Raw genomic sequence first — 57671 nt, forward strand, 5'->3', positions numbered from 1 at the left:
CACCTGAAGTAGGATATTCCAGTAGATTCACCGTTCTGATGAGTGTACTTTTTCCGGCCCCACTAAAACCGATAACCCCGAATATATCCCCTTTTTCAACGGTTATATTAATCTCCTTTAACGCTTCAATTTTCTTCTCCCCGTCATCAAAAACTTTTGAAACCCGACGAAATTCTATCAAAGTGGCCACCTCCTCTTTTTAACTAACTTGGTAGATACCTCCCCTTAAAACGCTGGTACCACGGCTCCTTCATATTGATCTAAAATAAATTCTTTGACCTTTTCCGTCGTTAGTGCATTCGCAAGCTTTTGGATCGCCTTATCGTCCTTATTGTCTGGACGAGCAACTAAAATGTTAACATATGGTGAATCCTTCCCTTCAATTATCAGTGCATCATCAAGAGGTTTTAACCCTCCTTCCAGAGCATAGTTTGTGTTAATGGCCGATGCTTCCACATCATCTAGCGAGTGAACTAAAAGAGGGGAATCGACTGGAATGAATTCTATTTTTTTCGTATTTTTTATAATGTCCTCAATCGTATAATCCCCTGACTTAGAAGCATCCAACTCAATGATATTATTTGCCGCAAAAAGCTGTAACGATCGCGAAAAGTTTACTGGATCTTTCGGTACGGCTACTTTCGCTCCATTTGACAATTCACCTATAGACTTAATTTTTTTGGAATAGACACCAAATGGTTCAATATGTACACCCTTCACATTAACCAAATTCAGACCACTATCTTTATTTACTTGTTCTAAGTAAGGGGTATGTTGAAAGAAGTTTGCATCCAATTCTTTGTCTGCTGTTTGTTGATTCGTTTGAATACCATCCGTAGAAATCACTACATCCAGTTTCACGCCTTGTTTTTCTAAATCCGGTGCAATAAACTTCAAAATTTCTGCATGTGGTATTGAGGCTGCACTAATTCTCAAAGTCACTTCCTCATCCTCGTCTCCTTTACTCTTCGATGCTGTTTGCTCATTACTTCCACAAGCTCCCAATATCAGCAATACTCCTGTTAAAACCGTTACGGACAGCCATTTAATTTTCTTCATTGTTTCTCGCTCCCTTTTCTATCCTTTTATATTGGAACAAATATTTTTCAGCTGCTTCATGCCCGCTGGATCTTTTCTTTTCCTTCTATATGATAGTCTCTTCCCCTAAAAGAAGCGGACTCAACAACTGAAAGGATTGGATCCGTTCTGCCTCTGTTCGAAGCGGTGTATGCAAAATAAATTCATCCACTTGAAAAACTTTCTGAAGTTCCTTTAAAATCCCGTTAACATATCCTGGAGTCCCAGCAATAACACTTGCGGTCTGCTCTTCTATTTCGTAAGCTTCACCAGCCTGCTTCTCAAATGACTCAGCCTGCTCACGTGATTGAACAGTCAGCGTCCAGCCACTTTGTAGATGAACTTTAACTAGTTTGTGCTCGCTTGCCAGCTTCTCTGCTTTTTGTTGGGTAAGAGCTGCCACAACCGCTACTGATACGATAAAACGACCTTCTGGGTACTTGCTTCGGTAAGCAGAAGACGCTTCATACAGCATGGTATCATCACTATTAATAAATCTGGCGAATACAAAATCCATTCCGAGGTTAGCGGCTAGTTCAGCGCTTTCTGAACTTGCACCAAGCAGAAAGGTTTCTGGCTTTTCAGGCGGTATCGGTGTTGCTTGAATACCAGAGAGCAAGTGATCACCTTTGATTGAATTTTCAATTATTTTTTGCAATAATGATGCACGTTCCCCAAAATCTTTTCCATCATTCACAGTTCCAAATTGTAAAGCCTTTGTTGATAAAGGAAATCCACCTGGTGCTTTACCAATGCCTAGATCTACCCTGCCCGGGGCAAGAGTGGATAAAACATGAAAATTTTCAGCGACTTTATAAGGACTGTAGTGCTGAAGCATGACACCTCCCGAACCTACACGAATGGATGTGGTTTTCGATAACAAATAAGAAATTAATACTTCCGGTGAAGACCCAGCAACTTGTTCCATATGATGATGTTCCGATACCCAAAAGCGGGTATATCCCCATTCTTCTGCTTTTTGAGCTAGATTTACGGTTTGCTTAAGTGCATCAACTGCCGAATTCCCAGGAAAAATGGGGCTTTGATCTAATATTCCAAGCTTAAAACTCATATGACTTTCTCTCCAATCATTAATACCAAGTTAACAAATCGAATTAGTTGTTTTAATGTAATTGAAATTCATCCTAACATTGTAAACAAGCACTTGACAACACCTTATTTGATAGAAAAATTTATTTTATTGATAAAAAAATTCTATCAATTGCTTATGAATTTGGAATGCCCATGCCTAATAATTAACCATGCTCTCGCCTATCAGGGTTTGAAATCCATTCTTCTTACCGATAATATCAGAATAGGATTCATCAATGAGCGGAAGAGAAAAGGAGAGGAGCCTATGAGAAGCTGGAATGAAAGAATGAAGAGCGGCTATGTTTGGAAGGTAAAATGGGGGAATGTTCGCATCATGACTATGCTGGAAATCAAGTTGGAACGAAACCCTTTGGAATGACAACAACAAAGGTGGTAGCACGAAATCATGTCTGGCACCTTTGCATGTATGTTTACCACTTATCATGGTTATATAATAAATCCTTGGCACTTTCAGATAAAAAATGAGCGGCTTTAATAATGGATTTTTCATCAACAGTAAAAGCTGGGTGATGCCAATCTTCGTTTCCGTTTGTACCAAAAAAGGCGAAAGTACCGGGGATATGTTGAAGGTAATAAGCGAAATCTTCACCACCTATTGATGGTTCTGGCTTGATTACATGTAATGATTGCTCCAAAGCAGACTTGCGTGCCATCTCTGTGACTGCCGGATGATTAAGAAGAGCGGGCGGTCCAGGAAACCAACCAATCTCAACTTCCTGTGAAAAAGCAGCTGCAATATGATGCACAATCGAATAAAACTTATCCTTTACTTCTTCGCGGATTGTAGATTCAAAGGTTCGAATCGTTCCTTCCAGTATTATGTCACCCGGAATTACATTCCAAGTGTTTCCGCCTGTTATTCTCGTAACACTCACCACAGCACTCTCTAATGGCGATACATTCCGGCTGACGATGGTTTGAAGAGCGGTAATAACCTGGGCCGCTGCCGCTATTGGATCTTTTCCGTTTTGAGGGATGGCCGCGTGGCTCCCCTTTCCTTGAAGAACAATATGAAAACGGTCCACTGCCGCCATTAACGGACCATCTCTTATCCCAATGGTTCCTACAGGCAAATTCGGTTTATTGTGCAGACCAATCACAGCCGCTACATCGTCAATTTGACCATCTTTTATAACATGCACCGCTCCGCCGCCTAATTCTTCTGCGGGTTGAAAAAGCAATCGCACTGTCCCGCACAACTCTGATTGATATTCTTTTAAAAGGTAGGCAGCACCTATTGCAGCTGCCGTATGAAAATCATGGCCACAAGCATGCATAACTCCTTTTACTTTCGAAGCAAATGGAAGCCCGGTTCGTTCCTCAATCGGAAGAGCATCTATATCCGCCCTTATGGCTACTGTCGGTCCGGGTTTGTCACCCTTTATATCTGCAAAAACACCTGTTTTCAATCCAGTATGACGGATCTCAATGCCCTCTTCCTCGAGCCACGCTTGTATCGATTTTGTCGTTTCAAATTCTTCATTTGATAACTCCGGATATTGATGTAAATGGCGCCGTATCGATATTAAGCGCTTTTCCAGCTCTCGACTCATATAGTCCCCTCCTTCTATAAATCTAAGCGATAGCATTTTACTAATATATCCTGATTTTTAAATTCTTTCGTTCGATCCCGTTTAAAGCCAAACCATTCATATAGTTTAATGGCTTTATGCATCTTATCAGTAGAGTGTAGATACAAACTAGCCGCACCCTGCGATTTTGCATAATTTACACTGGCTTTTAATAATTCCTGCGCGATACCGCGCCCCCTTGATTCAGGATGAACGGCCAATAACCGAATGATTGGTGAAAAAATCCCAAGTTCCGGCTTTTCATATGCTTTTTCAGAGGACTGAAAAAGCTGTAATGTACCAAGGATATCCTGATTGCACTTTGCAACCAACACCTTATCAACATGTGGATTATCCACCGAGGATTCAATATTTTTTAAATATCCTTCCCAAGCTTCCGGGTCCGAATATTCATGTTCATATTGTTGATAACTTTCTACCAATAAGCGGCGAACCGTCTCTTTATCTTCTTCAATCAATTCATCGACTACGATTGTATTAAACATACGTCCTCCTTTGGCCCTTCATTTAATTGGCCCTTTCTTCTAAAAATGGTACGGAAAAATCTCTTGATATCCGATTTAAAAATTGTCTTGTTCGCTCTTCCTTTGGGGCATTGAAAATTTCCAATGGTGACCCTTCTTCTACAATGACCCCGCCATCCATGAAAAGAACGCGATCCGATATCTCTTTAGCAAAACTCATTTCATGGGTTACAATCACCATCGTGATGCCTTCCTCTGCAATTGCTTTTATGACAGAAAGCACCTCCCCAACCAACTCTGGGTCGAGTGCCGACGTTGGCTCGTCAAATAGAATGACCTTCGGATTTAAAGCAAGTGCCCTGGTAATTCCAACCCGTTGCTGTTGACCTCCTGACAATTGCGAAGGGAAATAGTTATGCTTATCTCCCAAACCCACCTTTTCCAATAACAGCTCGCTTTCCCGTTTCGCTTCGGCTTTCTTATATTTTTTTGTAACAATTAACCCTTCCATTACATTTTCCAAAACAGTTTTATGAGCAAATAAGTTATAATGCTGAAAAACCATCGCCGATTGTCTCCTAAGGGACAAGATTTGCCTTTTAGTCGCCTTCTTGGACTTCACCTGTATATCTCCCACTTGAACGATTCCCTCATCTGGTTTCTCCAAAAAATTCAAGCATCTAAGCAGGGTGGTTTTCCCAGATCCACTTGGTCCTAGAATGGTAACCACTTCTCCCTTGCCTATTTTCAAATTAATTCCTTTTAAAACCGGATGCTGGTTAAATGATTTTTTTATATCTTTTAAATAAATCATTGTACTCCTCCTCGATTATAGGCAGTGGCCTTTTTCTCAATTAAAAACGATAGCCCCTCTGCAATGATTGTGAGCCCCCAATAAATTAAACCAGCAGCGATAAAAGACTCCAAAAATTTCAAATTGGTGGATGCAACAATATTGGCTGCTCCTGTCATTTCCTTTTGCGATACAATGAAAGCAATGGATGACGTATGCAGAAATCCAATGAAAATATTCGTGAAATTCGGGATGGACTGAGCAATGGCCTGTGGCAATACAATTCGCGTCATGGCTTGAAACGAATTCATACCCACGGAATAGGCTGCCTCCATTTGGCCATTGGAGACACTGATAATGCCCGATCTGAATATTTCCGAGAAATAAGCACCCGCACTCAACGATAAGGCGGTTAAGACAAATAAAATAATCGGAATGGAATTAGATTGTATACCCAAATCAAATTTCTTAGAAATTTGATCGATTAATAATGGAAAACCGAAATAAATGAGCATTATGTGCATGATAATCGGTGTTCCTCTAAAGAAGGAAACATAACCATTTGCAACTTCACATAGAAATTTCACTTTATATATCCTAATCAAGGCAACAGCGAGACCGATAATAAAACCTGCAAGAAGGGGAAGTATCGTTAAGGTAAGTGTGATCGGAAGTGCTTTAATAATCTCCTTAAAAGCAGTCCAAATAAATAGAATATCAATCGTCAAGGCCTTCCCTCCTCCTTTTGTTATCCCGTAACAGACACATCAACAGTTTGATGCCGATTAAGGCGGTTTTCATAAAGTCTGAAAATCCCCTCAAACAATAGCACGACTGCATAATAGATAACAGCTAATGTGAGATAGACTTCGAGAGCATGTGCAGTTGCAGCAATTAATGTCTCTCCCCTACCCATCATATCCATTACGCCGATGGTAAAGGCAAGTGAGGTATCCTTCAAGGATCCGATAATTGAGTTTGCGATATTCGGGAAAGCGATCCGTATTGCCTGAGGAAGCACAATTCGAAAAAAACTTTGACGATTATTCATACCAACAGAATAGGCTGCTTCCGTTTGCCCATAATCGACAGCCTTAATCGCGCCTCGGAATATTTCTGCGAAATGCGCCCCATTACTTAATGCATAAGTAATAATGACAAAATACAGAGCATCCATTCTTGAAATATCAATATTAATGAACAAAAGGATTGCAGGCAGTCCATAAAAAACTAAAAATAATTGTATTAAAATAGGCGTTCCCCGAATGAATGAAATATACAAAATGACAAATTGATTCAAAATAGGGATACGAAATAATCTCAGGATGGCTGCCGCTATCCCGATGAACATTCCTAATAAAACGGATGCTGCTAGAATTTGCAATGTTACTCCAAGATAATAGATTAACGTCGGAATGAAATCGACGATTAATGAAGGATCAAATGCTTTCCCCATGCTTTAGCACCTCCGTGCTTACTGCCACTATCAAATTAAAATCCTACTGAATAGTCTGCGCCCAGCCACTTTTTACTTAGTTCGCTAACTACCCCATCTTTTTTCAGCTCCACAAGTGCTTCATCAATTCTCTTCTGTAAAGGCGTTTCTTCTTTTCTTAGCAAAAAGTATACTTTTGAATTAAGAAGGGGGTCACCTACAACCTTTTGCTGTGCATCTGCTTGTTTATTTAAGAAGTCGACTGCAAATGGTGTAGTAATGGTAGCATCCGCCCGACCAGTTTTGATTTGATTCTTCGTATCATCTACGCCTTGACCGGAATAGACAATTTCAATACCGGCATTATTTTCTTTATTATACTTTTCAAGAAAAACAGCAGAATTGCTCGTTGCACTCACTATCGCTTTTTTTCCTTTTAGATCTTTAATGGAGTGAATATCATTGTTGTCCTGGTGAACTGTAACTTGAAGGGGAAAGACATTATATGGTTCTTTATTAAATAGAAATTTTTCTTTTCGTTCATCATTCACCTCCATTTGGTGAGCAACAAAATCTATTTTGTTCGTTTCTAAGCTTAATAATAGATTAGAAAATTCCATCGTTTTAAATTCAAATTCATATTCAGGCAGCTTTTCATCGATTTGACGAACCAACTCGACATCATACCCTGTCAGCTTACCATTACTATCCAAAAAGCAAATATTAGGGAATTGCGTCCCCGTTCCAACAATGATTTTCTGAACTTTTTTATCTTTTGAATCTCCAGAACTTGATTTTGCTGTACTCGTTGTTTCCTTAGAAGAGCAAGCACCCAAAAAAGTAAGTAACAGTGCCATAACAATTAATAATGTTTTTTTCATCTCAAATTCCCCCGACGTTTTTAATCACTTACAATTGGGTCTTTATTTTCAAAAATGCGATACAGTGTTTCATCTAGAATTTTACGAAGATACACAATTTTTTCCCCATGGTGATCTCGTTCAGCAAAAATCTCATAGCCTCTTCTTTCATAAATGGAAACAAGCCAAGGATGACGTTCAGCTGTCGCCAAATAGACAGCCGGCGCTTTCACATGTTTCCGAAGTGCGTTTTCTTCCACCCAGGTTAACAAAGTCGAGCCCAAACCTTTTTGTTTGTATAGGGGGTCGACCGCAAACCACCAAATGAATGGGTACGGACTGAACTGATCAGGATCATTCCATGGATGACGAACTGTCACAGTGGAAACAATTTGGCCCTCCTGTTCTAAAACATAAGTGAGATTCCGCCTAATATTATTCGTCACTAGCTGCAAATCAGCAGTCGCAGCCAAAAAGTTAATATTCAATTCTCTAATTGGTTCATAAGCCCGAAGTGTAAGGTTTAGCACTTCGGGAGCATCCTTTACAGTGGCAAGACGAATTAGCTGTGTCATGATTAATACCCCGTTTCCATAACTCATTATTTATACAAGAATAGTTGGATTTAAATCAACAATTTTTCCTTTTTCACTCGTTCTAGCTCTATTTCATCTAGTTCATTTCCATTTAAGAATTAGTCATCTTTTTTAGTCCGTTAAATTTTGTTATTGTAAGCGTTCGAGTACTTTTTCAAGATAGGGTATGCCAATTTCCGTAACACTCTCATATACGTTACCTCTCCCAATTTCAATAATAGGCACATACCGAACACCATATTTGATTTCTAAAATATCTCGCCTTTCATCATGATTGGTAACATCCACCGTTTGATAAGCTATCTCCTTTTCTTTTAAATATTGTTTAACCTCTTCGCAATAGTGACAACCTTGTTTTGACCAAACCACGACGGATAACGCTTCTCCCATTTCTTTTTCCTCCTTTAATTTTTAAAATAATACATCAATTATTGATTAATCTTTTCTTTCGCATAACGATTTTCCGGGAATGGAAGCCCCAAGTTGCCTCTTAATGTTTCTGCTTCATATTCAGTACGATATATTCCCCTTTTTTGAAGGATAGGTATCACATAAGATACAAAGTCACTTAAAGCATTGGGAACACTTGAAGCAAAGATAAATCCGTCCGCCCCCTTCTCTTCGAACCATTGCTGAATCAAATACGCCACTTTCTCTGGAGTTCCAATAAAAGAAGACCGGGGTGTAGCCTCATTAAGTGCTACTTGACGGAGCGTTAACTGTTTCTCCTTGGCCTCATGTTTAATTCGATCAGTCGTACTTCGGAAACTGTTTTTCCCGATGTCTCCGAGATCTGGGAAAGGTGCATCCAGTTCATATTGGGTAAAATCATGATGATCGAAGTATCGTCCCAAATAGTCAAGCGCCTTATCTATAGAAACCAGGTTAGCAAGTTCTTGATATTTATGCTCAGCCTCTTCCTCAGTTGCACCAATGATTGGCGCGATACCTGGCAGAATAACAATTTCATCAGGTTTTCTTCCGAATGCAATAGCCCTGTTTTTTACATCTTGATAAAAAATCTTGGCATCTTCCAAGGTTGGTTGACCTGTAAAGATTGCATCCGCTTCTTTAGCCGCAAGATTCTTTCCAGCTTCTGATGAACCTGCTTGAAAAACGACAGGTCTCCCCTGTTTAGATCTAGCCATGTTGAGTGGTCCTTGCACGGAGAAAAATTCTCCTTTATGTTTTAATCGATGCATTTTAGAAGGATCAAAAAACTCACCGGACTCTTTATCCCGAGTAAACGCGTCATCCTCCCATGAATCCCAAAGCCCTTTGGTAACTTGTATATATTCTGATGCTATCCGATACCGTTTGGCATGATCAGGGTGTTCTTCAATCGTTTTGTTATAGTTCAAGGCCGTACTCTCAAGAGGGGTAGTAACAAGGTTCCATCCGCCACGACCTTGACTAATGTGATCGAGTGAAGCAAATTGCCGGGCTACAGTAAATGGCTCACTGTATGAGGTGGAAACTGTTCCGACAAGTCCTATTCTTGATGTGAAAGCAGCGAGTGCGGATAAAATGGTAAGTGGTTCAAATCGATTTAAAAAATGTGGGATTGACTTCTCATTGATAAACAAACCGTCTGCAATGAAAAGTAAATCGAACTTTCCCTCTTCAGCCTTCTGGCCCTGCTCCTTATAAAATTCAAGATTAACACTGGCATCTGCTTGAATATCAGGATGTCTCCAACCAGATATACTCCCTCCAACTCCATGAATAAGCGCTCCAAATTTCAACTTTCTCTGCTCAGACATCCATACTCCTCCTTTAATCAATCGGTATTTAACTTTGCGACATCCAGCATCCTCCCTAATTACTGAAGACTTTTTAATTTTGGCTCGTAACGTGTTTCTCTTCAGCTAAGGCTAATTGAAGCGGACTCAACAATCGAAAAGATCGGAACCTTTCTGCTTCCTTTAAAATCGGCGAATGTAGGATAAACTCATCTACCCCATACTTTTCATGTAAATTTGCTAAGACTTCCTTTACATAAGAGGGAGTTCCAGCAATAATATTGGAATCTTGTTCTTCTATTTCGTAAGGCTCCCCAGATTGCTTCCCAAATAACTCTGCTTGCACCTGTGTTTGAACGGTGACAGAACGACCGCTTTTAAGATGAACTTTCACAATCTTCTGATCACCCGTTAACTGTTCTGCTTCCTGTTGTGAAGGAGCAGCAATCACTGAAACCGATACCTTAAAGCTCCCAGTTGGAAAGATACTTTGGTAAATGCGTGAAGCATCTTCGAGTACAGTCTCATTACTATTGATAAATCGGGCAAATACATAAGCTATACCCAGATCGGCTGCTAACCTGGCACTGTCAGCACTTGCACCAAGCAAAAACATCTTTGGCTTTTTGGGAGGGAGTGGTGTCGCTTGAATGCCTGCAAGCGGGTGAGTTTCATTGATTGAATTTTCGATTATTCTGTGCAAGAAAGATAACCGCTCTTCGAAATCTTTTCCATCATTCACAGTTCCAAACTGTAGTGCCTTCGTTGATAAGGGAAGACCACCTGGTGCCTTTCCGATGCCAAGGTCTACCCTGCCTGGCGAAAGATTTGATAACACATGAAAGTTTTCCGCCACTTTATATGGACTATAATGCTGAAGCATAACACCTCCGGATCCTACCCGAATCGATTTTGTTTGGGCTAATAAATAAGAAATCAATACTTCCGGGGAGGACCCCGCTAGCTGTTCGGCATGATGATGTTCCGATACCCAGAAACGGGTATATCCCCACTCTTCTGCATGTCTAGCCAGATTAATCGTTTTCTGCAGTGCATCAAATGCTGAAGTTCCTGGAAATATTGGGCTTTGATCTAAAATGCCAAGCTTATAACTCATATTCAATCCCCCGCTTTAATTCAAAGTTCACTTATGCGAATAATTATATTTTGACTTATCCTATCACCTAAAACATGCTAATGACAATGGTTTAACCAATAGAAAAAAATATTGTATGGATAGAAAAAATCTATCAATTCGATTGTATTTGTAATTTCTGATGGTTTTTCTCAAATTTCCGAATTGATAAAAGAATGTCTTTCCATAATAAAGGTGATTCCAACCCGTGATTTAAATGCGTTAGATAGATGTGCTGCTTTATCTTGATTAAATGTGACACATCCACTTCAACCAAAGTTCCTTGTTCTAACTCTTTTTTAATGCATAAGTACGGTAAAAATCCGATACTGGTTCTGCTAAGAATTAGCGACTTCGCAACTTCCAGGTGATCAACCTGAAATTCAATGCGCGGCTCTACATTAGATACTTCAAAAATTTTATGAACGTGGTTCCAGTCAAACGCACCACACTCAAAAAACACCAACGGCTCCATGGCTAATTCCTGTACTGTTAGCTCAGTTTGAAGTTGAAATGGATGACCTGGATACACAACTAAACGAATCGAATTATCAAGGGTTTTGTAATTTTGCAGACCACTATGTGTAACATCCTTCATAAAGGCTATATCAACCTGTTTCTGAAGCAATTTTTCCATTAATGCATCATTTGTTGCTGAAATAAATTTAAAGCGTAAATTTGGGTTTTCCTTTTTCCATAGAGGAAGAGCATATGGAATAAAGTATTGCGATGTAATGATATTAGCCCCTATGGTTATTTCCTCCAGTTCTCTTCCTGTTTTCAACTGCTTTTTCCCCTGGTGAAAGGTACGAATAATTTGATCGGCAAATGGAATGAAGGCCTTCCCTTTTTCCGTTAAAATAATCCCTCTCCCTTGCCTCTCAAATAGTACTGAATCAAGTTCACTCTCAAGCGTCTTAATTCTTGCCGAAACAGTCGGTTGTGATAAAAACATTGCCTCTGCGGCTTTATGAAAACTATTAAGGTGAACAACATACATAAAAGCTTCAATATGATCAATATTCATCCTGCCAACTCCTTTTTCCAAAATGAACGCAAAAAGCTCCTGTTCGCTTATCGCGTTCAGGAGCTTTTGGTTGTCCAATCAGCTCATCCTCTAATAATGATTCTTTCTCCGATTTTAATCCTATAAAACCAATAAGTAAAGTGTAATTTAATTAACTGAACAACATGCAAATCACGATATATTTATTGGGATTTCATTCAACATGATATTCAAGGAACGCAATACTATTTATAGAGAAGAAAATATAAGGATTCTAAGTAAATAAAACTAATAATTTTTTTCTCTTTCTGCCTGTCTTTCACTCTTAAGTGTGTATCAATTTCACGAAATTTGGATGGTCCATAAATTCTGCCTTCTTTATTTAAATGGTTTACCCCAATGGACTTGGCCGTTTCATTCCATCCTGTCTACTACGTTATATTTTTTTCTCCTTATAAAAAAGAAAAGAAAGGTCATCCTAATGGAGTAATTCCAATAATGACATAAGGAGAGAAACTGCATGCCTCAACAACAAATTGATATCAATCAATTAAATCAAGCAAAAGCAAACGTTACCCTTACGCAAACCTTACTTTCACAAGCAATTGAAAAATCTTCTTCTGATCCAACTTTGGCACAAGAAGCCATTAAACAAGCAGCTCAAGAAATCGCACAAGCCCAATCTTCCGTAAATCAGGTATACAGTGCCGTGCAAGCGCCGCAAGCGGAATGATTTTGGTGAAATGAAAATAAAAGAAGCCTATATCCCACTTGAGGAATAGGCCTTTTAGTAACAAATATTTTTTGGGCATCCATGCTTTTTCAACCCCACTTATTTATGGAGGTATGCTTTGTGGAAATCTAAACGCATTGTCCGGATTATCGGATAAATCTTGCGGAAAGACACATTCCATAAGCTGTTTGATTCTTTCCCCCTGCTGGCCCTCCCTTATAATGGGGCAAAATATCTTTATTCGTGAGTTCCACAGCTTTACTCTTGAATTTTACTGATTACTCGTGAATTACAACAATTGACCCACAAAGACAAAAAAGCCCTTCTCGAATTAAGAGAAGGGCTTTCAAATAGAATTTCTTATCCAGAAATCTCATCATCGGTTTTAACATCCAATGGTGTTCGTTTATCCATTTTCAGCATGTAATAACTTACCACAACCAAGGCTAGGAAAACGATTCCGACGACCAAGGAAATCCGGGTACTCGGATTGAACCACATACCGACCAGCACCATCAGCAAAAAGGCTATTGTCGCATAGTTACTGTAAGGGGCCAACGGCATTTTGAACGGATGCTTCTCCATTTCAGCGGCATTTACCTTTCTGAATTTAAGCTCACTGATCAGTAAGACAAACCATGGAATCATCCCGGGCAATACACTCGCACTGTACACATAAAGGAATAATTGCGGCGGTGCAAGGTAATTCAGGATAACCCCGATGCCTAATCCTAATAGTACAGCGATCGTACAATATGCCGGAACTCCATTTTTAGATACTTTTGCAAAGATTTTCGGTGCTTGGCCATTCAATGCCAGTGTGTAAAGCATACGCCCTGCACTGAAAATACCACTGTTGCATCCAGACATTGCCGCAGTGATTACGACAAAGTTAATGATGCCTGCCGCCGCAGTGATACCGACTTTAGCAAAGGTTGAAACGAATGGACTTCCGATATCATCCAGTTTATCCCAAGGATAAACCGTCACGATGACGAATATGGCACCAATATAGAAAATTAAAATGCGCCATATGATTGATTTAATCGCTGTTGTTACGGTCTTCGTTGGATTTTTCGCTTCTCCGGCTGTGATGCCGATAAGCTCAACTCCTTGATAGGAAGCCACGACAAGCGAAAGCGCAAAGAAGAATCCTGTCCATCCTCCCGTAAAGAAGCCTCCATTTGCCCATAGATTCGATAATCCAATCGCATCTCCGCCATTCCCAATTCCAAAGAAGATAAGGCCTAGGCCGGCAATGATCATCAATACAATCGTTATGATTTTTATAAGCGCAAACCAGAATTCAAATTCCCCGAAGGATTTTACGGAAATGAGGTTGGCAGCCCCCAAGATGATCATGGCCACCACACCTGGTACCCACGCCGGTAACTCCGGGAACCAATATTGCATATACAGCCCAACCGCGATGATTTCGGACATTCCGACGATTACCCATTGAAACCAATTGCTCCAAGCTGTCATATAACCTGCCAAAGGATGTATATAACTGCTTGCAAAGGTTGCAAAAGAACCTGTAGTCGGTTCTAAATATAGCATCTCACCCATAGAACGCATGATGAAAAATATAAAAATACCTGCGATGGCATAAGCAAGCATTACAGAGGGCCCGGTCCATTTGATCGTGCTAGCCGACCCCATGAATAACCCGACACCGATGGTTCCGCCCAAAGCTATCATTTGAATATGACGTGCTTCCAGCCCTCTCTTTAATTCCTTGTTTGACATGATAAACTCCCCCAGGTGCAATATCGGCAATGCTTTTCTATCCTTACCACGAATGGCTCTCCATTCATTATTGCGGTTAGAAATGCTTTATCGTAATAAATATTACATAACACTTCAATTTTCTTTTCTTATCTTATAATAGTAAATATTCTGTAAAAATACAATTGTATTTTTCAAATAAACAGTTGCCAAATATATCTTGGCAATATCCCCAATCTAAAAATATCATTTTAAAAAAATGATGATCAGTATTTCATAATAGTTATAATTCAAAATGAATAGAAAACAATAACTAGTGCTTAAACCTTTGCAAGTAACGTTCCTTATAAAATCGCCTATAATGCCTGTTTCCCCTCAAAAAATTTGTTGACCTCCCGAATAATAGATGATAGAATTCCAATATTATTTTATAAGTATAATGAATGATCCAGCAGTGGAAGATTATCACTGACTGACATTCCTTCACAACCGCATACAAGCAAGCGATGAATGCTATGGATGACACTATAGCAGGAGCAGCTTCTGGAGAGACTGCACAAGATGCAGCGCCGAAGGATTCACAATCTCAGGCAAAAGGACAGAAGAGTAACGAATGATAGATTGTTATTCTGAACCCTTTAAGAGATTGGTATTATCCAATCTCTTTTTTTATTGTCCATTTTGTGATTGGACTAAAAACAACAACGTTAAAACCAATGGGAAAGGCAGGCTGGGCGAAAAAATCACCTCCCTCTCCAAGACCATGCAAGTTGAAATCATTCACTACCAAGACTATTAAAGACGGGGGAGTTCGAATTGGCTAAACAGGAATTAAAAAGAGATTTAAAAAATCGACATGTACAATTGATTGCAATAGGAGGAACCATTGGCACCGGTTTATTTTTAGGTTCCGGAAGAGCCATACAATTGGCAGGACCTTCCATTATATTTTCCTATCTGATAATAGGGATTGCCTTGTTTTTTGTGATGAGGGCCCTAGGGGAATTGCTCTTATCCAATGCAGGATATGCATCATTCACTGAATTCGCAACCGAATATGTCGGTCCATGGGCTGGCTTCGTGACAGGTTGGACATATTGGTTTTGTTGGATCATGACCGCAATGGCCGACATCATAGCTGTCGGTGTCTATATACAATATTGGTTTGATGTCCCTCAATGGATTCCGGCACTAATATGCCTGGTCATTCTGTTAGGATTGAACCTATTGACCGTTAAGATATTTGGCGAATTGGAATTCTGGTTTGCCCTCATTAAAGTAATCACGATCATCACCTTGATCATCGTAGGCATCTTTCTTTTGATCATCGGTTTCAATACCCATACCGGAACTGTTTCCCTTACGAACCTATGGAATCATGGTGGCCTGTTCCCCAATGGCATTTCCGGATTCCTATTATCTTTACAGTTGGTCGTCTTTTCATTTGTCGGTGTCGAATTGGTCGGGGTATCCGCAGCAGAAACGGCGAACCCGAGAAAGAACATTCCATCTGCCATCAATAAAATCCCTGTCCGGATTTTACTTTTCTATGTTGGTGCCATATTCGTCATTCTCTGCGTCAACCCATGGACACAACTGGATGCCACGAGCAGCCCATTTGTAGAGGTCTTTGCATTAATCGGAATTCCAGTTGCAGCAGGGATCATTAACTTTGTCGTTTTGACATCCGCTGCTTCAGCATGCAACAGCGGTTTATTTTCAACAAGCCGAATACTCTATACATTAAGCAGGAATGGCGAAGCCCCTGCTAAGCTTGAAACATTAAATAAGCAGGCTGTTCCGAGCAATGCCTTATTAACATCTACAATCGTTGTATCAATAGGGGCATTATTAAGCAAGCTGATACCGGAACAGGCATTTACCGTCGTGACGACCATCAGTGCCATCTGTTTCATATGGGTATGGGGCATTATCTTGATCTCCCATATCAAGTATTCAAAAACAAGGCCTGACCTAAGAGCAGAATCGACTTTCAAGGCTCCTTTTACCCCCTTTGTCAATTACGTCATTTTAGGATTATTCCTGTTCATCCTTATTGTTATGCTATTCGCTGAAACTACACGACTATCACTGCTCTTGACCCCAATTTGGTTCATACTCTTGGTGATACTATATAACTACCGAAAAAAAAGATAGCTATTGCAAGTAAAGCCTTGAACTCAATATGAATTCAAGGCTTTATCCGTTTTATGAAACACGACAGGGTTCGGCTGTCTGTGCATTGTTGCTAAAATATATTAGGCAACTGCATTAAATTTTATATCAAAATAGTGTAAGCTAATATATATTATCGGACCTTCTTAGAAAGTTAATCAATCATGTATGAATATTTCATCCCGGTTTTGGTCCACCCATCCATCAGTGGCATCGAAGAATAGACCCCCATTGGTGGACGTTTCACTTTATTTAAAACGGAGGGGTTTGTTTAATGAAGATTATATATATTCTTACTTTAGTTCCTTTTATAGGCATACTAGGATTTGTACCTTTTGTTAATAGAATAGAACCATATGTATTAGGGATGCCTTTCAATATGTTCTGGATGGCTATGTGGGTGGTCCTTACCTCTGCCATACTGGGCATCATGTATAAACTGGATCCCAGGAATCGGGAAGGTGACCAGGAATGAATATTGCTCTCTTAATCATTTTAGCATTTTTACTTCTAGCGATATTTTTAGGAATACGCTCTTCAAAAGGAAAAGATATGGACTTGGAACAATGGACGGTGGGCGGACGTGGTTTTGGTGCGATTTTCGTCTTTCTGCTGATGGCCGGGGAAATCTATACGACCTTCTCCTTCCTTGGCGGCAGCGGCTGGGCTTATGACAAGGGCGCCCCTGCTCTATATGTTCTAATTTACATTACTTTGTCTTACGTATTATCCTATTGGCTCCTACCGGAAATATGGAGATATGCCAAAGAAAATAAACTGATGTCTCAATCCGATTTCTTTGTAAGCAAATATAAGAGTCCTAGTTTAGGAATTTTGGCGGCGCTTGTCGGTGTGGTATCGATGATTCCAGTGATTGTCGTACAGCTGAAAGGATTGGGGATCATTGTCTCAGAAGCATCTTATGGTGCCATCTCAATGTCTGAGGCAGTTTGGATGGGGGCAATCAGCCTTACCATTTATGTGATGATCTCCGGTATACACGGTTCAGTTTGGACAGCGGTCATTAAGGATATTATGATGGTCGCCATAATAGGATTCTTAGGGATTTATCTGCCGATTCATTACTTTGGCGGATTTCAGCCTATGTTTGAAGCAATTGATGCGGTCAAGCCTGGTTTTCTAAAGTTCCCTGATCAGGGACTTAGCGTATCATGGTTTATCTCCACGGTAATATTGCTCGTATTCGGTTTCTATATGTGGCCCCAAGTTTTCAGCGCTGTTTATTCAGCACGCAGTGGCAAGGTATTTCGAAAAAATGCCATCATCAGCCCTTTATATACACTCATGCTGTTATTCGTCTTTTTCGTTGGTTTTACTGCTATATTGAAAGTGCCCGGACTCGTTGGAGCGGATGCAGACCTCTCATTGCTGCGCCTTTCAATCGAGACCTTTGATCCATGGTTTATAGGCATAATCGGCGGCGCTGGATTGTTGACCGCATTGGTGCCGGGATCCATGCTTTTGATGAGCGTCGCTACACTGCTTGCGAAAAACGTCTACAAGGAATTTGCACCTGCAGTATCCGATCGCCACGTTGTACGATTGGCAAAGTTCCTTGTTCCAGTCATTGCCCTTATAGCCGTCTACTTCACCTTGAACGGCGGCGAAACGATGTCAGCATTAATCCTTATGGGATACAGTCTCATCACACAGCTTTTTCCGTCCCTTCTCTTTAGTCTGACCAGGAATAATCCGATCAATAAATTTGGCGCAATCGCCGGCATCATCACAGGATTGGCCATCGTAATCTGCATTACACTCAGTCATTCGACAATAGGGACCTTGTTTCCATCCTTGCCGCAAGCCGCGAAAGATTTGAATGTGGGAATCATCGCATTGGCAGTCAATTTCATTGTGATGATCACAGTAAGTTTTGCTTTCAGAAAGCACGCGATTCAGTTGGAACCTAAAACCGTTAGCGATATATGAAGCACTCTCTGATGCTGGTTATTTTGGATAGGGAAACATTAGAAGAACATCGAAAGGCTCAGTCAAGAGACTGAGCCTTCCTTATTATCGACATCCAAAGCCATGATTCCCCATTTCTTAAGAGTGACTATAGAAAGTTAATAGCAGACAAAAAACTATGTCCCATAATAAACTAGTCTTTTTTGTTTATCATCCTATCCCCTATTTTAAGTAATAAATACAACGAAAAAATAATCATCAAGGTTCGGGCCACTACCAGACCATCAATAGCTAATGCATATCCTTTAGGTATTAATAATTTAGGGTTTAAGCAAAAAGTAATCGATATCACGAAAGTTATTAAAATCAGGATAAAACCAAACTGAGATCTATTTGACATGAACATTCCGCCTTATATTATGTATTTTACAAAAATAGCATCTTTTTCCGGGAATAACCTACACTTATTAGCATTGGGGAGATCTCCGTTGCAAAAAACAAAATAAATAGCCACCCCAATAAAGAATGACTATATATCATGAAATATGAGCTTTCACAGTCAGCAGATAAAATGCATCGTATTGCTTCCAAGACAACAAAAAATACGCTTTCAGGAGGTTCGGGCTTTTAATTGGGAGTTTGGAGCAAATACTCGTGAGTTTGACTCGTCAGTTTCATGCCTGTTTAACCTCCCTTTTTACCCCGTACCTTCAGTAATCCACTAAAGCCTTCCTGCAATCATTCAAAGCTTTGACCATTTCCTTATATTCCTGCAACTCTTGTTCCAGTTTTTGTTTTCTATCCATAATCATCCTCGTAACCTCTTTCGGACTGGGCCCGCCTTGAATGCTTCTAATCTCCACAAAATATTCGGGAGAGATTATTTTTTCCCATTCATCTTCTGCTAAATTCACTGAAACGAATTCATTGATAATCTTGTTGATTTCTTTTGTTTCCCAATCATATAGCTCTTTCCCTTCACTAATCGACCTTTTTGCAATATGACTGGCTATGGTATGGGCTTTTCTAAATGATATTTCGTAATCTCTTGATAGGGTATCCGCTAATTCAGTAATCGTTATACTGGATTTTGCGGCCATCTTCTTTGTATGTTCTTCATTTACTTTCAAAGTCGATATGACGGCATACATAAGTTTCATGACACGTCCTGCATTCGAAAAAGCCCGATATAAATGCGGCTGTAAATCATCCTCCGTATCGACGATATCACCGAATGGTGTATTGTGGATCATATTCATTGCAGCAAGTGCATCACCATAGGAACTGCTTGCAATCGAACGGGAATGTTCAATTGAGACTGGATTTCTTTTTTGCGGCATGATGCTGCTCACTTGTACATAGGGATCCGCCACATGAAATGTACCAAACTCCCTAGTCACATGCTGCAGGAAATCTTGAATCCATCTTCCAGTATTGACCATGCACGTCATGATGGCAGTTGCGGTTTCCAATAAATAATCTGCCCCGCCTATCGAGTCATAGGAATTCTCAATCACCGAATCAAATCCAAGCAGTTCGGCAGTACGGTCCCTGCTGATCGGAAAACCGGTAGTCGTTAATGCTGCGGCACCCAATGGGGATTGGTTGACCGTTCCATAGGCTGCCCATAACCTGCCAATATCCCTTTGAAGCACATCATAAATGGCTAAAAAGTAATGTCCTATCGTAGTTGGTTGAGCCGGTTGGGTATGCGTGTAACCTGTAATATAGGTTTCTGTATGTTTTTCAGCCTGCACCAAGAATGCCTCACTCAAATGGGTTGCATAGCCAATCAATTGGAGCAGATGACCTCTCAAAACAAGTCGGTACATTGCAACTCCCATATCATTACGACTGCGGCCGATATGAATCTTCCCTGCAAGTTCATGACCGATTTCCTCACCGACTTTTGCCTCCATCATGAAAAATAAGTCTTCGAATTGGGGCTGATAGGTCAACCGCGCGAGATCTGTTTGGGCCACTTTCCGAATCCCATCAAGCATGATTTTCGCCTCTTCATCTTTAATGATCTTTTGTTCCGAAAGCATGATGACATGTGCCCGGTGAATATCGAACATAGCGTGAAATAAGTAATCTCTTTGATCATTAAAAACAGGCATCAGAAGTTCTTCTGCATATGTTTTTCCTGGAAAGGCAATACCTTCATTTTTGATAAATTCTTCAAGCCTGCTCATCTTTGAACCTCCAATTTATAAAGCTTTTTCCGCTTTGATTCCAAAAAACTTGTTCGAAATAAAGAGAACGATTACAATCAGCGTGATTTGAATCATCCCATAGGCAGCTGCCTGCCCCATATTGAACATCCGAAGCTGATTCATGATTTCAATGGATATGGGCCTGTTTGAAATCGTGTACAACAGGACCGAGGTCGGGAATTCCCCCACAGATTCGATAAATGCCAATAATGTCCCTGATAAAACGCCAGGCATAATAATCGGAAATATGACCTTTCTGAAGGTATAAAACCACTTTGCCCCCAAGTTTCTGGCTGCTTCTTCAATCGAATCATCCAGCTGTTCCAGAACGGCGTTAGTCGAACGGACAACGAGTGGAATATGTCTGATGAAATAGGCAAGTGGCAATATCCAAAATGTTCCTACCAATATTTGACCGAAAGAAAAAACGCTAGGTTCATTGAATGCGAATATCAAGTTCATCCCTATGACGGTTGCAGGCAATGCCCAAGGAATCATGACTAGAATATCAACAAAGCTTTTCCCGACGAATTTCCGTTTGACAAGTACATAGGACGCCAGGACCCCAAATACCAGATTCGCCGACGTTGCAATAACCGCCATCAGTAAGCTATTTCGTAACGGTTTGAAGATATTGGGGTCTTCAAACAGAAGCCGGTAATTTTCCACATTAAATACTGTGGGATATGTTTGAAATGTCCAGGTTCCATCCGGCACAAGTGATAGCAATAGAATCGTAAAGTGCGGTAAAAGCAGAATAATAACTCCGATGATACCTATTATGACCATCACCCATTTCATAATCGGGTTCTTCACTTCACTCCTGTGTGCCCCAATTCCTTTCGAAGCCATGCGATAATCTTTCCTATTCTGATACCAACGCATGAATAATAGGAATGAAATCGAAACGATGGATAAAATGACGGATTGAGTAGCGGCAATTTCCATATCACCATTGATTTTTGAAAAATAAATTTGCAGGCTCAACACCCTGTAACCGCCAGCTAATAAAAACGGGGCACTGAAAGAAGCCATTGATATCATGAAAACAAGTAAAGAAGCGGCAACGATGGCAGGTGTCAATAATGGAAATGTCACCTGCCAAAAAACCTTGAACTTATTTGCGCCTAAGTTATAAGCGGCTTCTTCAAGTGACGGGTCTATTTTATTGATTGCAGCGGATACGGTCATATAAAAATAAACATACATTGTATAGGCATGCACGATAAGGATTCCCGATACCCCGCCAATTTTAAATGGAACTTTATCGAGACCAAACAGATCCTTGATGGCATTTGGAATTAATCCCGATTCACCATATAAAAACATAAAGGCCATGACCCCTACCAATGATGGAAGGACAATCGGCAAAATCGCTGCTGATGAAAAGAAGCTTCTGCCGGGAAAATCGTAACGATTAAAAATGAATGCGAGCGGAATGCCAATCAAGGCACTGACCAATACACTCAATAAGGATATATAAACGGAATTCCATAGAGCCTCTAAGTTCGTTTTCGATTCCTGTACGAAGAAGTCCTGATAATTTCCACTGGATATCGTTCCGTCTTTTTGCAGGCTTTCCATAAAGGTACTCAACGATGGGTAGAGTACATAAGCCACGAGCACCAATACAACCGGTATAAGGAGCCAAACCGTCAATCTCGTATCACGGTTTTTAATCATGGAGCATCACCGCTTATGACAGGGATAAGCCGCAGCTGTTTCTCAGGAAGCTGGACATACACTTCCTTTCCTTGATAAAAGTATCCAAAATCATGAGTGTTAAATACGTCGACCCTTAGTAAAACGTCTTGAACATCCACCATGACATTCACAACAGAACCAAAGAATTGGACGGATTTTATTTTACCTTTAAAAGTATTCATTCCTTCATCGGTCACATCCAGAATTCGGATTGCTTCAGGACGAATCGAAACAGCAAGGTCCTCATCCGTCTGTAGTATCGAAGTTCCTTCCCTAACTTGATCTTTTACATTCAATTTAATCGGTTGTTCACTATTTTTAAGGGCGACCACTATATTATCTTGTTGAACTTTTTCAACTTGAACGGGCAATAGATTAATCTCGCCTATAAAACTCGCCACAAAATCATTGGCCGGCCGATTATAGATTTCTGCCGGAGTCCCTACTTGGTGACATACACCATAATTGAACACAGCGATCCGATCGCTCATGGATAATGCCTCAGCCTGATCGTGTGTGACATAAATGGTGGTAATCCTATATTCACGCTGCAGCCTTAAGATTTCCACCCTCATTTCATCACGAAGCTTGGCGTCCAGATTACTTAATGGTTCATCCAGCAGTAATATTTCCGGTTCAATGACCAATGCCCTCGCAAGGGCCACCCGCTGCTGCTGCCCTCCGCTTAACTGGCTCACTTGACGATTCGAGTAGCTCTCCAGCCTGACCTTTTGGAGGGCATCCAGCACCCTCCTCTTTAAGTCAGCAGAAGAAACCTTTCTCACCCGCAAGCCAAATGCTACATTTTCAAAAACAGTCATGTGGGGAAAGAGGGCATAGTTTTGAAAAACCATGCCTGTATTTCTTTTCTCCGGAGGTACACGCGTCATATCTTTGCCGCCAAATCGGACGATACCTTTTGTTGGATAATAAAAACCGGCAATCATCCGAAGCGTTGTCGTTTTACCGCAGCCACTTGGACCAAGAAAGGTAAAAAATTCACCTTCTTGGATTTCCAGATTTAAATGATCAACAGCTATCGTTTTTCCGAAGGCTTTTTGGACATTCTCTATTTTTATTGACGCCATCCCAACGACACTTCCTTATTCTTTAATTTCCTTATCTCCACTTTTAATAGTTTCGTCCCAATATTTCATCCACTCGTCACCTTTTTCCTGGAATGCATTCCAATCAATATCCATCGCTTTAATTTTTGTTTCCGTGATCCATTCAGGTAAATCCTTCACATCACTTCTGGTCGGAATCCTGTAAAATTCATCTGCCAAAGTTTTGGCTGCTTCTGGTGAATTCACAAACTCATAAAAGGCTTCAGCCGCTTTTGGATGCTTGGCACCTTCAACGATAGCGATACCTTCTGTCAATACTGGCGTTCCGCTTTCTGGAATGACGAACTCAAACGGATAATTTTTATTTTCTTTCAGCATGACAACATCCGGCATTGCCCAAACGGAAAGTGAGCCCTCTCCTTTGGCTATCTTGTTATACATCATTTCAGGGTTCGCTGAATATTCCTTTGTGTTTTGGTCGAGCTTCTTTAACCAGTCATACCCCTCTTTTGGATCATTTGTATCCTTATACGTACGATAAATCATCGCAGAAAAAATTGTCCTCATCGTTCCGGAGGCTAACGGATAACGGATGATGATCTCGTCTTTCCACTTCGGATCGAGGAGCTCATCCCAATCTTTCGGAACCTCTTCTTTTGATAGTTCTTTGCTGTTATACATGATGACCTCCGGTGTCTGGCTCGTTCCCGTCCAATACCATTCCGGATCGTGGAATCCTTCATCGAGACTATCAGAATAGGTAGGTTCATATGCAGCCAGCAACCCATCATCTTTCGCTTGATTGAAGTTCGTGGAAGGTGCCCCCCACCAAACGTCTGCTTGCGGATTACTTTTCTCTGATCGAACACGGTCAAGGATTTCCTGAGACCCCATATCAAGCCACTCAACATCAATACCATATTCATCTTCGAACTGCTTTTCGAATTTTGATAAAATATCTTTGCCATGCGGTGAATAAACAACGATCTTATCTTCCATCTCACCCTTTTCTCCCTTGGCACCGCCAGCATCCGAATTCGTTTTCGTATCTGTACCGTTACACCCTGAAATCAATAGTGCTGCCGATAGTGTCAGTACTGAAACAAGCGACTTTTTCCTATTTTCCATTAATGATCCCCCTCATCACGAAAATTCAAAATGCCATCATATTCCCTTAAGAAAAGGGAAACCGCTCCTAGTACTCCTGCGTCTTCTCCCAGTTGTGAAGTTTTCATTTCTACTAAACTTGGAAGATATCGATCAACGATTTCCCGAATTCTAGGTAAAATGTATTCAGATGAATTTAATACACCACCTCCTAAAATAATCACTTCTGGATTCAGCAAACTAGCCGCATTGACAATTCCGCAGGCCAAATGTTCGATAGCTTCATTTATGACGGCCATAGCTGTTGCATCTCCTTTTTTTGCTGACAAAAAAGCATCCTCCCCCGATAGTTCGGTAGATTTGGCCCGTTCGAATAAAAAATGATGAGGATCCATGAGAACCTCCCTTGTAAAATGACCGCCAATCGACTTTCCTCCTGCGACACTTTCCAAATAGCCGTATCTATGGAAAATCGGCTTGAATTCACGCTTCATATCCTCTTTGTCCGTAACCATATATCCCATTTCCCCAGCTGCACTGGAAGCCCCTCTGTATAACTGGTTATTCAAGATAATGCCGCTTCCTATCCCCGTGCCTACAGCAATGAACAGCAAATTCCGCTTATTTTGTGCATTACCCAGCCACTGTTCACCTAGTGCAGCCGCGTTTACATCATTGTCTAGAAAAATTGGGAAATCAAAATACCGCTTCGCTTCGGCTATAAACGGATATTGTACCCAGCCTAAACTCGGTGCCTCTATTACTAATCCGCTTGCCGTTTGCGTTATACCAGGGATTCCGACACCCATCCCTAATATCCTGCCTTTCGCAATTTGATTCTTTGCAATTAACCGTTCGGTTTCAATCGCCACCTGTTCAAGCAGCCCTGATTGTAAATAGGTGCTTGTTGAAAAACTAGTATCGGCGAGGATGTTTCCAATTAAATCACTTAAAATGATCTTCACCTTCGTCCCGCCTATATCGACCCCAATGATATAGGCAGCCTTTTCATTAAAAAAGAGCTGTATGGGCCTCCTCCCACCTTGAGAAGAGGATTCTCCTATTCCTTTCTCAAATACCCATTTCTCCTGTATAAGTTCATCCACAGCCAGAGAAACAGTTGGTTTACTTAGCTGGAGTTTAACCGCGATTTCAGCTCTTGAAATGGGTGAACATTCTTGGATGCATTGAATGATTCTTTTTTTATTTACATACTTTTGATGACTGGGTGTTCTTTTAAAACTCATCACATCACGGCCTTACATCATTTAGTTAGTAAATCTTCCTAATTAAGTAAAAATATAACTCAAAAAAACTCTTCGTACAAGTTATTTTCTGAACATTCTAAATATTAATCTTTAATAGTTACTTCGAATCATTTACATTTATAACCAATAATGATATTTATTAGATAAGATTTTTCGCAGGTTAGTTAGAAAATATTACTAACCTACATTAATTTCTTCACAGACGCTTAGGTGTTTCATTAAAGTTGAAGGAGGTTAAAAGAATAATGAAAAATGCTTTGTTATCGTTGCTTTCCCTTTTTTTAGTTCTTGCATTATTGCCGTTTGGAGGTAGCGCTGCAAATCCTGATGAAACCAATGTTGAGTTATGGAATGCGGTCAAGCCGCTCGAGACGACTGTGACTTTCTTGAACAGCGGTGCCCATCCAGATGATGAACGCAGTGACTTCCTTGCTTATCTATCCCGAGGGTTAGGGGTGAAGACATCCAGCCTGATTGCAAACCGTGGTGAAGGAGGACAAAATGAAATAGGGGATGAACTGGACAATGCTCTTGGTATCATCCGTTCGAGGGAAATGATAGAAGCTGCAAAAATCACCGGGGTTAAGGCCTATCATCTAAGTGAGACTACCTCAGACCCCATTTATGATTTCGGCTTCTCTAAAACACCAGAGGAAACATTAGAAAAATGGGGCGAAGAACTCACATATGAACGGCTTATCCGCTTTATTCGGACGTATCAGCCGGATATATTGATGCCATCCTTTCAGAATGATAATACACAGCATGGACATCATCGAACAATGACAATCTTAAGTGAACGCGCGTTTAAGGATGCTGCCGACCCAACTGTTTTTCCACAACAATTGAAACAAGGTCTATCAATATGGCAAGTGAAAAAGTTATATTTGCCCGTTTCCTCGGCAGATCAAGCAACCACGTCTATTGAAATCGGTAAATATGACCCAATATACAATATGACTTATCCACAGCTTGGAGAACAATCCCGCTATCTGCATAAAAGCCAAGGCATGGGTTCGGATATCCCTGCAGCACCTCGCCAGATCCATCTAGATTTGAAACAAAGCTCAGTTGATACAAAAAGCCAGTCGGACCTCTTCGCGGGTGTACCTTACAATTTTACTGAATGGGCTGAAAAACTACCTCGCTCAGCTTCAAAATTAAAAGGTGAAGTTAAATACCTGCAACGCAATTTGGACGCTGTTATTACGGCCTATCCAAATGATAAACGTGTTTTTTCTACATCCCAAACAGCCCTCTCCAAAGTTCGTTCAATTACTGCGCAAGTCAAAAAGGCAAAGCTAAGCCCTGCCATTAAGAACGATTTGCTTCATAAGCTCTCATTAAAAGAAGATCAATTGCAAACCGTCAGTTATGTTTCCTCAGGACTCGAAGTTCAAGCTAAAGCAGCTTCAAAGATCCTTACGAAAGGTCAAAAAACGTATGTAACCGTAACCGTGAAGAATAACGGGAAACAAACATTGAAAAAAGTCGCTGCAGCATTGAATGTGCCTAAAGGATGGAAGAGCAAAACAAAGTCTAAAGATGTCAATCTAGCACCAAATAAATCAACGAAGATGACCTACCTGGTTGAAGTCCCTGAAGATGCAGCTTATTACCATGCCTATGATGAGTCAACCATTACAACCAGCATTTCTTATAAATACGGCAGCACAAAAACTGCCATCAAGGAAGAATTGGACGGAACGATTGCTGTCCTTCCCGACGTTGGCCTTACCCTATCTCCTGAAGACATCGTCGTAAATACAGCAGATGTTAAAAAGGAAATCCCTGTGACTGTAACCTTGAAAAACTATACAGAAGGCAAAGCATCAGCAAAGGTCGCTTTAAAAGTCCCCGAAAATTGGGGAATTCAACCCAAAAATCCCACGGTATCATTTAAGGAAAAATCAGAAGAAAAACAAGTGAAGTTCACCCTCAGACCATCGAAAACAATTCAAAATGGTGAATATCAGGTTAAGGCAGTTGCTACTGTCAATGGAAAAACCTTTGATTCGACCATTCAGGAAATTTCTTATGACCATATCGGAACATTCTATTACCAATACCCGGCAGCTATCAACACCGTTGCATTTGAGCTTTTGATGCCCGCTTCATTAAAAGTTGGTTATATTGAAAGCGGCTTCGATAAAGTGGCGGATTACTTAAGCAATGCAGGTCTTAACATCACGAAGTTAACAGCAACTGATTTAACTGAAGGTGATTTAAGCCAATATGACACGATCGTTACAGGCATACGCGCCTATCTATCCAGGGAAGATTTAAAGGCAAATAACGCTCGCTTGCTTGAATATGTGGAAAACGGCGGTCATTTCGTCGTTCAATACCATAAACCGGGTGATGGTTGGGATGCAGAGAAAACTGCTCCATATCCTCTTACCCTTGGGAATCCTTCCATTCGCTGGCGGGTAACCGATGAAAATGCCGCGGTAAACGTGTCGAAGCCAGAATCGGCGCTATTTAACTATCCAAATAAAATAACAAGGGATGACTGGAGCAATTGGGTGCAAGAAAGAGGATTGTACTTCCCGATGAAGTGGGATGAACGGTTTGAAACGTTCATTTCGATGGCCGATCCAAATGAAGAACCATTTGATGGCGGAATCCTTATGGCTAAATACGGTAATGGCACCTACCTCTATACCAACCTTGTCCTATACAGGCAAATTCAAGGCCAGATTCCAGGCGGATATCGGATCATGACGAACTTGATTAGTTACGGTGACAAGTAAATAGAGAAGAAACCTATGCATGTGTTGAATGCATAGGTTTCTTTTTTTGATGTTTGCCCGATCGAAGCAGATATAAATAAAAACATCGACTGACAGATAGGTTTCTACTCTTCAATAAAAAGAGTTATGCACAAAGATAAGGGAAAGTCTATGCGTTTGGGCTTCCTCTCCCCGCATTCCTTTGTCCACACTTTATGCATAACTTCATTCATGATCTACCATGATTTCTTACAGGCATCCCTTTAAAGCACTTTGCTCAAGAATGCTTTGGTTCTTTCGTGCTGAGGGTTACCGAATAATTCATTCGGCTCATTTTCTTCCACGATATACCCTCCATCCATGAATATGACCCGGTCCCCGACTTCCCGGGCAAAGCCCATTTCATGCGTAACAACGACCATTGTCATGCCTTCTTTTGCAAGTTGTTTCATTACCTCCAAAACATCCCCGACCATTTCAGGGTCAAGAGCCGAAGTCGGTTCATCGAATAGCATGATCTTCGGATTCATCGCTAATGCCCTCGCGATGGCGACCCGTTGTTTTTGTCCGCCGGAAAGTTCCCCTGGATAGCTATTTGCTTTTTCCTTAAGACCAACCTTATCCAATAACTCAAGCGCTAACCTTCCTGCTTCCGCTTTATCGGTGGCATGAATTTTAATAGGGCCCAAAGTTATGTTTTCCATTACGGTTTTATGAGGGAATAGATTGAAATGTTGAAAAACCATTCCAACTTCTTGCCGGACTTTGTTTATATTGATTTTCCCTTTAGGATCGGTAATATCATGTCCGTTAATGACCACCTCACCGCCCGTAACTTCCTCAAGGAGATTCAGGCAACGCAGAAATGTACTCTTTCCAGATCCAGAGGGGCCTATTACGCAAATTACTTCCTTTTCCTGCACTTCTGCATTAATATCTTTTAAAACCTCGACAGTCCCAAATGATTTTCTCAGTTTTTTTACAGTAATGATGCTCATCGAACATGTACCCTCCTCTCTATGAAATTAGCAATTAGGGTTAACAAATAGATGATGATAAAGTAAATCACACCAACAGCCAGCCAAATCTTGAATGCCTCAAAGGTTGCCGAAGCCTGAATCTGGCCTTGCTGGGTTAGATCCGCTATACCAATGACTGATAGGAGAGAAGTGTCTTTCAAGCTGATGATCGATTGGTTCGTAATGGTAGGGAGCATCCTTCTAAAGGCTTGCGGCAGCACGACATATCTCATCGTTTGAGTACCAGTGAACCCGATTGACCTTGCCGCTTCCGTTTGTCCTTTATCAATGGATTGTATCCCTGCCCTTATTATTTCAGCAAAATATGCCCCTGCATTGATTGCAACGGTAATTATTCCGGCTGTTGTACTGTTCAAAGAAATCAAATTCAGTGAATTCACACCAAAATATATAAAAAACAACTGCACAATGAACGGTGTCCCACGTATCGCATCCACATAAACCTTTGCAATCCAGTTTAAGATCTTGATGGGGGCAAGTCGCAGCAAGGCCACCACTAAACCAATCAAAAAACCTAAGATAATGGCAATCACAAAGATATAAAGTGTCACCTGAAGTCCTTTTAATAATATAGGCAATGCCGCAACAATTATATCCATTCCTTACACCCCTTTGAAAAAGAAAGCGCGCTTTAAGCGCGCCTATTAAGCTTTAATCTATTATTTATTCACCAAGATACGTTTTAATTATCTCATCATATGTGCCGTCTTTTTTCAGATTGGCAAGACCATCATTTATTTTTTTCAATAAATCTTCGTTTTTCCCTTTCAATACAGCAATTCCATACTGGTCACCATTCAAACGGTCACCTACGATTTTCAACCCAAGATCTTTTTGGGCGATTGCATAGGAGATAACAGGATAATCTTCTATAAGAGCATCGGCGTTGCCGTTTGCCACTTCCTGGAACATTGCTGGACTATCATTGAATTGAACAACTTTTATTCCTAGTTTCGTAGCATTATCCTGTGCATATTTAGCACCTGTTGTCCCTTTTTTCACTGCTATGGTTTTTCCTTTAATATCTTTAACAGTTTTAGTACTTGTATTATCTTTTTTAACAACTATTGACAATCCCGCATCAAAATACGGTGTTGAGAAATCTACTACCTTTTTTCTTTCCTCTGTAATGCTCATTCCCGCAATGGCCACATCAAGCTGATTGGCTTGCATCGCTGGGATGATTCCGCCGAAATCCATTGGAGACAATTTGATTTTAAAATCCTGGTCTTTCGCTATTGCATTGATCAATTCAATATCAATACCTTTATAGTCGTTCCCCTCTTTAAATTCAAAGGGAGGATAAGTCGTATCCACACCAACTTTATATACCTTTTCAGTTTTCTTTTCTTCACCTGCATTTTTTTCGTCATTGTTGCCACAAGCCGAGATAAAGATAGTTAGAATCAAAAACATACTAAGTAAACCAAGTTTCTTCATTCAAATCACTCCAATTCTTAGATTATACGTGATAATAAAATAATTCTCCCTATAATATAGCATAAGAACAAAGCATTATAATATGAATTTTTTGAATAAATATTATTTTCTTCAAATAATGATTATGGATGTTTTCCCCATTATTGTTCAAGCTCTGGAAGCGTATGGAATCCTTCTCTATAAAAATAGCCGATCATTGCTACCATTACTGTAAAACAAGCCATTAGAGGGTGATTTTTAGTCATCCCCTGACAGGAGGATCCCTTTATTTAAATTTAAGCCCCTACTTATGCAACTACTCCGTCAGTTGCATAAGTATGAACCTAAATCAATTTACTCTTGGATGCCCTAGAATACAGGAGATGTTTTTTCCCTTCTACTTACTAACCAGTACCCCATAATCCATGCAGTGTTTTAGCTTCGTTATACGAAATCTTCGTCCAAATAAGCCTTCAAAGATATTCTGCAAGTAGGGCCGCGTTTAGTTTAATTAATAACGAGATCATGTCCCGCGCACCCGTACGTCCTACACTGGCTACTGATATAATAAATTTCATTAAAAAAGGGCAACCAGTAAGTTTTACTGGCTGGCCTCCTAATACGGCACCTGTTCGATTTGTGATCAAATTAAGTTCTCATTTATTAAATTCGTTGATGTGTATTTAAGCAGCAATATGGCGATAGGTGCAGTAACAATTAACGTGATGAGGTCCGTTCAATCGATATCCCAATCAGCATTACGAAGTTGATTGGGATATCGATTGATAGGATACAAGGTATCGTCGCTGAAAAGAACACTATGGATGATACAGTTACCACGGCAATGATAATGAACTTAGTTACCAGAGGTGTTTCAATTACGAGGAGAGCCAGCAGGAATATTTCTGCAACTGAAGCACCAAAAATTAGATGAACGAATTCCTGATGCTGCACAGCTTTTCGTTATTTGCGATAAAGAGACCATCGCCCGCATAAATTCAAATACACCGAAATCTTTAGGGATGCTATGATTGGATCCTTTATTCAGACTATACTGGCTGCCTCCTAAACCTTCCTTTTCGATATAAGCTTCCTCGGTTGAATAAGCTTTAGGACAAAAAAGAACCTTCAATCCAAGATAGATTAAAGGTTCTTTTGTTTTTAATTTCAAAGTTGCTTCCAAACCCAAAAATTAACTATAAACTAGCTCTTTTTTTTTGCTCAGACCAAGCGTCTCTGATGTTGAAGTTTGAATTTCGTGCAGAAGCACTGGATTTTCCATAAGTGACTCTCCATAAGAAGGAATCATTTCTTTAATTTTCGGTTCCCACTCTTCCATACGTTGCGGGAAGCATTTATTAATTACCTCAAGCATGACGTGTACAGCGGTAGAAGCACCTGGAGAAGCACCCAGCAATGCTGCAATCGAGCCATCAGATGCACTGACAACTTCCGTACCAAATTGAAGGGTACCTTTGCCGCCTGCAGCCGTATCTTTGATAACTTGTACACGTTGGCCAGCTACTACTAAATCCCAATCTTCGCTCTTGGCGTTCGGGATGAACTCTCGCAACTCTTCCATGCGCTGTTCCTTCGATAACATAACTTGCTGGATCAGGTATTTTGTCAATGGCATCTCTTTTGCGCCTGCCGCCAACATAGTTAAAACATTATTCGGTTTTACGGACGTTATTAAATCGAACATTGAACCTGTTTTTAAGAACTTCGGTGAGAAGCCCGCAAATGGTCCAAATAGCAACGATTTTTTATCGTCGATAAAACGTGTATCAAGATGCGGGACAGACATTGGTGGAGCACCAACTTTAGCTTTTCCGTATACTTTCCCATGATGTTGCGCAACAACTTCCGGATTATTACACACCATGAAGTATCCGCTTACTGGGAATCCGCCAATATGTTTCCCTTCAGGAATACCGGATTTTTGCAGTAAATGCAAGCTTCCGCCCCCGCCTCCGATAAAGACGAATTTAGCATTATGGCGTTCTACGCTACCAGTATCGACATTACGCACTTTTAATTCCCATGAGCCATCGCTAGCCCGTTTAACATTATCAACACTATGTTTATATTTGATATCGACGTTTTTAGTCTTTAAGTGGTCAAACAACATGCGCGTTAGAGCACCGAAGTTAACGTCTGTACCGTAATCAATCTTTGTTGCCGCTATAGAATCATCCGATGGACGGTCTTGCATAATAAGTGGAATCCATTCCATCAGTTTTGCTGGGTCATCGGAATACTCCATACCTTGGAACAGAGGATTTTTTGACAGCGCTTCAAAACGCTTCTTTAAGAACGCTACATTTTTATCCCCTTGCACCATACTCATATGAGGCAATGGCATGATAAAGTCTTGCGGATTATCAATCAGCTTACAGTTTACAAGATACGACCAAAACTGCAATGAAACTTGGAACTGTTCATTGATTTTAATTGCTTTGCTTATATCTATAGATCCGTCAGATTTTTCGGATGTATAATTAAGCTCGCACAGTGCAGAATGTCCCGTACCCGCATTATTCCATTCGTTAGAGCTTTCTTCTCCTGCGTTTGCAAGCTTCTCAAATACTTTGATTTCCCATTCCGGTGCTAACTCTTTCAGTAATGATCCCAAAGTCGCGCTCATGACTCCGCCGCCAATTAAGATAACGTCTGTTTGTTTCTGTATGTTGCTCATTATAACCTTCCTTATCCCCTATATTTGCAAAAAAGATGTAGGCGCTCCTGCTTAGGTGTCACAAAGGCACGAACTAGGAACACACCTTTTCTGTCTCCTTATAACTATATCATAGTCTATTATTATTATTTCATAGATTAAAATATTCTACTATTACTTTTTTTGTTAATATATTGATTTTGTGAAGAAATTAGCTTAAACTTTTCCGGCCCGATGGTCGCATTAAATGATTTCTTCAGCAACTCTCCCTTTTTGAAGGGAGAAACTGTTAGTGAAATAATATTGACACATCGGAAAAAGCAACGAAAATACACATTTATTCACAAAATCAGAAGTGAAATTAGAAGGATCTGTAACCTTTTCCCTAAAAAATAAGAACCTTCCTGAAATTGTTAAACTCCTACCTTTTTAACTTGAATCTTAAATTTCACCCAATTAATAGATATTATAACAATACCAATAATACCTGATAATTAAACCAATATCAGGTATTATAATTGATAATATTTCTAATTTTAAGACTTATTGAATAGTCCCTTATAAATAAAATTTCTTCTTTTATTGCTATTACAAAAAAATATTATTCGCACATTTAATTTATTATTTTCTCAAAAAGATATTTTCAACTTTGTGTTCTGATCCTTTTTTCAAGACGAGTTTTGCCCGTCCTTTTGTCGGCAGTATATTTTCATGTAAATTTTTCAAATTAATTTCTTCCCAAATTTGAGTCGCTTGTTTAATGGCCTGTTCCTTAGATAAGTTAATATAACGATGAAAATAGGATTCAGGACTTTGAAATGCGGTCTTTTGAAGTAAAAGGAACCTTTCAACATACCATCGTCCTATGTTGTTTACGTCTGCATCTACATAAAGTGAAAAATCAAAAAAGTCACTGACGAATACTTGATTTTCCTTATCTACTTGAAGAACATTCACACCTTCCACTATTAAAATATCGGGATTACAGATAATCTGCACTTCACTTTGCAAAATGTCATACTTCAAATGTGAGTAGATGGGAACTTCCACTTTATTTTTTCCTGCTTTTACATCTCCGATAAGATTAATTAATTTTTGCGTATCATAACTTTCAGGAAACCCTTTTCTTTTCATCAGACCTTTTTCTTCTAAAAGATCATTTGGGTATAAAAAACCGTCCGTAGTGACAAGACCTACGTTTCTGTGATTATCCCATCTAGATAATAAGGTCTGAAGCAACCTTGCTGTCGTACTCTTTCCTACGGCAACACTCCCAGCAATTCCAATGATATAAGGTACTTTTTTCTCATTAGTTTTTAGAAATGAAGAGGTAGCTGTATTAAGCTGTTGAGATGCTTCAACATATAAATTGATTAAACGAGTCAAGGGCAAATAAACCTCTTCCACTTCCTTAATGGATATTTCTTCATTTATTCCTTTTAAGTTATCCAATTCTTCTTCAGTTAAAGGAAGAGGAGTATGATTTCGCAAAGATGCCCACTTTTTTCGATTGAATTCAAAATAGGGAGTATAGGAACTCATGGTTTTTCGTTACCTCACTTTTTAGAGTTACTATCAGTTTAACAAGGATGATGACCATAAAAAAGAGGTTCCTGATCCCTTATTTACATAAAGACCCTGTAACTTGAGTAAGAAATTGATTGTATGGATCCAGCGGGTAAAAAAGGCATTCCTGCAGATTAATCATCTAGATGATTAATCTTTGAATGAAAACCCACCTGTCTCCAAAGCATCCCTAAGTTTTGGTAAAGAAGCTGGTCCCATACCGTGAAATTTCAAAATCTCTTTTTCACTATATGTCGATAGCTGTTGCAGAGAGGTTACCCCATTGTTTTCCAATGCACGTCTGGCTGGTGCCGAGAGCAATGAAAGAAATCCGGTGTCAGGTTTTCGTTCTTGCTCACATACAGGGCAGGTCGGGCAGTCGCTGGATTTATAGTATTTGTGTCCCTTTTCGCAAGTCCTCAAATTTTTCTTTGAAGTTGTCATAGTCAACTTCTCCTTTTCTTCTGATTTTTTACATTCTACCTTAAGAAGTAATAACATCGCAGGTACCGTCTACGTATCCTGATGCCATTAATTAGACTGCCCTGACTGTTTGCCATTCATCATAGCTCAAAAAGAATTGATATTTGTCAAATCCCAACCACCCGTTTACCAGTAGTTGAATTCAGGTCCTGTATCTTGTTCTTTTCCCATTTAAGTCTTTAAACTGTCCCATACCACAACAAAGGTCCTTAACAATGATTTTATCGGACGCAACTGCGTATTCATCAGCTTTGTTTGCACATAATTCTAATGGGCAATTTTCAAAACGGCTAACGACGGGATCTTATTCCCAAATCCCCCATATTTCTTCAATGTTTTTACCAATCGGTTCTTCAAATGCATTTCTGTGGTCTTTAATGATATTGGATCGGTTGGTATACATTTTAGGATTGTAATTTTTAAGTCCGAACATAAAAAGTTCGCCCTTCACAATAAGCAATCATTTTAATCCATTTTATCATCTCTTGTTAAAACTATACTGCCCTTTTAGTTTCATTGGAAAAGGGCTGCCGCAGCAACCCTTTGCAAAACCCAAATTGAATGATAGAGATCAACCCACTTTATCTTCCTGAGCCTCTGTCAGAGCATTGGCTTGTACACGCTTACCTATTCCAAAAGCGAAATAACTTATTGCAACGATAGCCAGAAAACCTATTCCAACCATAAGTGATATACGTGTGTCATCATTGAACCACATACCGATTAATACCATAACCAAGAAAGCGATGGTCAGGTAGTTTGTAACAGGTGCAAAAGGCATTTTGAATGGATGATTTTTCATTTCAGCTTTTTTAATTTTCCTGAATTGAATCTGACTGATCAGAATGACAAACCACGGAATCATACCAGGTAGTACACTCGCACTGTATACATGTACAAATAAATTTTCTGGTGCAATATAACTTAAAACAACCCCAATTGCTAAGCCGACTATCACTCCGAACGTACCGAATAAAGGAACACCGCTATTAGATATTTTCGCGAAGAATTTTGGCGCTTGTCCATTCATCCCTAATGTGTAAAGCATACGTCCTGCACTGTAAATACCACTATTGCAGCCAGACATAGCAGCCGTGATTACGACAAAATTAATGATTCCAGCTGCTGCTGTAATACCGACTTTCGCAAAAGTCGCAACAAATGGACTGCCAATCGAGCTTAATTGATCCCAAGGATAAACGGTTACAATTATGAAAATTGCACCGATATAGAAGATTAAAATACGCCAAATGGTACTTTGAATCGCTTTGGTTATCGTTTCTTGCGGATTTTTTGCTTCACCAGCTGTAATCCCAATTAATTCTACACCTTGATAAGCGGCAACCACCAGTGAGAGAGCAAAGAAGAAGCCTTTCCAACCACCTGTAAATAAACCACCATGTTCCCAGAGGTTCGATAATCCTAAGGCTTCCCCTCCGTTACCGATTCCAAAGAAAATAAGTCCAAATCCTGCAACGATCATTAAAATAATCGTTACGATTTTAATCAGTGCAAACCAAAATTCAATTTCCCCAAAGGATTTTACGGAAATTAAGTTCGCTGCTCCAAGAATCACCATTGCGATTAAACCTGGAATCCAAGCTGGGAGATCAGGGTACCAATACTGCATATATGTCCCCACTGCAATAATTTCTGCCATCCCAACAATAACCCACTGGAACCAGTTACTCCATGCAGTCATATACCCTGCCAATGGATGAATGTACTTATAACCAAACGTTGCAAATGAACCTGTACTTGGCTCTAAATACAACATTTCCCCCATTGCACGCATGATTAAGAATATAAAAATCCCAGAGATCGCATAAGCTAACATTACAGACGGACCTGTCCATTGAATCGTGCTGGCTGACCCCATAAATAAACCGACACCAATGGTTCCGCCCAAAGCGATCATCTGAATATGACGACCTTTCAACTCCCTATTCAACTCTTTATTTGCCATTCCATTTCCCCCTACACTACTAATAGTCGAAATTTAATGCAAGATGCTTAATACACTCCCTATTTAGTATAGAAATGATATAGCTGGCTCACTTTTTTTAAACATCCTTAAAGCTGCCTCATAAAATCATTCTTCACTTTTAAGCATTCCTGACAGTTTGAAAGATTACTATCAAATTTCATATTATTTCTTAATTCTGTTTAAGGTGTCATAGAAAGCGCTTACTTTTTTATCGTTTATAACAGCTCACCCCTTAAGCTTTAAAATTCCCCTGTTTAAAATAACTCGAATAAAAGAGTTTTGCAACTCTTTTATTCGGCTGGCAGGTTTATTCATGCTGTTACTAAAAGGGACTTTAATCTCAGCTTTAATAACATATCATTCGTCATTTTCTCCAAATCATATTCCGCACTGAATCCCCACTCTTCCTTTGCACAAGTTGAATCTATTGTATTCGGCCAACTGTCTGCAATGGATTGTCTAACAGGATCGACTTCATAATTCATGACAAATTCCGGAATATGCTTTTTAATTTCGGCTGCAATTTGCTCCGGATCAAAGCTCATGGCTGACACATTGAAAGAATTGCGATGTTTTAATTTTGAGGCGTCTGCCTCCATTAAATTAATGATGGCTGCTAAAGCGTCAGGCATATACATCATATCCATATATGTTCCCTTATCAATGTAAGATGTATATCGCTTTTTCTTAATCGCTTCATAGTAAATTTCAACGGCATAGTCGGTAGTTCCGCCACCAGGAGGTGTGACATACGAAATCAGTCCAGGGAATCGAAGCCCCCTCGTATCAACCCCAAATTTATGATGATAATAATCACATAATAACTCACCGGATACTTTATTCACTCCGTACATCGTATTCGGTCGTTGAATGATATCTTGCGGTGTCCAATCTTTAGGAGTGGTTGGACCAAACGCACCGATGGAACTAGGTGTGAATAATTGGCAATCGAGTTCTCGTGCCGCTTCCAAAGCATTGACCAATCCGCCCATGTTCAAATGCCAAGCTAAAAGTGGTTTCTTTTCAGCTGTTGCTGACAATAAAGCGGCTAAATGTATAATCGTATCCACTTCATGTTTCTTTGCCATGTTAAACATCGCTTTTTCATTTGTAACATCTAAAATCTCAAATGGACCTGATAGGGCAACATCGCTGTCCGTTTTTCGAATATCTGTTGCAATGATATTGTCAGTTCCATAAATCTCTCTCAATTTCAGCGTCAGTTCTGAACCAATTTGACCTAAAGCCCCCGTTACCAAGACCTTTTTCATCAAAAATCCCTCCCCATGATTTAAACTCTGAAACATGCAATCTCTTATATGATTGACATCTCTTTTCCTACTTTTTCATAAATGGCAATTGCACGATCCAGCATCTCTTCTGTATGAGCGGCAGTAGGCATATTCCTCACTCTTCCTGTACCCTTAGGAACGGTAGGGAATACGATGGATTTAGCATAAACCCCTTCTTCATTCAGCCTCTTACTGAATTGCTGCGTTTTTGCTTCATCTCCTATAATGCAAGGCGTAATCGGTGTTTCGCTCTCCCCGATATCAAACCCTAATTCTTTTAGGCCTTTTTTCAAATAATCGCTGTTTTCCCACAGCTTATTTTGAAGTTCTGAGCTATTCATCAAAATATCGATGGCTTCTATACTAGCTGCAACTGCTCCCGGTGTGGCAGCCGTTGAAAATAAAAATGGACGGCTTCTCACCTTTAACCAATCAATCAAATCTTTCTTTCCTGCTACATAGCCTCCAACAACACCAATGGCTTTGGATAATGTTCCAATTTGGAAATCCACTTTATCCGATAACCCAAAATGTTTTACCGTTCCTGCACCATTACCTAACACGCCCGAACCATGAGCATCATCAACATACGTAATTAAATCGAACTCTTCGGCAATCTTCACAATTTCAGGAAGTCTGGCAATATCCCCATCCATCGAGAAAACTCCATCGGTAATAATCATGACTTTGTTATACAATCCGGACTCCTTAGCTTGACGTGCCTTTGTCCGTAAATCGTCCATGTCGGAATGGATAAAGGGAATAATTTTCGCCTTGGATAATCGGCATCCATCAATGATTGAAGCGTGATTCAGTTCATCTGAAAGAATGGCATCATGTTTATCCATCACTCCTGAAATCGCTGCCATATTACAGTTAAATCCAGATTGATAAGCAATGGCTGCTTCTGTATGTTTAAATTCAGCAAGCTTTTCTTCTAATTTGACGTGAATATCCAATGTGCCGTTAATCGTACGAACGGCACCGGCTCCGACACCATATGTTTTCGTCGCTTCTATGCAAGCCTCTATTAATCGTCGATCTGTCGCTAAACCTAAATAGTTATTTGATGATAAATTAATTAACTCCCTGCCTGCAATGGTGATTACCGGACCGTTTGGACCTTCCACCGGATCTATAACGTTGTAAAGCCCCTTTTCTTTTAAATCTTCTAAATTTTCTTTCAAAAATCGATTTAATATTTCACTTGACATTATATATGCCCCCTTATTGATGGTTGGAATAAATGAAGGATCTTTATATGTTTTACACCTATTTAAAAAATATTGTATTTTTTCTTTTTTCCAAAAACACACGCGTCTTCCCCAAAAACACACTAAGCATTAGCGTAAATCCCTTTATACTAAGAGTTATAACAATCATAATAATAGATAAATTTATCGTTGTCCATATTGTACGGACAAATATTTTTGAATTTTTTTAGCTTCCCAATCAACATCCGCCTAAAATACGCTGATATCAACGGAAATAAGAAGAGAATATCAACATCAATTTTCTAGGTGAATGTTGTTTTATCTTCTGGTTTTTGGAGATCTTAACAAATAACCACGACTAAGGAGGGGTATAGTGAAAACAGAAGACGAAAAAACCTCAGAAGGCTTAAATGAGATTTTTGAGATTATCAATGCAAAAGGTGACATTGGGGAATTAAAAGAAATCATCCAAAAATCCAATGAACAAACAAAGGAAGACAAGTAAACCAAGGGGATTAATCATCCTCTTTTTTATCTGTTTTACATTGTACTAATGGACGCTTAAGTCCATTACAACATAAAAAAAAAGAGCTGCTGATTAGCTCCTGATATTGAAGTTACGTTCACGTAAAAAGAAATCAAAAAAGTTATGCACATTATCAGTAGGAAAATTAAAAAATTAAGGATTTTCCCTATTTCCTTCTTCCCTTATCCACACCTTGTGCACAACCTTATTTAGTTGAAAATTCAAGCCAGCTCCCTTCAGTGATGCAGACTTAAATTCACATATTGATGCACCTTTTTCACTCCGCTAAATAAAGGACCATCTGAATGATTGTTTTCCCCAATTACCAAACCCGTCTGATAGGTCAAATATTGACCATAATGATTATTTAGCAATAACTCATCCACAGAGTAAAGTAAGTTGGGGATTTTATCCATTAGAAACACCGATGATGAAGCATATACAGGCCACTATAAGTAAAATAACTAACAAGTAGAGATATCCAATGAAATAAAGGAGAATGACTATGGATTATAAAAATATCACGATTGCCGGCAGCGGTGTTTTAGGAAGTCAAATTGCATTTCAAACCGCATTCAAAGGATTCAACGTATCTGTATATGACATCAATGATGAAGCATTGGAACGTGCAAAAAATAGGATCACTAATTTGAAGCCATATTATAAAGAAGACATAGGCGCTAGGGAGGAAGATTTCAATTCTGCAAATGCCCGCATTTCTTTCCACAGTGATTTATCTGCGGCAGTTGCCGAAGCTGACCTTGTGATTGAAGCGATTCCAGAAGTGGTTCAAATCAAAACGGATTTTTACACAGAGTTAGGAAAAGTTGCTCCTGAAAAAACAGTTTTCGCTACGAACTCTTCTACATTATTACCAAGCCAATTTGCCGAAGCGACAGGCCGTCCAAAAAAATTCCTGGCTTTACACTTCGCTAATGAAATCTGGAAAAACAATACGGCAGAAATCATGGGACATCCCGGAACGGATAGTAAGGTGTTTGATGAAGTGATTCATTTTGCAAAAGCGATTGGAATGGTTCCTTTGCCTTTACATAAAGAGCAGCCAGGCTATATTTTGAATTCCTTATTGGTTCCTCTTTTGGATGCTGCCCAAATGCTCTTATTAAAAGGAGTGGCTGATACGGAAACCATTGATAAGACATGGATGGTCGCAACAGGGGCACCTCTTGGACCTTTCGCCATTTTAGATGTGGTAGGAATCAATACCGCTTATAATATTTCACTTGCAAAAGCGAAAGCGACAGGTGATCCAGAGGTTGAAAAGTTGGCTAACTTATTGAAAACAGAATATATCGATAAAGGGAAAATCGGAAGAGAAGCAGGAGAAGGCTTCTATACATATCCCCACCCCAGTTTCGCAAGACCAGACTTTTTAAAAGGTTAATGAACTTGTAAGAACGTGCAGAAGGTCTCTTAGGGATGCCTTCTGTTTATTTACTATTCCTCACTTTTCTATGCCACCAAAAACGTTCATACGCAAAGAAAAAGACCCTGATTTCAACGAAGTCAAGGTCTAATTGTAATGATGTGCATGATAAAAACATTTATTGAATCCTTATCCCCTATATTTCAAAGCTAATCCTTTTAAGAAATTCCTGGCGTATCGATCCCCGCACTCTTTATAATTCCTATGGCCCACTTTTCTTAATATAGCGCTTAATTCCCCTTTGGTTATCATGACTCCTGCTTCCTCCAAGATATCAATCATATCCTCACTGGTTAATGTCAAAGCTATTTTCAGTTTCTTCAGAAGGATATTATTCACACTTTCCTTATTCTTCACAACCGATGCCTGATTTTGAGGCTGACCAGGTTTTGGCTCTTGTCTCCCTCTTTTAAAAATGATCAAGCCATTTAAAAAGGATTCTAACATCATGTTATTGCATTTTATTCCATCTTCATCTTCATCCATATCATCGTCGTAATCATCGTAGTCATCATCTTTTGTTTTTGTGAGCATCTGCATGACTTCATCTCTTGTCACTTCAATCTCCCCAAGTTTAAATATCTCTACCATGTCTTTATTTTTTATATCCAGCGCATATCTTAATCGAATTAATATATCATGATTATGCATCCAAAAACCTCCTATGTATTTCTCGATTGTCACAGTACCTTCATTATTTCACAAATGGATGGAAATAAACACAGGTGAAAATCCGGGAACCTTATACAGATTCCCGGATCCTCCTGCTTATTCTTTAATCAGCTTCAACGAGGTAACTACTTCCACATGGCTCGTCTGCGGGAACATGTCCACCGGCTGCATGTTTTCAACGCTATAGGAACTGCTTAGTTCTTGTAAATCCTTTGCCAATGTGGATGGATTACATGATACGTACACAATGGTTTTCGGTTTGACTTGCAAGATTGTCTGCAGTAAAGATTGATCACAGCCGGATCTTGGCGGATCGACGACCAGTACGTCCGGTTTCCAACCTTCTTTGGTCCAGCGTGGAAGGATGTTCTCGGCTTTGCCTGTTTCATAATATACATTGTTTCGTTTATGTTTTTTGGCATTTTTCTTGGCGTCCTCAATGGATTCTTTAATGACGTCCATTCCTCTGACTTCCCTGGCATTTTCAGACAGCCATAGCCCAATGGTTCCGACACCGCAATAAGCATCAACCACTTTTTCAGTGCCGGTTAAGGCTGCTGCTTTTTTCACTTCATCATATAAGCGAACTGTTTGGACCGGGTTAAGCTGGAAGAATGTTCGGGCTGAAAGTTCGTATGATAGGTCACCCAATGTTTCGTTGATGACTTTTTCACCTGCCAGGTGAATCGTTTTTTCGCCAAAGATAAGTGATGTTTTCTGGTTGTTGATGTTTTGAACGATCGATTTCACTTCTGGCAGTTGGTCCTTAATTTGTTTAAGCAACTGTTCCTTTTGTGGAATTTCCTCTGCCCCTGTAACAAGGACAACCTGTACTTCACCTGTTTCAAAGCCTACCCGTGTAATGACTGTACGGATAACACCTTTTCTTTTTCTTTCATTATAAATCGAGATGTTCAGGTTCTTTAGTATCTTTTTCACTGTACGGGTTACTTTATTTGTTGCCTTATGCTGTACAAGGCAATTCGGGATATCGATCAGTGTATGGGAATTCAAGCCGTAAAGGCCAGCTATCAATTTGCCATCTTTTTGGCCTACTTGGTACTGACTTTTATTGCGATAATTCCAAGGATCTTCCATACCAATCGTTTCATTTACATTTAATGAATCAACCGGTAATTTCGAATGACGTTCCATCGCTTGAATGACGATATCACGTTTTTCAATAAGCTGCTGGTCATAGCTTAAATGCTGTAACTGACATCCGCCGCATTCAGCGTAAACCGGACATGGCGCTGCAATGCGATGTGGTGATTCTTTACGGATGGTTTTTATTTTCGCCTCGGTGAAGTTTGGCTGAACCTTTGTGACTAAAGCTACAATTTCTTCACCAGGCAATGCTCCTGGGACGAAGACGACTTTCTTTTTGAAATAACCGACTCCCTCTCCGTTAATGCCAAGCCGTTTAATCGTTAGGGGAAGGGTTTGATTCACTTCTAGTTTTGTATCTTGAATGTTTGTCATTTCTTTTCACTCCGTTTTTCAATGCTTCTCCACAAATAGAGGGAAGCGTAGCTTAGATATGGCGCCCATTTCACACTATAGGACTCCATTTCTTCTTGGGTTGGCTTTTGCGGTAAGCCATATAATATTTTCAAGGCATTTTGAATGCCAATATCGGCTTTAGGAAATAGGTTCGGCCGGCCCAGTCCAAAAAGCAGGAAGTTTTCAGCCGTCCATCTACCGATACCGCGTATTTTTATTAGTGTATCCATAACCTCTTGATCGGATAGCTTTTCCGTTATATCAAGGTTGAGATGGCCCTGAATGATCTGCTCGGAAAGTCCGATGACGTATTCCGCTTTCCGGCCACTGAATTGAATGGCTCTTAATTGCTCGATTTGAAGTTGGGCGGTTGTTTCCGGTGTTGGATAAAACCAGGCACCTTCCGTCTGGTACCCGAAGGTTTTAACGAATCGTTCCGTGAGCGTATGAGCAAAGGATAAGTTCAATTGCTGATGTATGATGCATTTGACGAGGCAACTATAGTAATCGAAGTCCAGGACTATGGCAGTACCGCGGTGCTCTTCGAAGATTTCCTGCAAATCGGATTCCCGGAAATGCCGGGAAACGCCTTCTAATGGCTGATGCCAATGAAAAATCTTTTTTAACCGTTCGATTGCTTTTGACTTGTACACCTCTGAATGACCTTTGATGATAAAAGATGGTTCATCGATATTTCCAATTGCCTGAACCTGCAAAACAATTGGTTCTCTTTCTATATAAAGCGGAACTTTTACCGTCCTGTTAGTAAAATCAACTACCTGTAGAGGGTCTAACGATAATCGTTCGAGAACTAGATCGAAATTATAGGGTCCTTGAACCAGTAATTTTTCCGTCCACACAAGCGATCCATCCTTTAGCAGTTTTCCACGTATTATAGCATGTTTCCTGAAATATTACTTGAAATTGAGGAGAATGGATAAAAGCGGGACCTGAGTTATCACTACAGGACCCGCTTCTCATTTTAATAAAGCATTCGGTTCGGCAACTGTTTCTCAATCATTAAATCATCAAGGCTGCTGAATGTGTACCCCTGTTTTTCAAGATCCGTCAGAATCGAATCCAACGCTTCCGCATTATCCTTCGATACGGTATGCAGTAATAAAATCGCACCGGGATGAATCTGTTTAAGCACTTCATCGTGTGCGAAAGCGGCACCTTTTTGTTGATCCACAATCCAATCTTTATAAGCCAGTGACCAGAAAATGTGGTAATACCCTTCTTTTTTTGCAATCCTCATTGTTCTCTCATTAAATATCCCACGAGGAGGCCTTAAGTAATTCATTCCCTTTTGCCCCGTTAATTTTTCCGTTGCCTTTTTTACCCGTTCAAGCTCCTTGCTTATCACATCGTCCGTCACACTGGTCATATCCGGATGATTCCATGAATGGTTCCCAACGATATGCCCCTCATTAGCCATACGGATAACCAGCTCAGGTGCCGTTTTTAGATAATGTCCCGTGACAAAAAAAGCTCCAGGAGCACCATGTTTTTTCAGAACATCTAAAATCTGGGCCGTATAGCCATTTTCATAACCGTTATCAAACGTTAAATAAACGACCTTTTTCTTTGTATCCCCTTTATAAATCGCTTCATATTCAGGCAGCATTTCATTGAATTTTTTACCGGCATCGGCAGGTGTCCCATTTTTCCCTTTATTGAAACCCCAGTTATAGGATTCTGCAGCAACTGGATTAGCCAAAGAGCATATCAAGCATATAAAAGCGGTTAAAATCACCATTTTTTTCATTGGAATATCCCCCATGTCCTTTTTTCTTATTGTTTGGAACATGAAGATTTATATGCATGATATTGTAAAGGTCGAATTTTCGCTCCGTGGGTCGAATTAAGGTCACGTCTATCCCGACAAATCCTTATCACACGCAAAAAAAGGCCTTTCCTCCGAAAAGGATTGGCCCTCCATGTTTTGTTTATCCTTTAAATAACGCTTGTGCCGCCTTCCAAATAATGGCGATAGCAAAAATGAGAACGATTACAATTCCAACTACGTCTAGGAATGTTTCAAGACCGGAGAAAATCGTGTTTGCCACAGGAAGTTGGATGAAAGCAAAACCAGTTAACATGGCGATAAAGAATAAGATGTAGTTATTCTGCATGAAAATCCCCCCTTTCTCTTCTAATGTATGTGCGACCTTTCCAAAAGATTGTACTTTTTTGAGGTAATTTTCGCCTTTTTTTTCATATACATTTAGCAAGGGGGGAATGAAATGCTGGAATGGGTTATCACATTAGGTTTTGTAGGTTGTCTTGGTTTAGCTGGTGGAGTGTTTGTTCATTTTGTAAAAAGTGGATTGAATTTAGAGGATGCATCAAGGATCGATCCACTGCCGGAAATCGAAGAGTAAGATATGCAAAAGACGCTCAACCGTTGGTAAGCGTCTTTTGCCATACAATTATTTAAATACTGGTTCTTTGAATTGTGCCATTTTTTCCAATGAAGATTGCTGAACGTCTTTATGCAGGCTGTTTCCATGTGAATCCATGGTGACAACGGCAGTAAATCCTTCGACATTCAGATGCCACATCGCTTCTGGAATACCGAATTCGGTGAAGTTTACACCTTCGACGGATTTGATGCAGTCTGCATAATATTGAGCAGCCCCGCCGATTGCATTTAGATAAACGCCGCCGTGTTCACTTAGTGCTTCTAGTGTTTTTGGCCCCATTCCGCCTTTACCGATAACTGCACGGATGCCGAATCGTTTCATGATATCGCCTTGGTATGGTTCTTCACGAATACTCGTTGTTGGCCCGGCCGCCTTCACATGCCATTTGCCTTCTTCGTCCTTCAGCATAACTGGTCCACAGTGATAGATGATTTGTCCATCTAGGTCGATTGGTGCAGGATTTTCAGATAAGTGCTTGTGGATGGCGTCACGGCCCGTATACATTCTGCCGTTAATATGAACTACGTCACCAACTTTTAATTCACGGATTTGTTCTTCCGTGATGGGTGCTTGCAGGATGATTTCACGGGAAGCTTCAATGTCCGATTCTGCAGCAGCTGCCACTTCATCCTTCGCTGCTTTTTCTGCTTCTAGAGCAAAGTCGATTTTCTCGCCTTCTTGATATAACCACTCATTGATTTCGCCTGTTACAGGATTGACTTTCACTCCTAATCGGCGGAACGCCCAGCAGTTGTAAGCAACGGATACAAAAAAGCTTGCAGGAATCCGGTGCATGACACCGATTTTACATCCAAGCAGTGTAGTTTCACCGCCAAAGCCCATCGTGCCGATACCTAATTCATTAGCTGTCTTCATGATGTAATCTTCAAGTTTACGAAGGTCTTCATTCGGATTCACATCTTCATTACTGCGGAAAAGTTGGGCCTTAGCCAGATCATATCCGGATGAACGGTCCCCTCCGATACCAACTCCGATGAAGCCGGCACTGCAGCCTTGTCCTTGTGCTTGGTAGACAGAGTGAAGGACACATTTACGGATTCCGTCCAAATCACGGCCTGCTTTTCCCAATCCTTCAAGCTCCATAGGCAGACTGTATTGGATGTTTTTATTTTCACAGCCGCCACCTTTTAAGATGAGACGGACATCAATATAGTCTTTTTCCCATTGATCGAATTTAATGACAGGAAGACCTTCCCCAAGGTTATCCCCACTATTTTCACCCGATAAAGAGTCAACTGCGTTTGGACGAAGTTTTCCGCCTTTTGTCGCTAAAATGATCGCATTTCGAATTGCTTCTTTTATTTCAAGTTGGTTCACGCCAACTGGAGTTTTTATTTTGAAAGTCGGCAGACCAGTATCCTGACAAATCGGTGATACATTGTCGTCAGCCATTGTAATATTATTTGTGATGGTGGCCAAGCTCAATGCAGAACGAGTACCTGCATTTTCACGTTGTTTTGCACTTTTGACCGCACGACGAACATCCTTTGGAAGATTCGTTGAAGTTTCAACGATAAGACTGTACATACTTTCTTGGAATTTTTGAATATCCAAATTTCTCTTCCCCCTCTTATTTCCCCTAGATTTAATCATTTCCCTGATTCTCTATAAATAGCGAATGATTCAACACCCGTTTTATTATACATCTAACATAATCTTTCGAAAACAAGTAATTATTTTTCTTAATGAACAGCAATTTGGTAAGAAATGATCAAAGCGCCTTAAATAGCACATGAGTCAAATTGCATTTTCAGTCATTTCCAAGATGAAGAATTTGATATTAAAAAGGGATGACGCAGGTTTCTCGTCATCCCTTCATGAATATTAACATTGAAAAAATCATACTATCGAACAGATATTAGTCTTCCCGAGTTTTGAATTGTTCCACTTTGCCTTCCAAATCATCAATCATGCCAATTAAACGGTCAATATCTTCCAACTCCGTATTTTCCGGTTCGATATGATCAAGAACTTCCATGAACATCGTGAGGCGTTCTTTTAAGTATGTTAATTGTTCGTTTTTACCTGTAATGGATTTTCCCATAAGGCACTCTCCTTCCGTTCTTCTTTCATCGTAACGAAATCTGCTTGAAAGTGCAATGCCAAGCTATACATGCAGCTCTCCGCCATTTGACAATTTTTGTCCCCATTGTTCATAATGGGTTAGTGCATTATTACGTAAGGAGTTTTAAACATGTCAATAATCAAGCAAGATCTTTTAACACCAATTACACCCAAGTATGATCCTTGGGAAGCATATATGGACGTTGAACAATATGGAAAGCTCAGCCTCACCAACGTGGAGTTCACCACCACCACCCTTTGCAATATGCGTTGTGAGCATTGTGCCGTCGGTTACACACTACAGCCGAAGGACCCGAATGCACTGCCTCTGGAATTACTGATTCAGCGCCTTGATGAGATCCCTTTGCTTCGCTCGCTCAGCATCACTGGCGGGGAACCGATGCTTTCAAGAAAACAGGTGAAGAATTATGTTTTGCCTCTATTGAAATATGCCCGTAGCCGTGGGGTCCGTACACAAATCAATTCCAATTTGACCCTTGACTTGGAACGGTATGAAGAAATCATTCCTTATTTGGATGTTCTGCACATTTCCCATAACTGGGGAACGATCGACGAATTCATTGATATCGGCTTTGCCATGATGGACCGAAAACCATCTCGGGAACAGCGAAAGAAATTATTTGACAAAATGATCGAAAATTCCCGTGCCCTGACGAAAGCTGGTGTGCTGGTATCTGCAGAAACGATGCTTAATAAACGGACATTGCCTCATCTTGAGCATATTCACAGACAGATCGTCGATGAAATGGGATGTCAAAGGCATGAAATTCATCCGATGTATCCAAGCGATTTCGCTTCGGCACTTGAAACTTTATCATTGGACAGTATGCGTGAAGCGATTCATCATTTACTTGATATCCGTGATGAAAATGTTTGGATGCTTTTCGGCACACTCCCATTTTATCCCTGCAACAATAGTAAAGAGGATATAAAACTGCTGCAACGCCTTTATGGTTCACATAAAGTGACTGTTCGAAATGACCCTGATGGACGTTCACGGTTGAACATCAATATCTTCACCGGGGAAGTGATCGTAACCGATTTTGGTGACGCGCCTACATTGGGGAATATCAAAGACCAGTCCTTGACCGAATCCTATGACACATGGATGAATTCGAAACTGGCCAATGAATTGAATTGCCACTGCCCGGCAGTCAAATGTCTAGGCCCGAATGTTCTCGTCAAAAATGCATACTACCCGAAGGAGGACTTCAGGATTAGGAAGTCAACCATATGAAGAAAAACTCGCCAATCCGGCGAGTTTTTCAATTTACCTGGGTTGCTGCGAGACTGTAAAACTGAATGAAACATGGTCCTGAACCGGTATCCATGCACCGATTCCCTGTGAAGTGATGTTCTTTATTGTAATGGTTCTTTTATTTCCTTTTAGGTTCAAATACACTTCCCCATATGTGACCTTGCCTTTTTCATTGACGGCGGATGCATAACTGGATAAGTAACCAATCCTATTTGAAGCAACATTGTACACTTCATCTTTTTTCGTACCAGCTCCGATGATCGTTTCAAAAGCCAATGGCAAATTCGTTTTCTCAGTGGCTTTTAACAGCATCATCTTTTGAACATCCTCTGCCTTAGGGATTTTCGCTGTCAGACCGCCACTCACTGCCTTCTGACTTTCCTGGACATAACGAATCTTGTATGGAACTTCACCGCCGCGATTATCATAGTAATTCGTATTGATCTTTTGGTATTCCCAGTTTGGTGCCGATTCCGAAGACTCATAATTCAGTGCCCAATGCCCAAGGTAAATTGTCGCCCTGTAACCAAAAGCAAGCGGAGCTTTTGCAATTGCCGATTCATTCAACATATGGATGAGTTCTGGATTTTCAATCTTGATATCCGACGAATCGATCAATTGTTTGGCAAACTTACTCGGCTGCAGCATCGGAAGATCCTGGGTCGGGTTCGGATACGTATTCTCCTTCGCAATATTCAATACGGAAGGTGGGATATTCACCTTATTCGGACTTGCTTTGTCTCCTGGTATATCAGCTGCAAAACTTACATTCGCCTGTATGAAGGCTATTAAGCCAATCATTATAATAAGAATAGTTCTTCTCATGCTGTCGCACTCCTTTTGAGGGGTTCAATCATTTTATTTATAGATTTTGTTTTTAGCCAACATTCTATACATTTCAATCCGATTTCGATTTTGTAATAAATTTGTAAAGTTCAGAATATTTACTTTTCTATTCAAATCGGTTATACTTATTTTACATTATAAAAAGGAGGCGAAATCGTTCATACCTATTAAACCTTCAGGAGGTATGCTTATCGAACAATCCATGACACCCTTTTAAAGGATGACAGAAAACGAATTCGCCTATACTTAAATCTGATGTAAAAGGATGGTGTGACACTCTAGAATATTTTCTCAACTTTTACAAAAGCATGATGAAAAATTTTGGAAGAACTTATGAATGGTAACTTATTAATATAGAAATGACTCTGCTAAATCTAACCTGAGCAGAGTCATTTCTATTTTTAATTTGATAAAAAGAAAGACCTCCCACTTCGGAAGGCCTGCATTCTTATAATAAGTAAAATCCAATTCCCATAATGAAGTAAGCGGCCAATAAGGTAAGGCCTTCAAACCAGTTCGTTTCCCCGTCATTAGAAATCATGATCATCAGAAAGACTGCTGTAACCATTGATATCAGTTCTGGCATTGTGAAAACAAGCGGCATATGCGTTGGATACATTAACGAAATAAGTACGAGTACAGGAGCTACGAACATCGCTACTTGGAGCGTGGAACCAACGGCGATCTCCACTGCGACATCCATTTTATTTTTATAGGCCATTATGACGGCGGAAGCATGTTCTGCCGCGTTTCCTACGATTGCAACGATGATGACACCAATGAATAACTCCGACCATCCGAAGGTTTCCCCTACTTCGCTGAAAGTATGGACAAGTTTTTCCGATACGTACGCAACAGCCAATGTAGCGACAGCAAGTATTATAATTGCTTTTTTCCTGCTCCACTCCGGTACTTCCTCTTCATGTTCCTCGGGTTTCTCCGTATGCTGATATACCCCGCGGTGTGTAACCAATTTAAAGAATAATGCAGCAAGATATAATAAGATCAAAATAATGGAAATTCCGACACTTAGCGACATCGTGCTTGATTCACTCATATTTTGTGTGAATACTTCCGGTATGACGAAGGCTACAATAACTGCAAAAATCATTAGACCTGCATTATGCCTGGCGTCGAATACATTAAATTTCTGCCGTTTGTATTTAGTCCCTCCGACAAAGAATGAAAGTCCCGCCACCAACAATAAGTTTCCTAAAACGGAACCAGTCAAAGACGCCAACACGACACCCACAAGCCCCGCCTTTAAAGAAAAGATGGATATGATCAATTCTACTGCATTACCGAAGGTTGCATTCAAAAGACCGCCAATTCTTGGTCCCATAACGATCGCTAAGCTTTCAGTTGCCCTGCCCATGAAACCTGCAAGTGCCACGATTGTTAAACAATATACTATGAACATGACTACACTCGGCCAATGCAATAATGACCCAATGACAGATAAGGGGACGCCTAACAGGTCAAGCCCTAAAAATATTTTATTCACGATAACTTCTCCTCACAATCCTATAGTTCTTGTAACAAAAACTATCATACATAATCTCCGTACGATGACAAAGGAACATTTTATCATCACTTATCCACTTGTCAATATTTACCCAAATTTCTATTGCTTAATCCTCTTCCTAAGATGTAACATCATGAAGGTATACATTTCTTAGGAGACATGATTTTATGAATAATAAATTGCTTTTTAACGTTTTAATCTTAATTGTCGGCATATCGGGGTTTTCTCAAGGGATGCTTCTGCCGATCATTGCCATCATTTTTGAAAATGATGGCATTAGTTCATCCCTAAATGGGTTTCATGCAGCCTCTCTTTATATTGGAATTCTGTTGATTTCTCCTTTTATGGAAGCCCCACTCCGTAAATACGGGTATAAGCCATTGATATTATTTGGCGGGATAACGGTCATTCTATCACTTGCCTTATTTCCTGTTTGGAAATCATTCTGGTTTTGGTTCGTACTGCGTTTCTTCATTGGAATCGGTGATCATACACTTCACTTTGCTACCCAGACATGGATCACAGCCATTTCACCTATAACAAAGCGCGGAAGGAATCTTGCCATTTATGGACTTTTCTTCAGTCTTGGCTTCATGGTTGGCCCGCTGATGACGAAGCTTCTCGAAATTAATCAGGCTTTGCCTTTCATCATTACATCCATCCTTAGCCTTCTAACTTGGTCCACTGTTTTCCTTATTAGAAATGAGCTTCCTGAACAAGATGATTCTGAAAGTACATCATTCCTTGCCACACTCAAAAGGTTTACGAAAGTGAGCCGCATAGCCTGGGTCGCTTTTTTACTTCCTTTCACATTTGGCGTGCTTGAAGCTTCATTGAATAGCAATTTTCCTGTATCTGCCCTGCGCTCCGGAATCGATTTAACCGCAGTATCCATCATCATTCCGGCTTTTTCTGCTGGGACACTTCTTACTCAGATTCCCTTGGGGATGATCAGTGACCGCTTTGGCAGGCGAAAGACCCTGCTGACGATCCTTTTTTCAGGGTTTACCATATTCACTCTTGCAGGGATTTACTCCTTTTCAGTGGCTGGCCTTTTCATCTGCTTTATGCTGGGCGGAATGATGGTTGGTTCGACTTTCTCGCTGGGAATCAGTTATATGGCAGATCTTTTGCCTCGAAACCTATTACCTGCTGGAAATTTATTATGCAGTATTTTCTTTAGTCTCGGCAGCATCGGCGGTCCATTCTTTGGCGGCCTGGTTATTGAACATATACAAGGTGGGAATTTTTTCTACATGATCAGTATCATGCTTTTCCTTGTCTTCATTTCATTGGCCTTGTTTAAGGAGAAAATGCCTGCTTCAGTTATGTAGTATAGTTTATTATCTGAACTACCTCTTTTATTATTCAATTGGAACGTATTTATCAATAGTGGCTGTAATTGGATAGGCGAACTTTATATTTTTTACTAGATTAGAATCATTCTTCTTTATTTCCGTATAGGATATGTGGTATTATAATAATAACAAAAGGGAAATCAAGTTTATAAACCTTTAAGAACATTGCTGTCATCGCAATTATGGTGGCAGCTTTCATATTTTATCCAGAGAAATGACGTTGATTATCTTTCTCAGTTAGATATCACGCAAATGATAATTCATATCATTTACACAAAAAAAAGAGAGAAAGTGGGAGGGAATCTTTTGACTACAGATACTAAACATTTAACCCAACCGGCTGCATGCAAAACCACTTGGTTGGAAAAAACCAAACCTCATCTAGAACTCATTGCCGCATTATTCAGCGGCTTATTAATAGTATTGGGCTGGGCCCTTTCAAAGAACGGAATGGAGTCCGCTTCCATAGTCATATACTTAGCATCTTTCTTGATTGGCGGGTATGCCAAAGCAAAAGAAGGTATAGAAGATACGATTGCCGAACGGGAATTGAATGTTGAGATGCTGATGATTTTTGCGGCCATCGGTTCTGCGGTCATCGGATACTGGACGGAAGGTGCCATTTTGATTTTCATCTTCGCTTTAAGCGGTGCCCTTGAAACATACACAATGAATAAAAGCCATAAAGAAATCTCGGCACTTATGGACTTACAACCTGAAGAAGCACTGCGTATCACAAACGGATATGAAGAAACCATTTCCGTTTCACAGTTGCATGTAGGGGATCAGATTTTAGTGAAACCTGGTGAGAGAGTTCCTTCAGATGGGAAGATCACAGACGGCCGCACCAATATCGATGAAGCCGCCATCACTGGCGAATCCATACCAGTCAGTAAATCATTGGATGATGAAGTATTTGCAGGAACGGTTAATCTCCGTGGTACGATTACCGTCGAAATCACCAAACCGGCAAGTGAAACATTATTCCAAAAAATCATCACCCTCGTTCAATCCGCTCAAAGTGAAAAGTCCCCTTCCCAGCTGTTCATTGAACGGTTTGAAGGGACTTATGTAAAAGTGGTTTTGACGGTTGTCGGCTTTATGATGTTCGTACCCCATTTCATATTGGGGTGGAGCTGGACCGAAACATTCTACAGAGCGATGATCCTGCTCGTTGTCGCTTCTCCTTGTGCCCTTGTGGCCTCTATCATGCCAGCTACACTTTCTGCCATTTCAAATGGTGCCCGTCATGGCATTTTATTTAAAGGCGGCATCCATCTTGAGAATCTGGGTAATCTGCAGGCAATTGCTTTAGATAAAACCGGTACATTGACAAAAGGAAAACCGGAGGTAACGGATGTCATTATCCGAGAAGATTTAAACGAAGAAGATTTCTTATTTCATATTGCAACTGTTGAAAATTATTCGAATCATCCATTGGCAACATCGATCGTACGATATGCCAAAACGAAATTGCAAAAGGACCTCATTAAACCGGATAACATGGAAGATATCTCAGGTCATGGCGTTCAAGCATACATCAATGGCGTGCTTTGGCAAGTCGGCAAAGCTGATTTCGTCGGCCGCAGTGAAGCAGAAGGATTCAAAAATGGCATTGCACTGACATTGGCTGAACAAGGTAAGACAATCGTTTATGCAAAAGATGATCAAGGGATTGCCGGTATACTCACGTTGAAAGATGTCATGCGTGAAGAAACCATTACTGCCATCGAAGCTTTGAGGAATGAGGGTATCCATACCGTCATGCTGACAGGCGATGGTAAAAAAACGGCTAAAGCGATTGCGGCGGAAAGCCATATTGATGCATATATTGCCGAATGCCTACCCGAAACCAAAGTGATGGAAGTGAAAAGGCTGAAAGAACATTTTGGCACTGTAGCAATGGTTGGGGATGGCATCAATGATGCACCTGCATTAGCAACGGCATCTGTCGGAATTGCAATGGGCGAAGGCACCGATGTTGCCTTGGAGACAGCGGATGTGGTCCTGATGAAAAATGACCTGCCGCGCATCGCGGAAGCAGTCAAATTATCCAAGAAGATGAATCGAATCATCAAACAAAACGTCATCTTTTCACTATCGGTCATCATGATCCTGATAGCATCCAACTTCCTTCAATTCCTAGACCTCCCATATGGCGTCATTGGCCATGAAGGAAGTACAATTCTCGTTATACTGAACAGCTTAAGACTTTTGAGAAACTAAACATAAAAAAGGGAGCCATCTAAGGCTCCCTTTTTTATGAAATTTTCATTTAGTGATATCCGTTCTTACCGTTTGCAGAACCTGATGTTTTATGATTCGAACCTTTTTTTCCTTTTTGCTTTGTGCTGCCATCCTTTTTACTCATGAAAGAACTCCTCCTCTTCAAAAGTTGTCATTTCTTGAATAGTGTCCGCAGCATGTTAGCTTGCTATTACGGGAACTCCAGGAATCTCATACACATTCTGGTTTTTCCTTTTCACTTATGAGCGCATTTATTTCCCCGCCCAATATGATGATGAGTCCTGATATATAAAACCAGACCATTAATACGATTATCCCTCCGAGACTTCCATATGTTGCGGAATAATTTGCGAAGTTCTCCACATAAAATGAAAACAAAAAGGAGGCAAGACTCCATCCTGCCGTTGCAAAGATAGCACCTGGCATTACGGTTATGCATTTCAGTTTTATGTTGGGCGCAATCCAATAAAGGATGGTAAACACAATTAAAAATACCAGCGTACTGATCACCCAGCGAAGTTGGTTCCAAATCGCAAGAAATTCATCGGATTGTCCAATTTCGGCAAATAGGAATACTCCGATCTGTTTCCCGAATACCGGCAGCAATAAAACGACAATAAAAACAAAAATCATCGCTAAAGTAAGAAGAATCGACATTCCCCGGGAAATAAAGAAAGTTCGACTTTCTTTTACACCATATGCATGGTTAAATGCTTTAATGATTGCATTCATCCCATTCGAGGCCGACCATATCGTTCCAATGACACCAAATGACAATAAAGTCCCGTTCGCTTCCATCACTTCAGATAGGTTAGCCTCAATGATTTTCATCGAATCGTCAGGCGCATATGTACGGACGGTGTTTAATATATCTTCTTGGGAAAATGGCAGATAGGCCAATAAAGTGAATAAAAAAATAAGTAACGGAAATAGGGAAAGTAAAAAGAAATAAGACAGCTGTGCGGCAAGCCCTGACACATCATCCACCTGTAACCGTTTTATGAATGTCTTGAAGAATGAGCCTGTCAGCCATTCTTTTTTATTGGCCATACCTCCACCCCATTTTCTAATTTAAGGATGCCTGTTGACTTGAAGGCCCTTCTTCTTCTGCAGCAAAGACTTCCTTCGTCTCCATCACCACTTGGGCAACTTGCGATGGAATGTCTTTCATTTCCTCCACCTTTTGGGAAATGAAAGATACATCATCGGAAATTTTTTCAACAGTGGAACGGACCTTGGATGATGTTTCACTTACTTGTTTAAGCGCCCCATTGGGGTTCTTCACAAATTCTTTCATATTACTCATGCAGCTTTTGCCGTTTTCCAATACAGAATAACGCGTATCCTTATCAAAAAGGCTTATCGCAGCCCCAGCTAACGCCCCAATAAAGACCGCTTGCATAAATTTACTTTTCTTGGCACACTTATATTCTTCTCGAATGTTGCTCATATATTCTCCTCCTCGTCATATATTAGTGATGGATAATGGTAGCTATCTCCATTATACAATGTTTAAAAAAGTTTTTTCCTATCTTTTCCCAAACTCTCTCACTTTAAAACGCGGGAAATGACCAAGTGAATCGGGAATCAAGCTTCATTTCCCACCC

The 57671-nt window shown here is 40.2% G+C and carries 54 protein-coding genes, 1 pseudogene and 1 riboswitch (1 of these 56 only partly in view); of the genes and pseudogenes, 11 read left to right on the forward strand and 44 right to left on the reverse strand.

Features of this window, described 5'->3' with window-relative positions:
* The 14 genes from IOC57_RS09205 to IOC57_RS09270 all read right to left on the reverse strand — a co-directional run.
* A protein-coding gene (locus IOC57_RS09205; protein ID WP_207438449.1) for a methionine ABC transporter ATP-binding protein crosses the window boundary here: on the reverse strand, positions 1-181 show its start. It extends 899 nt beyond the left edge of the window; the window shows 181 of its 1080 coding nt (coding positions 1-181); it begins with the start codon at positions 179-181; its stop codon lies beyond the left edge, outside the window.
* Between the two features lie 44 nt (positions 182-225).
* Positions 226-1059, reverse strand: a complete 834-nt coding sequence (locus IOC57_RS09210; protein ID WP_207438450.1) for a MetQ/NlpA family ABC transporter substrate-binding protein — start codon at positions 1057-1059, stop codon at positions 226-228.
* A gap of 85 nt (positions 1060-1144) precedes the next feature.
* A complete protein-coding gene (locus IOC57_RS09215; protein WP_207438451.1) occupies positions 1145-2149 on the reverse strand; it encodes an LLM class flavin-dependent oxidoreductase in 1005 nt (334 codons plus the stop codon).
* 451 nt (positions 2150-2600) lie between these two features.
* On the reverse strand, positions 2601-3743 hold the full coding sequence (locus tag IOC57_RS09220; RefSeq protein ID WP_207438452.1) for an amidohydrolase: 1143 nt from the start codon (positions 3741-3743) through the stop codon (positions 2601-2603).
* Between the two features lie 14 nt (positions 3744-3757).
* A complete protein-coding gene (locus IOC57_RS09225) occupies positions 3758-4267 on the reverse strand; it encodes a GNAT family N-acetyltransferase (protein WP_207438453.1) in 510 nt (169 codons plus the stop codon).
* Between the two features lie 22 nt (positions 4268-4289).
* Positions 4290-5060, reverse strand: coding sequence for an amino acid ABC transporter ATP-binding protein (locus tag IOC57_RS09230; RefSeq protein ID WP_207438454.1), 771 nt, complete (start codon positions 5058-5060; stop codon positions 4290-4292).
* Positions 5057-5767, reverse strand: coding sequence for an amino acid ABC transporter permease (locus IOC57_RS09235; protein WP_207438455.1), 711 nt, complete (start codon positions 5765-5767; stop codon positions 5057-5059). Before IOC57_RS09235 ends, IOC57_RS09230 begins: the two co-directional genes overlap by 4 nt.
* Positions 5768-5787: 20 nt before the next feature.
* Positions 5788-6495, reverse strand: a complete 708-nt coding sequence (locus IOC57_RS09240) for an amino acid ABC transporter permease (protein ID WP_207438456.1) — start codon at positions 6493-6495, stop codon at positions 5788-5790.
* A 35-nt stretch (positions 6496-6530) separates the two neighbouring features.
* A complete protein-coding gene (locus IOC57_RS09245) occupies positions 6531-7355 on the reverse strand; it encodes an amino acid ABC transporter substrate-binding protein (protein ID WP_207438457.1) in 825 nt (274 codons plus the stop codon).
* A gap of 20 nt (positions 7356-7375) precedes the next feature.
* Positions 7376-7909 carry a GNAT family N-acetyltransferase gene (locus IOC57_RS09250; RefSeq protein ID WP_207438458.1) on the reverse strand — a complete coding sequence of 178 codons (534 nt, stop codon included), beginning with the start codon at positions 7907-7909 and terminating at the stop codon, positions 7376-7378.
* A gap of 150 nt (positions 7910-8059) precedes the next feature.
* Positions 8060-8320 carry a glutaredoxin family protein gene (locus IOC57_RS09255; RefSeq protein WP_063234748.1) on the reverse strand — a complete coding sequence of 87 codons (261 nt, stop codon included), beginning with the start codon at positions 8318-8320 and terminating at the stop codon, positions 8060-8062.
* Between the two features lie 38 nt (positions 8321-8358).
* Positions 8359-9693: an LLM class flavin-dependent oxidoreductase gene (locus IOC57_RS09260; protein ID WP_207438459.1), complete on the reverse strand. Its 1335-nt coding sequence runs from the start codon at positions 9691-9693 to the stop codon at positions 8359-8361.
* 73 nt (positions 9694-9766) lie between these two features.
* Entirely contained in the window at positions 9767-10789 is a 1023-nt protein-coding gene (locus IOC57_RS09265; RefSeq protein WP_207438460.1) for an LLM class flavin-dependent oxidoreductase, read from the reverse strand.
* A 133-nt stretch (positions 10790-10922) separates the two neighbouring features.
* The gene (locus IOC57_RS09270; protein WP_207438461.1) at positions 10923-11834 is read right to left on the reverse strand and encodes a LysR family transcriptional regulator; all 912 of its coding nucleotides are present in this window, start codon (positions 11832-11834) and stop codon (positions 10923-10925) included.
* Positions 11835-12333: 499 nt separating this feature from the next.
* Between IOC57_RS09270 and IOC57_RS09275 the strand changes: the two genes are divergently transcribed.
* Positions 12334-12546 (forward strand): hypothetical protein, encoded by a 213-nt coding sequence (locus IOC57_RS09275; protein ID WP_133351888.1) that lies wholly within the window; start codon positions 12334-12336, stop codon positions 12544-12546.
* Between the two features lie 360 nt (positions 12547-12906).
* Here the strand turns inward: IOC57_RS09275 and IOC57_RS09280 are convergent, their stop codons facing one another.
* The gene (locus IOC57_RS09280; RefSeq protein ID WP_207438462.1) at positions 12907-14295 is read right to left on the reverse strand and encodes an amino acid permease; all 1389 of its coding nucleotides are present in this window, start codon (positions 14293-14295) and stop codon (positions 12907-12909) included.
* Between the two features lie 512 nt (positions 14296-14807).
* Positions 14808-14886: riboswitch (glycine riboswitch) on the forward strand.
* Positions 14887-15090: 204 nt separating this feature from the next.
* Between IOC57_RS09280 and IOC57_RS09285 the strand changes: the two genes are divergently transcribed.
* From IOC57_RS09285 to IOC57_RS09295, 3 genes are all read left to right on the forward strand, one after another.
* Positions 15091-16431, forward strand: coding sequence for an amino acid permease (locus IOC57_RS09285; RefSeq protein WP_207438463.1), 1341 nt, complete (start codon positions 15091-15093; stop codon positions 16429-16431).
* A gap of 292 nt (positions 16432-16723) precedes the next feature.
* The gene (locus tag IOC57_RS09290) at positions 16724-16924 is read left to right on the forward strand and encodes a DUF3311 domain-containing protein (RefSeq protein WP_207438464.1); all 201 of its coding nucleotides are present in this window, start codon (positions 16724-16726) and stop codon (positions 16922-16924) included.
* Positions 16921-18399: a sodium:solute symporter family protein gene (locus IOC57_RS09295; protein ID WP_207438465.1), complete on the forward strand. Its 1479-nt coding sequence runs from the start codon at positions 16921-16923 to the stop codon at positions 18397-18399. The genes IOC57_RS09290 and IOC57_RS09295 overlap by 4 nt, the downstream gene beginning before the upstream one ends.
* Before the next feature lie 689 nt (positions 18400-19088).
* Here the strand turns inward: IOC57_RS09295 and argH are convergent.
* The 5 genes from argH to IOC57_RS09320 are packed head-to-tail and all read right to left on the reverse strand — an operon-like array spanning position 19089 to position 25719.
* Positions 19089-20573, reverse strand: coding sequence for an argininosuccinate lyase (gene argH, locus IOC57_RS09300; protein ID WP_207438466.1), 1485 nt, complete (start codon positions 20571-20573; stop codon positions 19089-19091).
* Positions 20574-20588: 15 nt separating this feature from the next.
* Positions 20589-22277 carry an ABC transporter permease gene (locus tag IOC57_RS09305; protein WP_207438467.1) on the reverse strand — a complete coding sequence of 563 codons (1689 nt, stop codon included), beginning with the start codon at positions 22275-22277 and terminating at the stop codon, positions 20589-20591.
* Entirely contained in the window at positions 22274-23386 is a 1113-nt protein-coding gene (locus IOC57_RS09310) for an ABC transporter ATP-binding protein (RefSeq protein ID WP_207438468.1), read from the reverse strand. The genes IOC57_RS09305 and IOC57_RS09310 overlap by 4 nt, the downstream gene beginning before the upstream one ends.
* A gap of 15 nt (positions 23387-23401) precedes the next feature.
* Positions 23402-24493, reverse strand: a complete 1092-nt coding sequence (locus IOC57_RS09315; RefSeq protein WP_207438469.1) for an extracellular solute-binding protein — start codon at positions 24491-24493, stop codon at positions 23402-23404.
* Positions 24493-25719, reverse strand: a complete 1227-nt coding sequence (locus tag IOC57_RS09320) for an ROK family transcriptional regulator (RefSeq protein WP_207438470.1) — start codon at positions 25717-25719, stop codon at positions 24493-24495. Before IOC57_RS09320 ends, IOC57_RS09315 begins: the two co-directional genes overlap by 1 nt.
* A 266-nt stretch (positions 25720-25985) precedes the next feature.
* On the opposite strand from IOC57_RS09320, the gene IOC57_RS09325 reads away from it, so the two are divergent.
* Positions 25986-28493 (forward strand): NEW3 domain-containing protein, encoded by a 2508-nt coding sequence (locus IOC57_RS09325; RefSeq protein ID WP_207438471.1) that lies wholly within the window; start codon positions 25986-25988, stop codon positions 28491-28493.
* A 242-nt stretch (positions 28494-28735) separates the two neighbouring features.
* On the opposite strand, the gene IOC57_RS09330 is transcribed toward IOC57_RS09325, so the two are convergent.
* The 12 genes and pseudogenes from IOC57_RS09330 to IOC57_RS09375 form a co-directional block, all read right to left on the reverse strand.
* Entirely contained in the window at positions 28736-29470 is a 735-nt protein-coding gene (locus tag IOC57_RS09330; RefSeq protein WP_286184669.1) for an amino acid ABC transporter ATP-binding protein, read from the reverse strand.
* Positions 29467-30111, reverse strand: coding sequence for an amino acid ABC transporter permease (locus tag IOC57_RS09335; RefSeq protein ID WP_207438472.1), 645 nt, complete (start codon positions 30109-30111; stop codon positions 29467-29469). Before IOC57_RS09335 ends, IOC57_RS09330 begins: the two co-directional genes overlap by 4 nt.
* Positions 30112-30175: 64 nt before the next feature.
* Positions 30176-30952, reverse strand: a complete 777-nt coding sequence (locus IOC57_RS09340) for a transporter substrate-binding domain-containing protein (RefSeq protein ID WP_207438473.1) — start codon at positions 30950-30952, stop codon at positions 30176-30178.
* Positions 30953-31574: 622 nt separating this feature from the next.
* A pseudogene (locus tag IOC57_RS25810) lies at positions 31575-31843 on the reverse strand (hypothetical protein); the annotation flags it as partial.
* Positions 31806-32102: a hypothetical protein gene (locus tag IOC57_RS09345; RefSeq protein WP_207438474.1), complete on the reverse strand. Its 297-nt coding sequence runs from the start codon at positions 32100-32102 to the stop codon at positions 31806-31808. The pseudogene IOC57_RS25810 and the gene IOC57_RS09345, both read right to left, overlap by 38 nt.
* Positions 32103-32123: 21 nt before the next feature.
* Positions 32124-33629 carry a malate:quinone oxidoreductase gene (locus IOC57_RS09350; protein ID WP_207438475.1) on the reverse strand — a complete coding sequence of 502 codons (1506 nt, stop codon included), beginning with the start codon at positions 33627-33629 and terminating at the stop codon, positions 32124-32126.
* Between the two features lie 600 nt (positions 33630-34229).
* Positions 34230-35150, reverse strand: coding sequence for a type I pantothenate kinase (coaA, locus tag IOC57_RS09355; RefSeq protein WP_207438476.1), 921 nt, complete (start codon positions 35148-35150; stop codon positions 34230-34232).
* Between the two features lie 174 nt (positions 35151-35324).
* On the reverse strand, positions 35325-35618 hold the full coding sequence (locus tag IOC57_RS09360; protein WP_207438477.1) for an RNA polymerase alpha subunit C-terminal domain-containing protein: 294 nt from the start codon (positions 35616-35618) through the stop codon (positions 35325-35327).
* 343 nt (positions 35619-35961) lie between these two features.
* A complete protein-coding gene (locus IOC57_RS25815) occupies positions 35962-36090 on the reverse strand; it encodes a hypothetical protein (protein WP_286184672.1) in 129 nt (42 codons plus the stop codon).
* Between the two features lie 138 nt (positions 36091-36228).
* Positions 36229-37623: an amino acid permease gene (locus IOC57_RS09365; protein WP_207438478.1), complete on the reverse strand. Its 1395-nt coding sequence runs from the start codon at positions 37621-37623 to the stop codon at positions 36229-36231.
* Positions 37624-37955: 332 nt separating this feature from the next.
* Positions 37956-38915 carry an L-threonine 3-dehydrogenase gene (locus IOC57_RS09370; protein WP_207438479.1) on the reverse strand — a complete coding sequence of 320 codons (960 nt, stop codon included), beginning with the start codon at positions 38913-38915 and terminating at the stop codon, positions 37956-37958.
* A gap of 44 nt (positions 38916-38959) precedes the next feature.
* Positions 38960-40150: a glycine C-acetyltransferase gene (locus tag IOC57_RS09375; protein ID WP_207438480.1), complete on the reverse strand. Its 1191-nt coding sequence runs from the start codon at positions 40148-40150 to the stop codon at positions 38960-38962.
* 373 nt (positions 40151-40523) lie between these two features.
* Between IOC57_RS09375 and IOC57_RS25820 the strand changes: the two genes are divergently transcribed.
* A complete protein-coding gene (locus IOC57_RS25820) occupies positions 40524-40655 on the forward strand; it encodes a hypothetical protein (RefSeq protein WP_309487691.1) in 132 nt (43 codons plus the stop codon).
* Between the two features lie 257 nt (positions 40656-40912).
* Here the strand turns inward: IOC57_RS25820 and IOC57_RS09380 are convergent, their stop codons facing one another.
* Positions 40913-41092 (reverse strand): hypothetical protein, encoded by a 180-nt coding sequence (locus IOC57_RS09380; RefSeq protein WP_207438481.1) that lies wholly within the window; start codon positions 41090-41092, stop codon positions 40913-40915.
* 89 nt (positions 41093-41181) lie between these two features.
* Here IOC57_RS09380 and IOC57_RS09385 point away from each other — a divergent pair, with 89 nt between their 5' ends.
* Positions 41182-42081: a 3-hydroxyacyl-CoA dehydrogenase gene (locus tag IOC57_RS09385; RefSeq protein ID WP_207438482.1), complete on the forward strand. Its 900-nt coding sequence runs from the start codon at positions 41182-41184 to the stop codon at positions 42079-42081.
* A gap of 171 nt (positions 42082-42252) precedes the next feature.
* On the opposite strand, the gene IOC57_RS09390 is transcribed toward IOC57_RS09385, so the two are convergent.
* The 5 genes from IOC57_RS09390 to IOC57_RS09410 form a co-directional block, all read right to left on the reverse strand.
* Positions 42253-42774 (reverse strand): YehS family protein, encoded by a 522-nt coding sequence (locus IOC57_RS09390; RefSeq protein ID WP_207438483.1) that lies wholly within the window; start codon positions 42772-42774, stop codon positions 42253-42255.
* A gap of 117 nt (positions 42775-42891) precedes the next feature.
* Positions 42892-44277 carry a 23S rRNA (uracil(1939)-C(5))-methyltransferase RlmD gene (gene rlmD, locus IOC57_RS09395; RefSeq protein ID WP_207438484.1) on the reverse strand — a complete coding sequence of 462 codons (1386 nt, stop codon included), beginning with the start codon at positions 44275-44277 and terminating at the stop codon, positions 42892-42894.
* Positions 44274-45158, reverse strand: a complete 885-nt coding sequence (locus IOC57_RS09400; RefSeq protein ID WP_207438485.1) for a DNA-3-methyladenine glycosylase family protein — start codon at positions 45156-45158, stop codon at positions 44274-44276. Before IOC57_RS09400 ends, rlmD begins: the two co-directional genes overlap by 4 nt.
* A 122-nt stretch (positions 45159-45280) precedes the next feature.
* A complete protein-coding gene (gene pdaA / locus IOC57_RS09405; RefSeq protein ID WP_207438486.1) occupies positions 45281-46066 on the reverse strand; it encodes a delta-lactam-biosynthetic de-N-acetylase in 786 nt (261 codons plus the stop codon).
* Positions 46067-46247: 181 nt separating this feature from the next.
* The gene (locus IOC57_RS09410; protein ID WP_207438487.1) at positions 46248-46433 is read right to left on the reverse strand and encodes a hypothetical protein; all 186 of its coding nucleotides are present in this window, start codon (positions 46431-46433) and stop codon (positions 46248-46250) included.
* Positions 46434-46544: 111 nt separating this feature from the next.
* Here IOC57_RS09410 and IOC57_RS09415 point away from each other — a divergent pair, with 111 nt between their 5' ends.
* Positions 46545-46682, forward strand: a complete 138-nt coding sequence (locus tag IOC57_RS09415) for a hypothetical protein (protein WP_207438488.1) — start codon at positions 46545-46547, stop codon at positions 46680-46682.
* Between the two features lie 48 nt (positions 46683-46730).
* Here the strand turns inward: IOC57_RS09415 and IOC57_RS09420 are convergent, their stop codons facing one another.
* Both IOC57_RS09420 and IOC57_RS09425 read right to left on the reverse strand, forming a co-directional pair.
* The gene (locus IOC57_RS09420; protein ID WP_286184673.1) at positions 46731-48299 is read right to left on the reverse strand and encodes a fumarate hydratase; all 1569 of its coding nucleotides are present in this window, start codon (positions 48297-48299) and stop codon (positions 46731-46733) included.
* Between the two features lie 304 nt (positions 48300-48603).
* A complete protein-coding gene (locus tag IOC57_RS09425) occupies positions 48604-48789 on the reverse strand; it encodes an SE1561 family protein (protein WP_034305661.1) in 186 nt (61 codons plus the stop codon).
* A 150-nt stretch (positions 48790-48939) separates the two neighbouring features.
* Between IOC57_RS09425 and yfkAB the strand changes: the two genes are divergently transcribed.
* Positions 48940-50067, forward strand: a complete 1128-nt coding sequence (gene yfkAB / locus IOC57_RS09430) for a radical SAM/CxCxxxxC motif protein YfkAB (RefSeq protein ID WP_207438489.1) — start codon at positions 48940-48942, stop codon at positions 50065-50067.
* Between the two features lie 33 nt (positions 50068-50100).
* Here the strand turns inward: yfkAB and IOC57_RS09435 are convergent, their stop codons facing one another.
* Together IOC57_RS09435 and cax are read right to left on the reverse strand one after the other, a co-directional pair.
* Complete coding sequence (locus tag IOC57_RS09435; RefSeq protein WP_207438490.1) at positions 50101-50913, reverse strand: YfkD famly protein; 813 nt, start codon at positions 50911-50913, stop codon at positions 50101-50103.
* Positions 50914-51382: 469 nt separating this feature from the next.
* Positions 51383-52438: a calcium/proton exchanger gene (gene cax, locus IOC57_RS09440; protein WP_396020792.1), complete on the reverse strand. Its 1056-nt coding sequence runs from the start codon at positions 52436-52438 to the stop codon at positions 51383-51385.
* A gap of 188 nt (positions 52439-52626) precedes the next feature.
* Here cax and IOC57_RS09445 point away from each other — a divergent pair, with 188 nt between their 5' ends.
* A complete protein-coding gene (locus tag IOC57_RS09445) occupies positions 52627-53793 on the forward strand; it encodes an MFS transporter (RefSeq protein WP_207438491.1) in 1167 nt (388 codons plus the stop codon).
* 276 nt (positions 53794-54069) lie between these two features.
* The gene (locus IOC57_RS09450; protein ID WP_207438492.1) at positions 54070-56043 is read left to right on the forward strand and encodes a heavy metal translocating P-type ATPase; all 1974 of its coding nucleotides are present in this window, start codon (positions 54070-54072) and stop codon (positions 56041-56043) included.
* Between the two features lie 231 nt (positions 56044-56274).
* Here the strand turns inward: IOC57_RS09450 and IOC57_RS09455 are convergent, their stop codons facing one another.
* Positions 56275-57114, reverse strand: a complete 840-nt coding sequence (locus IOC57_RS09455; RefSeq protein ID WP_207438493.1) for a YihY/virulence factor BrkB family protein — start codon at positions 57112-57114, stop codon at positions 56275-56277.
* A 16-nt stretch (positions 57115-57130) separates the two neighbouring features.
* Entirely contained in the window at positions 57131-57514 is a 384-nt protein-coding gene (locus tag IOC57_RS09460; protein ID WP_207438494.1) for a YtxH domain-containing protein, read from the reverse strand.
* Between the last annotated feature and the right edge of the window lie 157 nt (positions 57515-57671).

This window comes from Bacillus sp. SD075 (genome assembly GCF_017355165.1).
Classification (GTDB): domain Bacteria; phylum Bacillota; class Bacilli; order Bacillales; family DSM-1321; genus Peribacillus.

Coding starts and splice junctions, on each gene's coding strand:
- yfkAB (WP_207438489.1), top strand. CDS start 48,940: ATGTCAATAATCAAGCAAGATCTTTTAACACCAATTACACCCAAGTAT.
- IOC57_RS09270 (WP_207438461.1), bottom strand. CDS start 11,834: ATGAATATTGATCATATTGAAGCTTTTATGTATGTTGTTCACCTTAAT.
- IOC57_RS09375 (WP_207438480.1), bottom strand. CDS start 40,150: ATGTCAAGTGAAATATTAAATCGATTTTTGAAAGAAAATTTAGAAGAT.
- IOC57_RS09245 (WP_207438457.1), bottom strand. CDS start 7,355: ATGAAAAAAACATTATTAATTGTTATGGCACTGTTACTTACTTTTTTG.
- IOC57_RS09460 (WP_207438494.1), bottom strand. CDS start 57,514: ATGAGCAACATTCGAGAAGAATATAAGTGTGCCAAGAAAAGTAAATTT.
- IOC57_RS09340 (WP_207438473.1), bottom strand. CDS start 30,952: ATGAAGAAACTTGGTTTACTTAGTATGTTTTTGATTCTAACTATCTTT.
- coaA (WP_207438476.1), bottom strand. CDS start 35,150: ATGAGTTCCTATACTCCCTATTTTGAATTCAATCGAAAAAAGTGGGCA.
- IOC57_RS25815 (WP_286184672.1), bottom strand. CDS start 36,090: ATGTTCGGACTTAAAAATTACAATCCTAAAATGTATACCAACCGATCC.
- IOC57_RS09380 (WP_207438481.1), bottom strand. CDS start 41,092: ATGGATAAAATCCCCAACTTACTTTACTCTGTGGATGAGTTATTGCTA.
- IOC57_RS09275 (WP_133351888.1), top strand. CDS start 12,334: ATGCCTCAACAACAAATTGATATCAATCAATTAAATCAAGCAAAAGCA.
- IOC57_RS09215 (WP_207438451.1), bottom strand. CDS start 2,149: ATGAGTTTTAAGCTTGGAATATTAGATCAAAGCCCCATTTTTCCTGGG.
- IOC57_RS09425 (WP_034305661.1), bottom strand. CDS start 48,789: ATGGGAAAATCCATTACAGGTAAAAACGAACAATTAACATACTTAAAA.
- IOC57_RS09310 (WP_207438468.1), bottom strand. CDS start 23,386: ATGGCGTCAATAAAAATAGAGAATGTCCAAAAAGCCTTCGGAAAAACG.
- IOC57_RS09335 (WP_207438472.1), bottom strand. CDS start 30,111: ATGGATATAATTGTTGCGGCATTGCCTATATTATTAAAAGGACTTCAG.
- IOC57_RS09435 (WP_207438490.1), bottom strand. CDS start 50,913: ATGAGAAGAACTATTCTTATTATAATGATTGGCTTAATAGCCTTCATA.
- IOC57_RS09295 (WP_207438465.1), top strand. CDS start 16,921: ATGAATATTGCTCTCTTAATCATTTTAGCATTTTTACTTCTAGCGATA.
- IOC57_RS09445 (WP_207438491.1), top strand. CDS start 52,627: ATGAATAATAAATTGCTTTTTAACGTTTTAATCTTAATTGTCGGCATA.
- IOC57_RS09415 (WP_207438488.1), top strand. CDS start 46,545: ATGCTGGAATGGGTTATCACATTAGGTTTTGTAGGTTGTCTTGGTTTA.
- IOC57_RS09390 (WP_207438483.1), bottom strand. CDS start 42,774: ATGCATAATCATGATATATTAATTCGATTAAGATATGCGCTGGATATA.
- IOC57_RS09210 (WP_207438450.1), bottom strand. CDS start 1,059: ATGAAGAAAATTAAATGGCTGTCCGTAACGGTTTTAACAGGAGTATTG.
- IOC57_RS09255 (WP_063234748.1), bottom strand. CDS start 8,320: ATGGGAGAAGCGTTATCCGTCGTGGTTTGGTCAAAACAAGGTTGTCAC.
- IOC57_RS09280 (WP_207438462.1), bottom strand. CDS start 14,295: ATGTCAAACAAGGAATTAAAGAGAGGGCTGGAAGCACGTCATATTCAA.
- IOC57_RS09315 (WP_207438469.1), bottom strand. CDS start 24,493: ATGGAAAATAGGAAAAAGTCGCTTGTTTCAGTACTGACACTATCGGCA.
- IOC57_RS09260 (WP_207438459.1), bottom strand. CDS start 9,693: ATGTCTGAGCAGAGAAAGTTGAAATTTGGAGCGCTTATTCATGGAGTT.
- IOC57_RS09365 (WP_207438478.1), bottom strand. CDS start 37,623: ATGGCAAATAAAGAGTTGAATAGGGAGTTGAAAGGTCGTCATATTCAG.
- IOC57_RS09230 (WP_207438454.1), bottom strand. CDS start 5,060: ATGATTTATTTAAAAGATATAAAAAAATCATTTAACCAGCATCCGGTT.
- pdaA (WP_207438486.1), bottom strand. CDS start 46,066: ATGAAAAAAATGGTGATTTTAACCGCTTTTATATGCTTGATATGCTCT.
- IOC57_RS09360 (WP_207438477.1), bottom strand. CDS start 35,618: ATGACAACTTCAAAGAAAAATTTGAGGACTTGCGAAAAGGGACACAAA.
- IOC57_RS09350 (WP_207438475.1), bottom strand. CDS start 33,629: ATGAGCAACATACAGAAACAAACAGACGTTATCTTAATTGGCGGCGGA.
- IOC57_RS09305 (WP_207438467.1), bottom strand. CDS start 22,277: ATGATTAAAAACCGTGATACGAGATTGACGGTTTGGCTCCTTATACCG.
- IOC57_RS09325 (WP_207438471.1), top strand. CDS start 25,986: ATGAAAAATGCTTTGTTATCGTTGCTTTCCCTTTTTTTAGTTCTTGCA.
- IOC57_RS09410 (WP_207438487.1), bottom strand. CDS start 46,433: ATGCAGAATAACTACATCTTATTCTTTATCGCCATGTTAACTGGTTTT.
- IOC57_RS09450 (WP_207438492.1), top strand. CDS start 54,070: ATGATAATTCATATCATTTACACAAAAAAAAGAGAGAAAGTGGGAGGG.
- IOC57_RS09320 (WP_207438470.1), bottom strand. CDS start 25,719: ATGAGTTTTAAAAGAACACCCAGTCATCAAAAGTATGTAAATAAAAAA.
- IOC57_RS09385 (WP_207438482.1), top strand. CDS start 41,182: ATGGATTATAAAAATATCACGATTGCCGGCAGCGGTGTTTTAGGAAGT.
- IOC57_RS09250 (WP_207438458.1), bottom strand. CDS start 7,909: ATGACACAGCTAATTCGTCTTGCCACTGTAAAGGATGCTCCCGAAGTG.
- argH (WP_207438466.1), bottom strand. CDS start 20,573: ATGAGCAGGCTTGAAGAATTTATCAAAAATGAAGGTATTGCCTTTCCA.
- IOC57_RS09330 (WP_286184669.1), bottom strand. CDS start 29,470: ATGAGCATCATTACTGTAAAAAAACTGAGAAAATCATTTGGGACTGTC.
- IOC57_RS09265 (WP_207438460.1), bottom strand. CDS start 10,789: ATGAGTTATAAGCTTGGCATTTTAGATCAAAGCCCAATATTTCCAGGA.
- IOC57_RS09370 (WP_207438479.1), bottom strand. CDS start 38,915: ATGAAAAAGGTCTTGGTAACGGGGGCTTTAGGTCAAATTGGTTCAGAA.
- IOC57_RS09225 (WP_207438453.1), bottom strand. CDS start 4,267: ATGTTTAATACAATCGTAGTCGATGAATTGATTGAAGAAGATAAAGAG.
- IOC57_RS09290 (WP_207438464.1), top strand. CDS start 16,724: ATGAAGATTATATATATTCTTACTTTAGTTCCTTTTATAGGCATACTA.
- IOC57_RS09455 (WP_207438493.1), bottom strand. CDS start 57,114: ATGGCCAATAAAAAAGAATGGCTGACAGGCTCATTCTTCAAGACATTC.
- rlmD (WP_207438484.1), bottom strand. CDS start 44,277: ATGACAAACATTCAAGATACAAAACTAGAAGTGAATCAAACCCTTCCC.
- IOC57_RS09220 (WP_207438452.1), bottom strand. CDS start 3,743: ATGAGTCGAGAGCTGGAAAAGCGCTTAATATCGATACGGCGCCATTTA.
- IOC57_RS09240 (WP_207438456.1), bottom strand. CDS start 6,495: ATGGGGAAAGCATTTGATCCTTCATTAATCGTCGATTTCATTCCGACG.